Consider the following 57,671-nt stretch of genomic DNA (forward strand, 5'->3'; position numbering starts at 1 on the left):
GGCGATGGCAACGACCCGCCAGGCGGGCGTCGCTGGGATAGGCAATCGCCTTGGGCATGACAGTAGTGTCGATGACGGCAACCTTGAGGCTTTCCGGGGCGATGACGCCAGTATCCTGGCCCAGGGCGATGCTCATTTTCAGAAGCTCACAAGCGCCGTTTTCGCCGATGCGATGCCGGAACCGCATCATGGTCGTTTCGTCCATGGGCAGTCGGTGCTGAAAGATCACCTCGCCGCAGAAGTGTTGCCAGTAGGGGTTCTCTACCCAGCGATCCAGCACATCACGATCTGACAGCGCGTACATGTGCTTGAGCAACTGTAAGCCCACGTGTAACCGGATGGGCAACCCCGGACGCCCGGCTTGCACCGCGTACAACTGGCCGAAGTGCTGTTCGCAGGCAGACCAGTCGATACGCTTTCCCATCTGCACCAACTCGTGCCGGGTGTTGAGGATGTCTTCGAGGTAGGTTTCCAGCAGATCCCGCTGTGGTGCCTGGCGCTTATCCCGTGGAATCATGGCGTTTTCTTCCGGTTTTTGGGCGAAACGGAGAGATTTATGGTGGAGATTATACCCTGAATTCAGGCCAACTTATTGCCTTGATTCAGGTTTTTCCTTTTGCAGGGCCGACTACTTCCGGCCGGCGCTCCGGAGACCAACCCTCGCGGATCGGCCCTTGCCATTTGCTAGTGGTTAGCGTTCAATCGGGTAAAACCGGCTGAACGGTGATCTTCCCACAGGGGACTTTCACCCCATTAGTTCATGCCCATGCTGGGCGTACGCAAGTGCGTCCAGGTGACGCCTTCGGCGCACCTGACGCAAGCGTTAGGGCTTACTGCGTTTCCGCCAATAGCCAGGTTTTCGGGAGTGGTGAGCAATCGCAATGACTATAGCCTCTTCTGGCAGTTCAATGGCGACTATATCGTATGGGAAGCGCTCCAGAATCAGGCGCCTTGCACCGGTATCGCTGGCTTCTTCGGGGAGAGGTGATAAAGGAAGGAGGTTTTCTTCAATAACGTCGATGGCTGCATCAACAGCAGCAAAAAACTCTGACCCGAGTCCGCGCTGTTCATGTTCATACCATGCTGCTGCCTCTATCGCTTCCTGAGAGGCCTCTTCCAGTATCCTTACCGTTCGCACTATTACTGGCCTAACCTCGCTCTCATCTTTGATCGAAATTCTTCACGGCTGAGCAGCGTGGCTTTTCCGCTTTTGACCTTGGACACGCGGCGAATAATTTCATCGTTCCAGGCCTGCTCGACCGAGTCGTCACGGGGGCCGTCCAGGCTCATGATTAGCTCCCGAGCCAGCGCTGCACGTTCCGACTCGGAGAGAGTCGAAATCTGGGAGCGTAGGTGGTCTAATGTTTCGGTAGTCATGGTGCTTCCGCTAATGGCGATACGGTGATGCTATCTGTAACCAACGTCCCTAACAAGTGGCTGTTGTCGGACGCACCTGCGCTGGCGCTCCGGTGCGCCTCAAATGCAGGCGTTAAATACCCGTGATAGCGAGATCCAGAGCTCCAACTATCTGATCTCTGAAATGCGAGAGGGAACCAATCGGGTTCTTGAGCTGTTTTTCAGGCACTGAAGATACTTGCGGTGTTAACAACAGCAATTCCTGGCTGGCAAAAGTGATTACCGGTGTGAGGCCTTGCATGGCTTGGCCGTCAAAAGCCGCGCGCTTGCCCAGTGGGATAATGATACGAGTTGCCAGATCTGTCAGCAGAGGGCTTTGAATATCCATCAAGACGTTCCGGCGCTCACCGCAATGCTCAGTGATCCAGAAGTCATGAAGTTCTCCGCCCCCTCTGGCAAGATAGTTGGCACTGCTGCTCCCGAGCCTGTCTCCGTCTATTCTCGGAGGTATCTGGCGCGGTATAGTCAAGTTTTGGCTGTGGTAGGGGTGCTAACCAAGCCCATGAAAATTGCGCTCAACAATAACCGTGTTCCCCGGAACTCAGAGGAAAGCAGCAAATCATGAAACCAAAGATCAGCATTATCACGCTTGGTGTGGAAGATTTGGAGAGGGCCACCCGTTTTTATGGCGAGGGGCTGGGTATGCCAAAGTACGATTTTGAGGATGGCAATATCTCTTTTTTCAGTCTGGAGGGAACCTGGACTGGGAAGTTGCCTACAGCCCTTATCAGGATCTGACGTAACGACGAATCCAGTGGCAGTTGCAGCCATCTCACTCAACGCAAGAGAACGTTTAATGTCCCCAGGTTTGGTTTTTGCAGGCACTCTGGGCCAGATTACGTTGGCCTATCTGTTGTTTATGGTGGCGGTATTCGGGTTCAGTGCCGTTAGCAATACCCACCGCCCTACTCCGCTCGATAGCAGGATTCTGGATTCGGCATTCTATATCCTGCCGGGGAGTTGCCTGTTAAGTGCAGTTGCGGTGATCGGGCTGTACTGGGCGGGCGCCAGCTCGCGCGCCTACCTGTGGTACACAGCACCCGTAATACTGTTTTTGATTTACTGTATTTATGCGCAGGTTTTTATCCCACGCAAAGATTAATACCGCAAGGCCCGTGCTCGGCGTGCGCCGGTATATGCGCGTTACCCTGGCAGTTCCGGCACGGGCCATTCTAAGGCAGGTTTAATCTACCGGTTCAGTTCGCTCAGGAGCAAGAACCGCAGCAGGTTCCGCCGCCATGGCTCTTGGGTTTGTCTTGCTGTTTGGTGTCGTTGGTGTTTGCGGGCTCTGCCTGCTGTACGGCACCGGCTTTGTTTTCGGTTTCGTCTTTCTTGAACAGTTTCTGGAACAGCTTTTTCATGGATGATCCTCAGTATTGATCCGTAAGATATATTTCATGTGAATCTTAATTTGGCATACTGAGGCGGTCAAGCATTTGTGCTGCGATTTTACTCACCCGTTGATCTGGGCCATATTCCAACCGGTTGTGTGCGAACGAAGCGCCTGAACGGCCCTCGCCATTGCACCGCAATCCGCTTAAGCTACCGGCTTTGTCTCTTGGTTATGCGGGAACGTCATGGGTAAATCCATCGCCCTGTTCGGGCTTCTGATCATACTTCTGGGGTTGGTGGTGTTCCAGTATTCCATCACCTCCGTGCCGGATCTTGAGTCGCCACTTACCGTGAGTGACGCCCGTTATCTGGAGGCCGACCATTCGGTTCTGATGTCCGTCTCGGGTGCTGATGGCAACCGGTTCACCGTGGGTATGCGGGGCGATCTGGTTGAAAAGCCGGAGGAAGCCGCCCTGTTTTACATCAGCCACCCGGAGGTTATTCCCTACGTGCACTGGCCTGCGGTGCGCAGCAACGATGAGCGGCGGGTGTTGCGGTTGCTGACGAACTGGGTGGGTAATCACAGTGAACCAGTCAGCGAGGCGGTGTTTGCCCCCGAGAGCCTGGGCACTCTGGCGCCGGAGGTCAGAGCCTGGCTGGTGGGGCATCAAATCTATTTGGCGTTGAAGCAAAGAAACTGACGGTTAGTCCGGCGCCACCAGGGTGTAGCCAAAACCACGCACGGTGCGGGCGTTTGTTGCCTATACTCAGAGCATTGGCGCGCAGAAGGTAAGCTGCCGCCAGCGTTAGTGCTTACAGCTTTAAGCCCCTGAAAGGACACGCCGTAACGATGGATGTAACAACCGACGATCTGGAAATGCTGTTTCGCCTGGTGGCCGCCCTGGCCGCAGGCGCATTGATAGGTTATGAACGCACTTACCATGGGCGGCCCGCCGGGTTTCGTACCCACGCCTTGGTGTGTGCCGCCTCCAGCCTGTTGATGCTGGTCACCGTGTACGAGGCGCACTGGGTGCCGGATACCAACGGCACCATAAGGCTGGACCCGACCCGCATGGCCCAGGGCATCATGACTGGCATCGGCTTTCTGGGGGCGGGCGTGATCATGAAAGAAGGCATTGCGGTGCGCGGCCTTACCACCGCGGCCTCTATCTGGATTACCGCCGCCATTGGCATTCTGGCGGGCATCGGTTTCTATTTCCCGCTGGTGGTGTCGGTGATTCTTACGCTGGCCACCCTGTCGCTGTTCCGTTGGATAGAAGGGAAAATGCCCGCGCAATCCTATTTCGTCTTCCAGGTGCGCTTTGCCCGGGCCTCGGCGATGACCGAAGCTGACCTGATGAAACTCATTGAAAATCACGGCTTCAGTGTTGCCAATCTAAGCTATCGGCTGGAGGGCGAAGGCCGGGTGGTGCGCCACAACATGGTGCTGCATACTACCGACAAAACCAGCGCCTCGCGCCTGGCCGACCAACTGGTGGCGGCAGAAGCAGTGATGGAATTCCGGATTACCCCCACAGGCGATTAATCGGTAACATGCGCCCCATCTGAAACTGGCCCGGCGCTGTCGGGCCCTCCACTGGTTTACGTATCACGGTATGTTATGAAAAGCTGGTTGCTGCTTGGTTTGGCCATCGTCGCAGAGGTTATTGCCACTTCCGCACTCAAGTACAGCGAAGGGTTTACCCGTTTATTACCCAGCGTGGTGGTGGTTGTGGGTTACAGCGTTGCTTTTTACTTTCTGGCGCTGACCATCAAGGTCATTCCCGTGGGCATTGCCTATGCGGTATGGGCCGGGTTGGGGATTGTATTAATTTCACTCATCGGTTGGCTGCTGCTCGGCCAAAAGCTGGATTTTCCTGCCGTTGTCGGTATGCTGCTGATTGTAACCGGTGTCATGGTTATCAACCTGCTCTCCAACACAGGTGCACACTGAACCGATATGAGTACGCTAACATCGATCACTATTCGCAAGTACCGGATTCAGGATCTGAGCCCGGTGGTTCGCCTGTTTACCGACTCCGTGCATGAGCTGACGGCGGGCGCCTACGATGAAACCCAGCGCTACGCCTGGGCTTCACGAACGCCTCATCTGGATACCTGGCAGCAACGGCTGCAATCTCTGGAAACTCTGGTAGCCGAAGAAGGCGATAACCTGGCAGGCTTCATTTCTTACGACAAGGACGGCACCATCGACCTGGTATTTACCGCCCCCAACTATGCCCGCCGCGGCATTGCCTCTACGTTGTATTATGAAGCCGAGCAGCAGCTGCGTGCCATGGGTTTGAAAGAGCTGAAAACCGAAGCCAGCGTGGTTGCCCGGCCCTTCTTTGAGCGCCACGGCTATAGCGTGGTGGACGAGCAAAAAGTGACCGTGCGCGGTGCCCAGTTCCTGCGTTACCTGATGCACAAAAATCTCGAAGACGAATAGCCTTTCAGAGCGTTCACTGTATCGCTATAAGAACTTGCCCGGGTGTGACTCAGGCGGGTTCTTTTTGTTTTGAGGTTCCGGCCGCCAGGGTTCTCACCCGCTCGAAGTCCTCTTCGGTGAACACCCCGTTCACCCCAGACACCGCCGCCAGCTGCATGCCATGCTTCAGGCCCAGCTTGTAAATTTCACGCACCTTCTCCCACTCGATATTGCGGCCCAGAGTAAAGTTCACAAAACGGGCTTCCAGCGCCAGTACGATGGTTTCCGCCAGGCAGGCATAAGCAATGCCTTTGGGCAGGCCGATGTCTTTCATTTTCGGCTCACCCGGCAGCTGGATTTCGCCGGATTCGATCACCAGTACATCGGGCCGTTTGGCCACATCTTCCGGCGGAATGTCCAGCGGGCGGGCCACATCGGTAATCACGCAGCCCGGTTTTACCTGCATAATGTCCAGAATGCGCTTGCCGGCACCGGAGGTGGCGGTCACAACCATGTCCATATCCGGCAGATCACGGTCTGTGGTGGCCGCCACAAACACCTTGGCGCCCGGGGTTTCCAGCTCGATACTTTCTTTCAGCGCCAACAGCTTGGCGGCCTCCGGCGCCACCATATAGATTTCATCTGCCGCCTTGGCCAGTAACCGGGCACACACCGAACCAATGGCCCCGGTGGCACCCACAATCATGGCCTTCCCTGCCATCTTGCCGTTGTCCCCCATGCGCACTTGGCTCACTTTTTGAACCGCATCGTGGGCGGCCCAGAGCGCACCGGAGGCGCTGTAACTGTTGCCGGTGGTAATCGGCAGCGGCGCCCGCTTGGCGACAGTAATGCCCGCATCCCCCACCACTTTGGTGAACGCCCCCAAGCCCATAATCTGGGCCCCCAGTTTCTTCGCCAGATTGGCGGCGGCCAGCAAGCGGCTGTAGGTAAACTCCGGGTCATGGGCCATGATTTCCTTGGGTGTACCACCCACGGTAATCAGCCAGCCCTCCACTTCGTCACCGGTCGGTGACTTGATGCCAGAGACTTTCGAATAGATAAACGGCGGCGTGTAGGCCACGGCCTTTTCCACCATATTCATCACGGTGGGCGGTGACACACTGGCGATCCAGTCCAGTGGCGGGGTTTTGGTAAGGTATTGCTGAGACAGCGGGTGAATCACAAAGGCAAAGCGGTTTACCCGGCGATAGCCGTTCGGGTAAATAATCCTCGGTTCAATACCCAGGCGCTGAATGACTTCCAGAAAGTCGTCCATGCCCAGCTGCTCCGGCGTTCGATCCAGAGCGGCGCTGATCATGGCTTCCATGATGTTTACGCCCAGTGGCCGATCCTCCAGCCAGGGGCTGTAATCCACCACCATGGCCACCTTGCGGGACTTGAACCAGTCCAGGGCCCAATCACTCACCCGGGAGGTAATAATCGTTTTACCATCCAGCTCTTTGTCGGTGAAGGTTTCCAGATCGCCAATCGAGCCGACGATCACATGGGCATCTTTGACCGATTCATGGAGCGATCCGCGAACCAGCTTTTCACCCATGCGGTAGAGCGGCGTTTTGTGCAGGCGCTCGATCAGCTTTACTGCCGCAGGCCGGAAGGTAATCGGGGCAGTAATGGCGGTATAGGATTCCAGTTGACGGAGCGAGGTAAGCAGCCGGGGCACGCCAAAATCTACATAGGGATCGGCAAACATCAGGTTGTCGGTATGTTCAGACAACGCCTTGGCAATGCGGTACCCGGCCTGTCCGTTCAGGAACAGCACCCGGGCATTGTCAAAAAAGTGGCCAAGTTCGGCCTGGGTATGGCGCACCGCCCATTCCTGCAAAATGCCCCGTAGGTGGGCGCCTGTGGTTACCGGTTTGTCGGGTATACAGGCCTCAAGGCGAGCGGTTTCCGGGTGAGCCAGTTGCTCCCGGCCCACCTGGTAATGGTCGTGCACCATACTCAGGCCTATGGCATCGGCTTCATCCCGAACGGACACCAGTACGGCTTCTGCACGTTTCAGGTTGCCGTCGGTACCCAGGCGAACAATCCGGAAGTCTTGGCCGAGGAAGGAGGTTTCCAACTGGTAGTCGTGCTCGGACTCTCCCAGGCTAACGCTGAACACCGTTTTCATGCTGACATCCCTTTGTTTTTTATTCTGCAACGTGAATAAAAACAGTGTATCGGATGCCCGCCAGACTTGCTTTAGCTCACGTCAAATATCCGTGATATTGATGGAGACAACACTCAGGCGGCCCGGGTGTCATCGCTGGTTGGCACCGGCACTGTTTGTTCAAGACAAGCCAGCATGGGCGCCACTTCCCGCAGCTTTCTGGCCTGGGGCCAAAGAGCCTCGGCTTCAGTAAAGCCCTGGCGCAAGTAATTCAGCCATTGCTTGATGCGGCCGGTCACGTATTTGTCTTCAAGGCGGGTTTGCAGGGCAGCGGCGTATTCCCGAACCAGGCTCACCGCCTCCGGCCAGGCCATGGGCGTATAGTCTTCGCCCTGTTGAGAGGCTTTGATTTGAGCGGCCAGATCCGGCCGGGCAATCAGGCCACGACCAATCATCACATCGTCACAGCCAGACACTTTGCGGCAACGCCAGTAATCCTCAACGGTCCAGATCTCGCCATTGGCGATCACGTGGCAGTCTACCGCTTCCCGCACTTTGGCAATTTCTTCCCAATAGGCGGGCGGCTTGTAGCCATCCACCTTGCTGCGGGCATGAATCACAATCTCCGAGGCGCCTGCGGCCTCCAGCGCCTGGCCACAGGCCACGCCCATGGAGCGGTCGTCGTAGCCCAATCGCATTTTGGCTGTAACCGGTATCGCTGCAGGCACGGCCTTGCGAACTGCTGCGGTAATCTGGTGCAGCAGTTCCGGCTCCCGCATCAGCACACAGCCGCCTTTATGCTTGTTCACGGTTTTGGCTGGGCAGCCGAAATTGATGTCCACCTGCCTTGCCCCCAGTTCGGCGGCCTTGGCGCCATGGCGGCCCATCATTTCCGGGTCTGAACCCAGCAACTGTACCGCCACCGGCGTGCCCACTTCCGTCAGCGCCTGGTTGTGCAGTTCCGGGGCGTATTTATAGAACACCCTGGGCGGCAGCATACCGTGGGTTACGCGAATGAATTCGGTTACGCACCGGTCGATGCCACCCACTTTGGTGAGGGTTTCGCGAATGGGCGCGTCTACCAGCCCTTCCATCGGGGCAAGAATTATTCGCATGAACACTCCAGCGGTGGGGTATGAAATTCAAAGTTGCTCAATAATCAGGCGGGGCGGATTGTAAGGAATCTTGCGGGAAGTTGGTAGCCGGGCATCCCGAAACGGAATGCCCGGTAAAGGTTGAAGGATCAGGCTTCTACATCGAAGCGGTCAGCGTTCATTACCTTGGCCCAGGCGGCCACGAAGTCCTTCACGAATTTCTCCTGGTTATCATCCTGGGCGTACACCTCGGCGTAGGAGCGCAGCACCGAGTTGGAGCCGAACACCAGGTCAACCCGGCTGGCGGTCCACTTCACGTTACCGCTGGCACGATCCACAATGTCGTAGACATTGTTGCCTTTCGGCACCCAGCGGTTGGCCATGTCGGTCAGGTTGACAAAGAAATCGTTGGTCAGCCGGCCTTCATGGTCGGTGAACACACCGTGCCTGGTGCCACCATGGTTGGTACCGAGCACCCGCATGCCGCCCAGAAGTACGGTCATCTCCGGCGCGGTCAGGCCCATCAGCTGGGCCCGGTCGAGCAGCATTTCTTCCGGTTTGACCACGTAGTCCTTCTTCTGCCAGTTGCGGAAGCCATCCGCCAGGGGCTCCAGGGGGGCGAAGGAGTCGGCGTCGGTCATGCTGTCGGTGGCATCGCCCCGGCCTTTGGTGAAGGGCACATGTACTTCGTACCCGGCAGCTTTTGCGGCCTTCTCAACGCCGAGATTGCCACCCAGTACAATCAGATCGGCGACGCTGGCGCCGGTTTCTGCCGACAGGGCTTCGTACACTTTCAACACCTTGGCCAGGCGCTCGGGTTCGTTGCCTTCCCAGTCTTTCTGGGGCGCCAGGCGAATGCGCGCGCCGTTGGCGCCACCGCGCATATCCGAGCCCCGGAAGGTGCGGGCGCTGTCCCAGGCGGTACAGACCAGTTCGTTAATGCTCAGGCCCGCCTCATCAATCTTCGCTTTAACGGCTTCTTCAATGTAATTGGTTTCGCCCTGGGGAACCGGGTCCTGCCAAATCAGATCCTCGGCGGGTACATCCGGCCCGATGTAACGGGATTTCGGCCCCATGTCCCGGTGGGTGAGCTTGAACCAGGCCCGGGCGAAGCAATCTTTGAAGTATTCCGGGTCGGCCATGAACTTTTCGCAGATTGGCCGGAACTCCGGGTGCAGCTTCATGGCCATGTCGGCGTCGGTCATGATGGGCGTGCAGCGTTTGGACGGGTCGGTCACGTCCACCGGCTTGTGCTCGTCCTTGATGTCCACCGGCTCCCACTGCCAGGCCCCGGCCGGACTCTTCTTGAGCTCCCATTCATAACCGAACAGCATCTCAAAGTACCCCATATCAAATTCCGTGGGGTTGGTGGTCCAGGCGCCTTCAATGCCGGAAGTCACTGCGTTTGTGGCTTTGCCGTCCAGGTTGGGATTGATCCAGCCCAGGCCCTGCTCGTGCACATCGGCACCCTCCGGTTCCGGGCCGAGGGCTCCGGCGTCGCCATTGCCGTGGGTTTTACCAACGGTGTGGCCTCCGGCAGTCAGGGCGGCGGTTTCTTCGGCGTTCATCGCCATGCGGGCAAAGGTTTCGAGTACCTGATCACCGGTCTTGATGGGGTCTGGCTGGCCGTTCACCCCTTCCGGGTTCACGTAGATCAGGCCCATCTGGACGGCCGCCAGCGGGTTTTCCATGGTGTCCGGCTTTTCGACGTTGCTGTAACGCTCATCCGACGGCGCCAGCCATTCCTTTTCCGCCCCCCAGTAGATGTCCTTCTCCGGATGCCAGACGTCAGCCCGGCCATAGGAGAAGCCGAAGGTGCGGAAGCCCATGGTCTCATACGCCATGTTACCCGCCAGAATAATCAGGTCGGCCCAGCTCACCTTGTTGCCGTATTTCTTCTTCAACGGCCACAACAAACGGCGTGCCTTGTCTAGGTTGCCGTTATCCGGCCAGGAATTCAGCGGGGCAAAACGCTGGCTGCCACTGCCTCCACCGCCACGGCCATCGGCAATACGGTAGGTACCCGCAGAATGCCAGGCAAGGCGGATCATCAGGCCGCCGTAATGGCCCCAGTCTGCCGGCCACCATGCCTGGCTGTCGGTCATCAGGGCTTTCATGTCGTTTTCCAGGGCACGGTAATCCAGCGACCGGACCGCATCCCGGTAGCTGTAATCGTCCCCCATGGGGTTGGTCTTTCGGTCATGCTGGTGAAGGATGTCGAGGTTCAGTGCCTCGGGCCACCAGTTGGTGTTGTCCTGCCCGTGGGCAGTGCTTCCGCCGTGCATCACCGGGCATTTACCACCGGAATTCTTATCACTCATCGTACGATCCTCGTTTTTGTGTCTTCGGCAGAAGGCAACAATCCCACCGGTTACACTAACTATAGATCACTCATTGCAGCGCAATGTGAAGGTTTTCTACTGCACGCATAGTGATCGGCTATGAGCATTCCGCATCGGGAATATCTTCAGCCTACGCCGACATCAAAAGAGGATGAAATTAATTAAGGAAAAGTTTTTGAAAGTTTTTTGCTATCGATTAAATGCGCTCGATAGAGGAGAACTTTCCGGCATCGTCAAACAGAATCCGGAAGCTGCCCCGGATACCGTCCTTTAGAAAAAAGCGGGAGAGAATACGGGCCGGGAAGCGGACAGAGCGTCCGTCCCGGGCCGTGGTGTGGACATCGGTGGCCACGCCCTGATAGAGCTTGATCCACTCATCAGGACTGATGTTGATGTCCACAACAATCTGCTGCACTGGCGTTACCGGCTCAGTTGGCCAGTTCCAGCAGCAGACGGTTCAGGCGGCTTACGTAGGCGCCCGGGTCTTTGAGCTGTTCGCCACTGGCCAGGGTGGCCTGGTCAAACAGTACCGCAGACAGTTCCTTGAAGCGCTCTTCGCCCTGCTCGGTTTCCAGGCGCTGCACCAGTGGATGCTCCACGTTGATTTCGAAGATCGGCTTGCTTTCCGGCACCTTCTGCCCGGCCGCTTCCATGATCTTCTTCATCTGGGCACCCATGTCGAACTGGCCCACCACCAGGCACGCCGGAGAGTCGGTCAGGCGATTGGTTACCCGCACTTCCTGCACCTGGTCGTCCAGCACCTTCTTGATGCGCTCCAGCAGGTCGGCATGCTCTTTGGCCGCTTCTTCCTGGTGCTTCTTGTCTTCTTCGGTCTCTACCTCACCCAGGTCGAGATCACCGCGGGCCACGTCCTGGAACTGCTTGCTGTCGTACTCGTTCAGGTAACCCATCATCCACTCGTCGATGCGATCGGACAAAATGAGCACCTCGATGCCTTTCTTGCGGAAAACTTCCAGGTGCGGGCTGCTCTTGGTGGCGGCGAAGTTGTCACCGGTGATGTAGTAGATCTTGTTCTGGCCTTCTTTCATGCGGCCAATATAGTCGTCCAGCGATACGTTCTGGGTTTCCTCGCCGGTGTGGGTAGAGGCAAAACGCAGCAGACCGGCAATTTTCTCCCGGTTGCTGAAGTCCTCCGCCGGGCCTTCTTTCAGCACGGGGCCAAACTCATCCCAGAAGCCCTGGTATTCGTCGCCGTCTTTCTTGGCCAGCTTGGACAACATATCCAGTACCCGCTTGGTCATGGCCGTGCGGATACTTTCAACGGTGCTGTCGTTCTGCAGGATTTCCCGGGATACGTTCAGGGACAGATCGTTGGAATCAATCACACCCTTGGCGAAGCGCAGGTACAGCGGCAGGAACTGCTCTGCGTCGTCCATGATGAATACACGCTGCACATACAGCTTCAGCCCACGGGGCGCTTCCCGGTTGTACATATCAAACGGTGCGCGCTTGGGGATGTACAGCAGGCTGGTGTAATCGAGCTTGCCTTCCACCTTGTTGTGGGACCAGGTAAGCGGGTCTTCGAAATCGTGGGCGATGTGTTTGTAGAACTCCTTGTACTCTTCATCCTTGATTTCAGTACGCGGCAGCGTCCACAGGGCGGTGGCATCGTTGACGGTTTCGTCTTCGCCCTTCTTGTCTTCTTCCTCGGATTCAGACTTCATCACCACCGGGAAGGAAATGTGGTCGGAATACTTCTTCACCAGGCTGCGCAGTTTCCAGCCATCGGCGAATTCTTTGTCTTCGGCTTTCAGGTGCAGCACGATCTCGGTGCCGCGCGCTTCACGGGTAATCGGCTCAATGGAGAATTCGCCATCGCCCTTGGACTCCCAGTGCACACCGTTCTCGGCCGCTTCACCGGCTTTACGGGTAAATACTTCAACTTTGTCGGCCACGATAAACGCGGAGTAGAAGCCGACACCAAACTGGCCAATCAGCTTGCTGTCTTTCTTCTCGTCGCCGGACAGCTGCTTGAGGAACTCTGCGGTGCCGGACTTGGCGATGGTGCCCAGGTTGGCAATCACATCGTCCCGATTCATGCCCAGGCCGTTATCGGCGATGGTGATGGTGCCAGCGTCTTTGTCGTAGTCCAGGCGAATCTTGAGCTCGGAATCCCCTTCGTACAGTTTGTCGTCTTTCAGGGCCGCAAAACGGAGTTTGTCTTCGGCATCTGAGGCGTTCGAGATAAGCTCACGAAGGAAGATCTCTTTGTTCGAGTACAGAGAGTGGATCATCAGGTGAAGCAGCTGCTTCACTTCGGTCTGGAATCCGAGCGTCTCTTTGTTGGCTTCTACCGTCATGGCTGGTTTGGTCTCCTGCTGTGTAACAAATAAAGAAACAATTCGATGAGCAAGAGAGTGGGGGTTGGCCGGAGTATTTCAACCCCGGCGAGCACGCAAAATCAGTCTTCCAGCAGAAAATGCGCCCTGGCGGTTGCGATGGGTTCAGAGCGGGACTTTTGCCAGGCAGTGATCATCACATTGGCCACCCGGTTACCCTGGCGGGTAAGCCGACATTCGGCGTAGGTTTCCCGGTCGAGCCCTGCACGCAGGTAGTCCAGCGAAAAGTCGACAATGCGAGGCATTCTGAGCGTATCCCGGGACATAATCAGATAAATCGCCGCCGACATCTCCATAAAACCACCGATTACGCCACCATGAATCGCAGGCAGAATCGGGTTGCCGAGGTTTGCTTCTTTTCTCGGCAACCGGAAGATCAGATCGTCCCCGAAACGCTCGCACTGCAGGCCGATCCAGGTTGCGTACGGGATGCTCTGCAGCATCCGTGTGAAATCGCCGGTTTCCCGGGTGTGCTTGAAAATTTCCAGATCGGTCATTCGGCACCTCCGGTGATCAGATCCCGATAGGATTTTGGCGAGGCCTCTTTACCGATCCGCATAAACGTACCCACACAGTTGGCAATGGTTTCACCACCTTCCTGGTAGGCCTCACAGCGGGTAAATATAATGTTGCGTGTAATTTTGTAAGTTTCTGCGCGGGCATACACCGGTTTTCGGGGCTCCGCAGGGCGCATGTAGTCCACGCGCAAATCCAGTGTCGGGCACAGCTCGAAATCCTCCAGGGCACAGATCATTACCGAGCCGGAGGCCGTATCCATCAAGGTAGTAATGGCACCACCGTGAATAACGCCCGTGTCCGGATTGCCGATAATCGCGTCACTGTAAGGCAACTCGACCACAAGATGGCCTTTGCTTGCTTCGATGGCATTAAGGCCCAACTGCCTTGCCTGGTTCAGGGTACTGATAAACCGGTTGACCCGGGTAATGCGGGTTTCATCATTCATTCAGGGAGATCCTGGAAATCAACTGTAAGCGAATGATACGCAAACCAGCCTGTGCCGGACAATTCGGGTTCGCCAACACCGTTAAAGAAACCCTTACGGCGATATGCTATAAAATCCGGATTTATCGAAGATTGTTGCACATTCACAGATGCCACACACAGGTACCCGAATGGATCTCACACAGATTTTCATCCAAAAGGAGCAACAGGTGTTTAAAGGAAAGCTGTCACGCGTACTTTCAGTGGCCATGCTGGCCCTGCTACTCACCCTGGTTTCAGGGTGCTCGGTCAATCCCGTTACCGGCGAGAAACAGCTATCGCTGATTTCGGAGAACGAAGAACTGGCCCTTGGCGCAGAACAGTATACGCCCACCCAGCAAACTCAGGGCGGCCGATTCTACATAGATCCGGAACTGACCGTTTACGTGCGGGAGGTAGGCCAGAAGCTGGCCCGGGTGAGCGACAGGCCGGACCTTCCCTATGAATTTGTAGTGCTGAACAGCAGCGTGCCCAATGCCTGGGCTCTGCCGGGTGGCAAGATTGCCATCAACCGGGGGCTACTGGTTCAGCTGGAAGACGAAGCTCAGCTGGCGTCGGTGCTGGGCCACGAGATAGTACATGCAGCAGCGCGCCACAGCGTTCAGCGCATGCAGCAGGGCATGCTTATTAATGCAGGTGTTGCAGGCCTTGGGCTGGCCCTTTCTGATAACAGCTGGGCCAACCTGATCATGGGGGGCGCCGCGGTTGGCGCACAACTGGCGCTTGCCCAGTACAGCCAGGGAGACGAACTGGAGTCCGACGCCTATGGCATTCGATACATGAAAAAGGCCGGTTACGATCCACAGGCAGCCGTGGAACTGCAGGAACTTTTTTTAAAGATGTCTCAAGGGCGCCAGGCGGGCTGGCTTGACGGGCTGTTTGCCACCCACCCGCCATCTGCCAAACGGGTCAATGAAAACCAGTCTCTGGTGCAAAAGGTCGGTGCCGGAGGCTATCGCGGGCAAGAGGTGTACCAGAAGCGCCTTGCCCGGCTGAAGGCGCTGGCACCAGCCTACGAAGCACACGACAAAGCTATGGAGCTGGCCAGCAAAGGCGAGTTCGCGGAAGCCTTGAAAGCAGTGGATTCGGCAATCGAAATGGAGCCCCGGGAAGCGATGTTTTACGCTCTGCGCGGGCGCATCCTCCGCGAGCAGAAGCAACTGGACAAGGCTCAGGCAGATTTCGACAAAGCTGTCTCGCTGTACCCGGAAATGTTCACCTATCAGCTGTACAGTGGTCTGAACCATCTGGCGATGAACAACCTGGACAAAGCCCGCAGCCATCTTGAGCAGGCGAACCAGGTAGTACCCACCTCCATTGCTTATCTCAGGCTGGGTGATATTGCCCGCCAGCAGGGCCAACGAAGCAATGCGGTCGCCTACTACTCCAGGGCAGCAGAGGCGGGGGGCGACATAGGCGCCGAGGCGCAGCGAAAACTGGCTGAAATGACGAAGTAATACTGACATCAAAAAACCGGGCCCGACAAGCGCCCGGTTTTTTTATGCCGGTCACATTTGCTGCAATGACTGCTCAGCCCCGTCAATGATTACATTGACTTTTAGAGCAATAACTCTAAAAATCAGACAAAGTGTCAATTACCGGAAGGCGACCATGATGGGAAAGCGACTTAAACCAATGATGTTCAATGCCCGGCGGGCATATGTAGAGTTGATGTTTCAGGTGATGGGCCGGGCACTTCAGGCCATCAGCGAGGTGGATGAAAGTACCCGCTCAGAAACCATAGAGTTGCCTGATGGCTTTCTGTTCGAGATGCGTGTGATGCCCCATGGCCCTGCACTGATCGTTGAGCACACAGGGACTGGCCGCCTGCTTTACCATGGCGACGAGCCACCCCGCCCTGTCGACCTATCCATCCAGTTCAAACACATTGCCCACGCCTTCCTGGTACTGTCCTTCCAGGAAAAGACCGCAGTCGCTTTTGCCAACGATCGGATGCTGGTAGACGGTGACATCAGTTATGCCGTGCGCATAACGCGGGTTCTTAACCGCCTGGAATCGTTCATTCTCCCCAAACTGGTGGCTCAACGGGCAGTGAAAGAATACCCCGCCAACATTAAATTGCCGGAAAAACTGGTGCGTGCCGCCAGAATTTACCTGAAAGTTGCCACCAATTTCGTCGAGACAGCGAGATCATAATGACCAACAAATACTACGAGTTCTTCTGCCCGGTAAAAGTGATTGCGGGCAAATCCGCTCTGGAACATATGCCTTACGAACTTACCGGGCTGGCCTCCGAACGTCCGATGATTGTCACCGACAAAGGTGTCCGTGCCGCCGGGCTTCTGGATCCCGTAATAGCCGCCTGTAAAGAGGGCGGGCTGGAGATCGCGTCCATCTACGATGAAGTGCCTCCAGATTCCTCCACCACGGTGGTTCGGGAAATCGCCCGTATCTACCGGGCAGAGAAGTGCGACTCCATCATCGCTGTGGGTGGCGGCTCGGCAATTGATACCGGCAAAGCGGTCAACATTCTTGTCTCCGAAGGCGGTGATGATATTGCCGAATACAGCGGCGCCGGGGTGCTCAAGCGCCCCCTCAAGCCATTCTTTGTGGTACCCACCACGGCGGGTACCGGTTCTGAGGTCACTTCGGTGGCGGTCATTACCGATGAAAAGAAGAATGTGAAACTCCCGTTCACCTCCTCATTCCTGCTACCAAATGCCGCCATTATCGACCCCAGGATGACGCTGACCCTGCCGCCACACATTACGGCCGCAACCGCCATGGACGCTCTCACCCATGCAACCGAGGCGTTCACCTGTATGGCGAAGAATCCGCTCAGCGATGCCTACGCCACCGCTGCGCTGAAAAAAATCAGCCACTCCCTGCTCGCAGTAATGGCTAACCCGAAAGACAGTGCAGGCCGCCTGGAACTTGCCCAGGCCTCTACCATGGCCGGTATCGCGTTTTCGAATTCCATGGTTGGCCTGGTGCATTCACTCGGGCACGCTACCGGGGCCATCTGTCACTTGCCGCACGGCATGTGCATGAGCATCTACTTACCCTACGTTCTGGAGTTCAATCTCGAGTCGATTCGAGAACCTCTCGGCGAGCTGTTGCTTTATCTGGAGGGGCCGGAGGTTTACTCGGCTACTCCCGCATCTCACCGGGCAGAGGGCAGTATCGCTGCCATCCGAAAACTCAGGGATCGATTGTTTGAGCTGTGCGAACTGCCCCGAACCCTGAAAGAAACGGGCAAGGTACTGGAGGGCCAGCTCGACAGTATTGCCAAACTGGCTCTGGATGACGGCTCCATCATGTTCAATCCCAGGGAAGTGTCTCTTGAGGACGCAAAAACCGTATTGCAAAGGGCCTGGGGTTAAGTCCGGCTTTAATGGGCAGGCTGATACCGGTGCCTCGGGTTTCCGGTATTAGCCGAAACTAAATACAGGTTTTATTGAAACCGACAACAAAAAGGTAATACCCTAACCCGATACTGGCATGGAACGAGCCGGGCGAACCGATAGATCGAACAACATTGCTGCACCAAGAGTATCGCCATGAGAAAACCCGGTTATTCAAGCCGCACCCCCCTGCTGGCACTGATTGCCGTTCTCGTTTCTGCGCTCTCCATGAGCCTGCCTGCCCGCGAGCTTTCGGTTGAGCCGAGCGGCGACGAACCACAGACGCTCAGGTTCAACATTTCGCCGAATGGCTATCCGCCCTATCTGATTGTCAGCGACCAGGGCCCATCCGGCATTATGTGGGATGTCATGAACCTGATAGCCCCCAGGCTCGGTTTTAATGTGGAACCCGTCAAGATTCCCAGAAAACGGGTGGATCCGATGCTGGCCGATGGCTACATAGATGCCACCCCACGCACGATCGAATGGACAGAAAACCCCGGGGACTATCTGTTCACTGATCCGGTGGTCAGCGTTGAGGAAGTGTTTTTCTTTCCGAAAGCCTCGGAGTTGAGCTACGAGCACCCGACCGATCTTTACGGCAAGATCATCGTCGCCCACCTTGGCTACGTCTATCCGGTGCTGGAGCCGTATTTTTCAGACCGGAGAATTCGCCGTTTTGATGTCTCCCGGGATCGCGATCTGTTCACGTTTGTGCTTCATGGTGACCAGTTCCACGCGGCTCTGGCCGATCGTCTTGCCGGGCAATGGATCCTGAAAAATGAGGGGTTGTCTGACCAGTTCCGTACCTCTTCGGAGTCGATCAGTCAGTTCGGCTTCCGGTTCATGCTGCGCAAGGACCGCTCCAAATTTGCCGATGCCTTCAATAAGGAACTGGTCAAAATTCGCGAGAATGGCGAACTGGACGGCATCCTCTCGAAATACCGTTAAATTCCAATACTTCACTCCAGTCGCCTCAGCAGCAGCATGGGCGAGACCGACAACACCGGCCTCAGCTGCCAGCGACCAAACAGAGCCAGTAGCCCTGCGGACAGCAACGGTATGGGCAGAATAACCTGCCAGTGCCAGCGGAAAGTGCCCTGAAACATTCCCGCCTGCAAAGCGTATACAGCAGCCTCTGCTGCAACAACGCCCAGCGTCCCGGCAAAAAAGCCCAGCAACGCAAACTCCAGCATGGTGCTCCTGGCCAGCAGGGCCTGCTGCCCGCCAAGGGTTCGGAGCAGCGCCCCTTCCCGCTGTCGGTCGCGCAGTGTTGCACTGATTACCGCAGCCATTACCACCAGTGCTGCCGCCAGAATCAACGCCAGTATGGCTTCAATGGCCTGAGTCACCTGCCTGACAATCTGCTGGATGCGCTCAATGATGTGGTCGACCTCCAACACCGACACCGTCGGGAACCTGCGCGTGAAGTCGTTCAGTGCGAGTTTCTGGTCGGCCTCCAGATAGAAACTGGTAATCCAGGTTGCCGGCATATTCTGCAAGCCGCCACCGGGCGGAAATGCCATGTAGAAGTTCGGCTTCATGCTGTCCCATTCTACCGTGCGGATACTGGTGACCGGCTCGCTGACGGTTTCTGAGCCGATGGTGAAGGTTAATATATCCCCCAGTTCAAGCCCGAGCCGTTGCGCGAGTTCTGCCTCGACTGAGACGCCGTCGGTCTGGCCCGGGCGAAACCACTGGCCAGACACAATCCGGTTATCCGCGGGTAACTCATCCATCCAGGTAAGGTTCAATTCCCGGTTAAGGGCATTAATGCGTTCGTCCTTGCTGACAGCCTCTTTGACGGGGCGGCCGTTCAGGCCTGTCAATCGGCCCCGCACCATAGGGTAGACCGTATCCAGCCCGGCACTGCGCTCAGCCCAGAAGGCTTCGACATCCTGAACCGCGTCCGGTGCAATATTGATCAGAAAATGATTCGGTGTGTTTTCCGGCAACTGAGCCTGCCAGTCGTCCAGCAACGACGAGCGCACCAGTACCAGTGTCGACGCAAGCATCAGGGTCATCGCAAAGACGGCCATTTGCGCCATACTGGCACGACGATGCCGATATAACCCCACCAGCGCCAGCCGCCAGGCATTGCCACCACCACGAACCCGTCGTAATACAGCGATCATGCCCCAGCCCAACAGGGCCAGAACAGCCAGCAGCAAGACCAGGCCTCCCAGGAGGGACACCACCAGAACCAACTCGCCTGCGTACAACCAGACCAGCCCGAACACCGCGAATACCGCCAGCAGAATGTCCGGAATCGCTTCTCGGCCCGTCTCGCCGGGCTGGGCGCGCAACACCCTCATAGCGGGTACTTGCCGCAACCGACGCACGGGGGGATAAGCAAATGCAAACAGCGACACCAGCGCGGTCAGAATAGCAGGTACCAGGGCGGCAGGATCCAACTGGTAGTCTACCGGGCGCTCAAGCACCTGGCTTAGCAGGCTGACCAGCAGGCCAAACAGCGGCAGGGCAATGGCAAGGCCCCCCAGGGTTCCAGCCAGCCCCCAAAGGCCTAACCGGCGCAGATACAGCATCCCTATGCCCCGGCCTGACAGCCCCAGTGTTTTCAGCAGCGCCACCGTATCCCGCTGAGCCAACGCATATTGTCTGCTGGCCACGGCAACAGCCACAGCCGCGAGCAACACAGCGAGGCTGCCGCCCAGCAACAGAAAACGCTCTGCCCGCTCCAGCGAACGGGAAAAGGTTTCCCCGTCCCGCACGCCTTCCCATTCGTGGCTGGGCTCCAATTGCGGCGCCAGCCATTGATAGTAGCCTTCAAGTGTGTCGTCTGCCCCGGCGAACAGGTAAATGTACTCTACCCGGCTGCCTTCCTGAATAACGCCTGTTCGGGACACATCATCCACATGCATCATTACTCTGGGGGCAAGGGAGGACAATCGGAAGCCGCCGTCTGGCTCCCGCACCAGCAAACGGCTTATCTCCAGCCGCAGGTTGCCCACCTCAAGCGTGTCGCCAATATTCAACTCCAGCAACCGCAACAGCCGGGGATTCACCCAAACCTCTCCGGGTACCGGGCCGCGGCTGACCAGATCTCTGGTAGCGCTGGGGCCCGCCTGTACCTCGATATCGCCGCGCAGCGGGTATTCATCACTGACCGCTTTTACGGATACCAGCTGAAAACCGGCCTCGCCGAACACCATGGTTGAGAACTCCACCATCCGGCCGGTCTCCAGGCCCAGTTCCCTGGCCTGTTGCATCCAGGCCTCCGGCACCGGCCTGCCATTCTCGGCTTCCAACTGGCGATCAGCCGCCAGAAAAGAGCTGGCCGAGGAAACCAGCGTTCTCTGCAACTGGCTGGCAAACAGGGCAATGGTTGCCACGGTCGCAACCGCAATAACCAGCGCCACCAGAACAACCCGGACATCCCGTTCGCGCCAGTCCCGGGTTACTGACATCAGTTTTTTTGCAGCAGCCATCAGTCTGCAGACTCCTGAGCCAGCAGGGGCTCCGTCAGACTTCCGGCCTCAATGTGCAACTGGCGGGCACACCGGGCCGCGAGGTGCTCGTCGTGTGTCACCATGACCAGCGTTGTACCCTGCTCCCGGTTAAGATCCATCAACAGGTCAGACACCGCCTGGCCTGTCCGGTTATCAAGGTTCCCTGTGGGTTCATCGGCAAAAAGTACCACGGGATCCGAGGCAAATGCCCGGGCTATCGCCACGCGCTGCTGTTCACCCCCGGACAGCTGGCGCGGGGTGTGGGCAAGCCGCTCAGCCAGCCCCACCCTTTGCAACAGCTCGGTGGCCCGCTGTTCCGGCGAATCCATACCGGCAAGCTCCAGTGGTAACATCACGTTCTCCAGGGCGCTCAGTGCCGGAAGCAGCTGGAATGACTGAAAGACAAAACCAACCCGTCGGGCACGCAACATGGCCCGCTCATCCTCGCTTAACTGGCTGATGACCGCCCCCTCCAGCTCCACAGTGCCTTCACTGGGTGTGTCCAGGCCCGCCAGTAGTCCGAGCAGCGTCGTCTTACCGGAACCGGAGCGACCGACGATGGCGACCGATTCTCCTCGTTTGATTTCCAGGCTGACCCCCTGCAAGATCGTCAGCGTATCAGTCTCCAGATTCACCCTGTGGGTGAGGTTGCTCACCCGCAGCATGGGGTCAGTGTCTGTTTTTCCCGGGTTAGTTATCTGGTTCACTGTCGCTCCGTGATATTGTCCGTTGAAATTGGTAAGGAAAATCCACTCATTATGCATACGGTATTGCAGTACGTCAGATCAATCCTGCTGCTGGTGTTTGTTGCACTGGCGATGCCGTCCCTGGCTAGCCAGAAAACGCTTCTGGTGGTCGGCGACAGCCTCAGTGCAGCCTACGGTGTCCCCTCTGAAACCGCCTGGGTTCAACTGCTCCGCAATCGTCTCGACAACCACCAGCTGGACTGGTCGGTGGTCAATGCCAGCATCAGCGGCGAAACGACCGATGGCGGCTTGCGCCGCCTGCCGGAATTGTTGCAGGAAAACCATCCCGATATCGTGATTATTGAGCTCGGCGGCAACGACGGCCTGCGAGGCTTTCCGCCCAACGTCATCGAATCCAACCTCGCTGCCATAATCGAACAGGTGCTGGATAGCAATGCAACACCGGTTCTGGTGGGCATGCAGATACCACCCAACTATGGCCAGCGCTACACCCGTATGTTTGCCAGCATCTATCCGACCCTGTCAGACCGGTATGATGCCGTTCTGGTTCCCTTTTTTCTGGAAGATATCTATAACCACAGCCATTTAATGCAAAGTGACGGCATCCACCCTACCGAAGCGGCTCAACCCATCCTGTTGGATAACGTCTGGCCGAAACTGGAACCCCTGCTGAGTGAGGGGAGCCCCGGCTGATCCACAGCAGGCATCACCCATTGCCTGCGGTTGCGTTTACGAAGTCCGGAAGGCGTCACGCACAAATCCCAGTGCACGTCGTTCGGACCAGTAAAAGCCATCGCGAGCGTGTTGCACAAACCCCACATGGCCACCCCAACGCGGCACCTCCAGCACCACGTGGGCGCCCAGTACCGACTTATCCTGCGGATAGCACAGGGCTGACAAAAACGGGTCGTCTGCCGCGTTGAGCACCAGTGCAGGTACCCGTATGTCCTTTAACCGAAACAGGGCTGAACAGCGGGCCCAATAGTCTTTTGCATTCTTGAAGCCGTGCAGCGGCGCCGTGTATCGGTCATCAAACTCATGGAAGGTGCGAATATTTTCGAAACCAGAGACATCAACCAGGTCAGGAAATTTCTCCGATTTTTGCCGGATTTTGGCCTGGAGGTCTTTCAGAAAGCGCTGCATGTAGATGCGCCGGCTGGGCAGTGCCAGTACATCAGCGCTGCCCGCCAGATCCAGAGGTACCGAGTAAGTGACCGCACCACAAACCCGGCTATCGATCAGTTCGCCCTGTTCGGCAAGATACATGAGAGTAAGATTTCCCCCCATACTGAACCCCGAGAGAAACAGCTGCCCATACTTCTCCTGAAGCCCGCGACGAACCACCGCCTGCAAATCGCCGGTCGCGCCACTGTGATAGAAACGAGGCCGGTGATTCATCACACCACCGCAGGAACGGAAATTCCAGGCGAGCACGTCCCAGCCGTCGGCCATCAGTGCCCTCGCCAGCCCGAGCACATAGGATCGCCGACTGTTCCCTTCCAGGCCATGAGAAATCACCGCGAGCCGGTCGCTACCCTGGCGATACCAGTCCAGATGGAGTTCATCCTCGTCTGGGGTCGGCAGAATCTCGGATTGCGGCTCAGGCAAACGGACTGTTCGAAACAGGGTTGGCCATACCGATTGCAGGTGGCCATTGCGTAACCAGACCGGTGGGCGATAGGTATCCTGCTTACTTCTGTACAATTTTTGACCTTTTAATTCAGGGGGTTGACGTACCCAATTAAAGCCATTAATATGCGCGCCACATCGACGCTGTTCCCCGATAGCTCAGTTGGTAGAGCAACGGACTGTTAATCCGTTTGTCCCTGGTTCGAGCCCAGGTCGGGGAGCCACTTATTCTGAAAGGCCGCTGATTTTTTATCAGCGGCCTTTCTTTTTGCCCTCAGAAAACTTCAGCTCTTTGCATGAATTCCCGGAGCACCCGGAACAAGGTGTAACCATCGCGGGTTCCGATTGTTTCGCGAATCGAGTGCATGGCGAACTGGGGCACGCCGATGTCCAGGGTTGTCACCCCAAGCACTGCCGCTGTCAACGGACCAATGGTGCTGCCACAGGCCATATCACTGCGCACTACAAACGTCTGATGAGGCAACCCCAGCTCATCACTGATATGACGGTACAGTGCAGCAGAACGGCTGTTGGTGGCGTAACGCTGATTATGGTTCACCTTGATAACCGGCCCCCGGTTCAGTAACGGCCCATGATTTTCATCGTGCCTGTCTGCGAAGTTCGGGTGGACACCGTGGGCATTGTCGGCAGAGATCATCATGGATCGCGCGATGATTCGTGCTTTTTCAGAACCGCACCAGCGATCAAGAACAGCGCCAAGAAACGGCCCCTGAGCACCTTCCGCCGACATACTCCCCACTTCTTCGTGATCATTACACACGAGTAGCGCAGCTTCGTTGCCGGAAGTCTCGATCAGCGCCTGCAAACCGATAAAGCAGCTAAGCAGGTTATCGAGCCTGGCAGAGCTCAGGAACTCATCTTTCAAGCCCACCAGCGATGCCCCCTGTGCATCATAGAAACTCAGCTCGTACCCAAGCACCTTGCTGGCATTCACACCGGTTTCACGGGCTACCTGCTGTTTCAACACGTCCGCGAAGCTCGTGGTATCGTTTTCCGGCGCCTGCATGAGCAGCGGCGGCAGATCGGTTTGGGCGTTGACGCTGCGGCTGTTATTGGCTTCGCGATCCAGGTGAATGGCCAGGCTCGGAATAACCGCCAGAGGCTTGCGGAAATCTACCAACACATCCTGAACCTGCCCCTGATCATCCAGCACGGTCACCCTGCCCGCCAGCGACAGATCCCGGTCGAACCATGGGTTCAACAGCACGCCACCGTATACCTCAACGCCCAACTGGAAATACCCTTTGCGGCGCAGTTCGGGGTTTGGTTTTACCTTCAGGCAAGGGCTGTCTGTATGCGCACCCACCATGCGGATACCGGAGCCGGCCAAATCCCGTTTGCCGGTGCGGAAGGCGACGATCGACGACCCGTTGCGTACCACAAAATACCCGCGGCCGGGCTGCAGCGCCCACTGGTCACGCTCATCCAGACACTCGAAACCCGCCTTTACAAGGCGCTCTTTCATGGTGCTCACCGCATGCCAGGGCGTGGGTGAAGCGTTCAAAAACCCAATCAAGTCTTTATTGAATTCAGTATGTTCCATGATCTTCCTGATTGCATGATAATGGCGGTCACAGTATCGCACGAAGCCGCTTCCGCTCCTACTGCGGCCGCCTTCGCTGAAATACGCACTTACCAACAACTCCGGAGCTCACTGTGTCGATACCCCGCTTTCTGGACATCGAATACTGCCAGACCGACGATGCCCTGTTTCCCACCGCCATCGCCTGGTCCCTCGCCAATGGCCAGATGAAAACCGTAGTGATTGCACCTGAGGACGACTGGCTGCCAGAGGATGGCGACCTGGGGGACACCGACCTTCGTTACCTCGAAGAACAGGGCGTGCCGCTGCTGGAGATCGCCCGGGAGCTCCATGAGGACCTGCCCGATCAGACGGTCTATGTTGACGGCCTGGACCCCGATGAGGTTCTGGTGGATCTTATGTTCAGCGCCATCGGGCACGAGCCTCCCTTTGAAATCGCTCCCATTGGCGACCTGATCAGCGGGATGGATAGCGAAAGCCTGGAAGACCGGCGCCGGCAACTCCTTTTTGATGAGGGGCTGGAACCCAGGTTACCGGAGAACGGCGTTTACGCGCTCCTGCTGCTGGCCCGGGAGGAAGGCTACCTGAGCGACCTGTAAGCCTGCCGGGGTTACGGTAAACTGTGACACGGGTCTGCGTAACACAGCGTTACAAAAGGCAGAATCGGGCGTGCAAATTGGCTGACAGGACGCCCGATAACAATGAATAAAGCCCTTTCCCGCTCCCTCGGCACCGGCCTTCTTCTCTGCAGTGTATTCGGTACAACGGCCTTCGCAGAGGACGCCCCCCGGTCTGATAAAAACTACGCCGGGCTGCTGATCACCGCCATCGAACACCGGTCGGTAGGAACCCCGGCAGAAGACGGCTGGGGCCAGGCTGGCACTGTGGTTATTGGCGGCCACCTGAACAAGCTGATACATGCCGAAGTTCGCCTGGGAGCGGGTTACGCGGATGCCGATATCACAGGGGGCGACCTGGCGCTTGCGGTGGATTATTTCGGCAGCTGGTACATGGGTATCCATTACCCTCTTGGCCATCTGGGCAACGTCTATTTGCAGGCTGGCTTCAGCCACATCAGTGGCGAAGCCAAACTGGCAAACGCCGAAGAAGACAACAACGCCCGGTTCCGAATGCTTGAAGGCGACTACCCCGGCAGCGGGTTCAGCGTCAGCTGGCTCGCCGGTATAGATCTGGAACTGATGCCAGATACCTACCTGGTGCTGGAGGCTGGCAAACTGTTTGAAGACACTGACAGTGGCGTCAATGCCTTCCAGTTTTCGTCCGGCTTTCGCTATGAGTTCTGATGCCGGATGTGCCAGCAACGATGGATTTTCGGATTGCGCTGAAAATCCTTATCGAGAGTGCTGGCACTCACCTCCGCCACCTCAAACTCTGACGCCAGAGCTTCATCGAGGCGAAACTTTCTGAAATTATTTGAGAAAATCAACAAACCATCACTGGACAACCGCTCCATGCACTGGCGAACCAGGGTCGCGTGATCCCGCTGGATGTCGAGAACGCCTTTCATTCTTGCAGAGTTCGAAAACGTCGGCGGATCCATAAAAATCAGGTCAAACCGCTGGTCACGGGTACTTCTATCGGCCAGCCAGGCCAGGCAATCGGCCTGTTCGACAATGTGCTTACGCGGATCCACCCGGTTTAACGCAAGATTTTCCTGGGCCCAATTCACGTAGGTTTTCGACATATCCAGGCTGAGCGAGCGGGTGGCACCACCCACCGCCGCATGCACGCTGGCAGCGCCGGTGTAACAGAACAGGTTCAGAAACCGCTTACCTGCGGCATTCTTCTGAATCCAGTGCCGAACCGGACGATGATCCAGAAACAGCCCCGTATCCAGGTAGTCTTTCAAATTCACCTTCAGCACACATCCGTGTTCTTGTACCTGAAAATACTCGCCACTGGCCGCCTGCTTTTCGTACTGCTGAGTGCCGCTTTGACGCTGGCGCTGCTTGCAAACAATATTGCCGGGCGATACTTCCAGCACCTCAGGTATTACCGCCAGCGCTTCCGCCAAGCGCTCACGGGCGGCGCGATCATCAACAGACTTGGGGGCTGCGTATTCCTGAACATGTACCTGGCCCTCATAGATGTCAATAGCTACCGCATATTCAGGCATATCCGCATCGTACAGCCGATAACAACTAATGCCCTGCTTGCGGGCCCACTGACCAATGGATTTAACATTTTTCTTCAGCCGGTTGCGCAGCATGGCGGCGCGTTCTTCATTGACAATGCGGGGCAAAAGTCCTCGCTGAGCATCCGGGTCGCGGGGCGTTCTGGCGTTTTCAGCCGTTACTTCAAACAACAGTAGCTGGGCAGGGAGCTTTCCGTTGAACAGCTTGTACTGCTTGAAACTCCGCAAACCGACCGATTTACCAAACTCCGGCGCGCCAGTAAAAACCCCCAGTCGCCAGCCAGGCACTCCACGCAGAATGCTCTCGCCCAGAGACTGGTACAAGCCTGCCAACTCCTTACGCTCACTCAGGCGTTCGCCGTATGGCGGATTACTCAGAACCAGGCCGGTTTCTGCCCAGGTTGCCAAGCGGGTGAACTCCTGCACGGAACGAGCCTCCACGTGCACGACACCCTCAAGCCCGGCCCGTTGGATGTTTTTCCAGGCAGTGGCGATCACACGGCTATCCTGGTCATACCCGGCAAAGGCCGGTATCCGCTTCTGCTTCGCTTCGTGGGCTCGGCGTTCCGCTTCCTGCCGCAGGCCCAGCCAAAGCTCAGGCTGGTGACCAGGCCACTTTTCGAACCCGAAGCGCTCAGTCTTGCGGCCCGGGGCGATATCCAGCGCCATCAGCGCAGCTTCAATCACCAGCGTGCCGGAACCACACATAGGGTCGACAAAATCGCCGCCATTGGCTGCAATTTCCGGCCAGCCCGCCCGCATCAACAGTGCCGCTGCCAGGTTCTCTTTCAGCGGCGCCAGCCCTTTGTCTGTCCGGTAACCCCGCATATGCAGGCTGTGGCCACTGATATCGATACCAAGCGACAACCGGCCCCTGTTAAGACGGGCAGAAATCGCTACGTCCGGCTCTTTCTGGGCAACCGAGGGCCTGGGGGCGCCCGCGCCCCGGATACTGTCGACAATGCCATCCTTGACTTTCTGGGCTCCGAACTGGGTATTGCGAATGGCTTCGTTCTGCCCCAAAAAACTCACCTTGAAACTGCCACCGGCAGGGATATGAGACTGCCACTCCTGCCGCACCACGCCTTCGTACAACTCGTCCGCACTCCGGGCATCCACTTCCGCCAGGTGCAGAATCACCCGGTTTGCCAGGCGCGACCACAAACAGGCCCGGTATCCCGCTTCAAGGTCTCCTTCAAGCCAGACACCGGCCGGTGCATTGCGGATAAGCGACAGGCCAAAACCGCCCATTTCGTCCGCCAGGAGATATTCGACACCTTTGGGGCAGGTTACAAAAAAGACATACTTGGGCAAAATAAACTCCTGGATTTTAGCCGGAAACCGGTAAGTTTGCGGATTGGCAGCGAAAGACCACAGGCCCCACCGCAATCAATTCCAAAAAAGAATATAAAAACTATTTTATAGACGAATATATTAGTGTACTTCCAAGCGAGATTCGTCTTACCTTGTACCTGACGCGTCTTCCCGGGGCGCAAAAAAACGCCCCGTTAACAGGATCCTGACTGCTCTGGCCGGAACTGGCAATAGTGGGTTATCCCGGAGAGGAAATCCCAGCCATGGTCACTGCAGAAGTGTACACGCTTGTTCTGTTAATCCATCAGTGAGGAACGGCATGAAAAGACAGAAAAGAGACGTTTACGCTCGTGCATTCAAGCGGGGTTATCTCGCTGGCGTGTCCGGAAAATCCAAAGACAGCTGCCCGATTGATCAGCCCGAAGTTCGACAGGAATGGCTGAATGGGTGGCGAGAAGGCCGCACCGATAACTGGGAGGGCATGACCGGCGTCTCCGGCATCCACAAACTGGCCACAGTCACCGCAACCTGATCGCGGTAGTGGTCAACCCTGTTTGACCCTGATCTGTTTTTTGTCACTTTCTACACATTTTACAATCAGAGCAGTAATTAGAAAAACCCAAACGGGGCCTCCCGCCCCGTACCATGCGAAGAAGCGCTACGGGGTTCATTCCCCGCAAGGGCCCGCTCAGCGGGCCCACCTTCTGTTTCCTCCCGGCCCGGAACAATCCCCTACCCTTCTCTGAGCCCAGTTTTCTGCCACGTGCAACCTAGCTATTGGGCCTTGCGAATCGCGTCGGCGGCCTCTTCAATCAACGCCGGACCGCGATAGATAAACCCGGTATACAATTGCACCAGTTTGGCACCCGCCCGAATCTTTTCTGCCGCGCTTTCACCGTCGGTAATGCCACCCACGCCGATGATAGGTAGCCGATCCCCCAACACTTCGTACAGCCCCCGGATCACCCGCAGAGAGCCTTCCCGCACCGGCGTGCCGGAGAGCCCTCCGGCTTCCTGCTCGTGTACATGACCTTTCACCGCCTCACGACTGATGGTGGTGTTGGTGGCGATGACCCCGTCCAGACCAGAATCCAGCAAAGCGTGGGCAACAAAGCGGATGCCCTCATCATCCATGTCCGGTGCGATTTTTACCGCGATGGGGACATACCGGTTTTGCCGCGCCTGGCATTTGGTTTGCTCATCTTTGATTGCATGCAACAACTGCTTTAACGAATCCCCGAATTGCAGATCTCGCAGGCCCGGCGTGTTGGGCGAAGACACGTTTACCGTTATATAGTCGGCGTAGGGATACACTGCCGCGATGCCTTTACGATAGTCCTGCTCGGACTGCTCGTTGGGCGTGTCTTTATTCTTGCCCACATTAATACCCAGAATGCCTCGATAACGACGGCTCCGCACGTTGGCAATCAGGTGCTCCAGGCCCTCATTATTAAAACCCATACGATTAATGATCGCCTGATGTTCCGGCAACCGGAACATTCTCGGCTTCGGATTACCAGGCTGTGCCAACGGCGTTACCGTGCCCACCTCGATAAAGCCAAACCCCAGTGCTCCCAGGGCATCGATATGATCACCGTTTTTGTCAAGCCCGGCGGCAAGGCCAACCGGATTCGGAAATTCCAGCCCCATCACCTTGACTGGCGCGGGCGCGGGAGAGCGGACAAAGGCTTTAAGCAGGCCTGCTTTGCTGGCAAGATCAAGACCGCTGAGCGCAATGTTATGAGCCTGCTCAGGAGACAGACGAAACAGGATATTTCGAACCAGGGCGTACATCGGGGAACTCCTTTTTCGGGGTGGCGGGAGTATACCGAAAGTTTTCCACACCATCCTCCCGAAACCGGTATTTTTCACAAACCCGCACCCCATGCTGGCTGGAATGGCTTTTCCACGGATTCTGTGGATAAGTCTGTTGAAAATTCTTGGGCACACAGCGCCAAGCCTTGATAACTGCGCCAGCCTACAGATTGATCATTTTTTGACCAGTTATTTAGTTCATTATTATCAATGACTTATAAAGACATAAATACCAATTGACCCATTCGCTGACAAAGTGTTAATGACTAAACGCTTTGTCATCATGTGCATAAATCAAACACCGAATCGTCATTAATTTCGCCCAAACTGCACGGATTAGCCGCTATACTGCCTCCAATCGATACAGTCTTTGGAGTAGCCGACATGGAACAGCCCGGCCAGCCTGCCAGTTTCCCCCACGAGCACCTCGAAACCGAAAAGCACGCCGCGACAAGAGTTACCATTATCGGCATGGTTCTCGATGCCGTGCTTGGGGTGATCAAAGTCGCTGCCGGTGCTGTATTCCATTCCCAGGCCCTGCTGGTCGATGGCATACATTCGTTTACCGACGTTGCCTCCGACTGGGTTGTGCTTGCCGTTATGCGTCTTTCACGCAAAGCACCAGACGCAGATCACCCTTACGGGCACCAGCGCATTGAAACGCTTGGCACACTGCTGCTGGGAAGCCTGCTGATTGCTGTTGGGGCTGCATTGGCCTGGGAGAATCTGCTGCGGGTATTGGCAGGCACCGAACTGCCAGCGCCCGGCTGGCCGGTACTCGTTGCCGCCGCAATATCTGTACTGGGAAAGGAGTGGATCTTCCGCTATACCCGCCGTGTCGGCAAACGCATCCGCTCCGACCTACTGATAGCCAACGCCTGGCACAGCCGCACCGATGCGTTTTCCTCGGTTGTGGTTCTGTTGTCTACCGTGGGCGCCATGCTCGGTTTGACCTGGCTAGACGGCATTGCGGCCGTTTTTATTGCCGGAATCATCATCCACATTGGCTGGAAGTTCAGCTGGGACAGCGTGAAGGAACTGATTGATACCGGGCTGTCTGAAGAGGAGGTTCTGGCATTACGGAGAATCGCCATGGAAACCGACGGCGTGCGCAATGTTCATGAGTTACGCAGCCGACGGATGGGGCAGGATATCCTGCTCGATGTACATTTGGTGGTACGCCCGGAGATCAGCGTTTCAGAGGGCCACCAGATTGGTATGCGGGTGGTTGATGGTATGCGCCAGGTGCTGGATAACATCCTCGACATCAACTTTCATATCGATGCCGAGAATGACGAGAAAGCGCAACACACGACCGAACCTTCGTTGCCAAGCAGAGAGGATCTCCAGCACCTTCTGGCGGAAGCCCTGGGTGAGTTACCGGCACAAAGCCGCATTAGGCTGCATTATCTAAAGAACCGTATTCATCTTGAAATCCTGCTGGATGTAAACCATCCGGGCTCCGAACTCACGACAGAGCGGGTTCGGGGTCTGCTGGCAGATTATACCTGGTTTGGCAGTGTTCGGGTTTGGGTGGCAGCGCCGTAACGACCGCAAGTCATTTTCGGCGATTGTCCTCCATACGTGACAGAAATTCCTGCATGACCAGCGTGTAGAGCTCACCACCAAGGAATTTATCTTCCACACCGGAATCAATACTTGGGTTGTCGTTCACTTCAATCACGGCAACCCGGTTACCCGCTTGCTTGATATCCACCCCATACAGGCCGTTGCCGATCAAACGGGTTGAGTTCAGTGCAGCCTGAATCACATTGCGCGGCACCTCATAGGTGGGCATGGTTTCAAAGCCGCCACTTTCAACAGTGGCACCACCATGCTGGTAGATCTGCCAGTGACCTTTCACCATCATATACTTACAGGCATAGATAGCGCGGCCGCCGAGCACCCCGATGCGCCAGTCGTAATCCGTGTAAAAGTACTCCTGGGCCAGCACCAGTGCCGACTGCCGGAACAGATCCCGCAACCCGGTGGCCAGTTCTTTTTCATCCTTGGCCTTGATCACGCCCCGGGAGAAGGCACCGTCGGGAATCTTGATCACCACCGGGAAACCCAGCTGCTCGCTCACCTGCTTGGCGGCATCCCTCTGATCCTTCGACAAAATCAGGGTTTTCGGGGTTGGCACCTTGTTGTTCTTCAGCAAGTCCGCCAGAAACACCTTGTTGGTGCAGCGCAGAATCGACACCGGGTCATCAATCACCACCAAACCCTCTGCCTCTGCCTTGCGGGCAAAGCGATAGGTGTGGTGGTCGATGGCAGTGGTCTCGCGGATGAACAGGCCATCGTATTCCGGCAGGCGCATGTAATCCCGCCGGGTAATGCGCTCCACGTTAATGCCGAGCTTGCGCCCTGCCCGCTCGAACCGCTTCAGTGCCGCTTCATCACTTGGTGGCAGCTCTTCTTCCGGGTTCACCAGCATCGCGAGATCAAACCGGTAACGCCTGCGGGTGCGCGGCTTGCGCCAGACAATGCTGCTGAAGCGATCCAGAGCACTGGCAAACAGGTCCTGCTCCTGCTCGGCCAGATCTGCCGGGGCTGCCGGTTTCATGGATTCAATCTGCCACTGTTTGCGGTGGCGGAACACCACTTCCAGAATCGGGCAGGGAAACCGCTCGAACAGGGCCCGGGCAACCGGCTTCAAGTCCGGGTGTTCAGCCTGGCCAAAATAGGTGCGAATCCGCACTTCGTGGGTAGCATCCCGGGCATCCGTTGCCGGATCGATCTTCGACGCTGATTTTTCCAGCCACTGGATAACGCTGCTGTCGAGCTCTTCCAGTTCCAGAGAAAACAGCCCCTTGCGGCTCAGGTCATTGAGTGTCATCACCGACGGCACCACGTGATGCCCGCGGGCCTCGGCCAGTAATGAACAGTAGTAGCCCCGGCTGAGATACCGGGCACTCTGGCACAGGTTGATCACCCTTACCCGGCTGTTGGCGGGCGCGGTAAACTGCAGGTACTGATCAAAGGTAAGTACGTCGTCACTGGGGTAATAAGGTGCCCAGTCTTTGGCGCGGTCAACAACAATAAGCAAACGGGACATGGATCGGCGTTCCTCCCTGAAGGCAAGGCCGGATGATTTTCGCAACAATACGCCCGAACCCGGGTTCGCACAATCCGCCGGTAATCCGTGCTTTTACGCACCAGCGGGGCCTATGCGAAAACGGCTTCTGTCTTACATAATAGCGACACTACCGGCGCCCGCCAGGCGCCTTGATTGTTTGCGTACCCAGAGTGTCGCCGCCATGCACGATGTTCGTCTTCGCCAAGCCGAGTCCTCCGACCTGAATGCCATTGTTGAGCTGGAGAACCGTTGTTTTACCGAGGACCGGATATCCCGTCGCAGCTTCCGGCGCTTTCTGGAAATGCCCAGGGACCGGCTGATCATTGCCGAACTGGATGGCGAGCTGGTGGGCTACTGCTTGGTCTTGATGAACGTGGCAACACGACTGGCCCGCATATACTCGATTGCCGTCTCTCCCACAGCAAGAGGCCGAGGGGTGGGTGAATTGCTGGTACGGGATGCTGAGAAAGAAGCGGTGGAAGCCGACCGCATCATCATGCGCCTGGAAGTCCGAGAAGATAACGCGGGCGCCATCGCACTCTACCGTCGCCTGGGCTACCGCCAGTTCGGTACCTACCGCGATTATTACGAAGACCACGGTACAGCCCTACGATTTGAGCGCCGCATTCTTTACTACGAGCCGTCACAGGACTTTGTGCCGGTGCCCTACTACCCGCAAACCACCGAGTTTACCTGTGGCCCGTCGGCGCTGATCATGGCGATGGCGGCGTTGGATGAACAGCAACCGGTAAACACGCTGGAGGAACTGAAAATCTGGCGCGAAGCGACCACCATTTTTATGCTGGCCGGGCACGGCGGCTGCGGCCCCCACGGGCTAGCCCTGGCCGCCTGGAATCGGGGGTTTGAAGCCAGTGCCTGGATTAGCCAGGAAGGCGCTCTGTTCAAGGATACCGTACGCAACGAAGACAAAAAGCGGGTACTGGAACTGGTGCACGAGGGCTTTGTACACGACATCGGGCAGACCGGCATTCAATTGCATCACGATCCACTGACCCTGGAAGCCATGGCCGATGCCCTGCATGAAGGCCAGATACCGGTCATTCTGATCAGCACCTGGCAGTTAAACCGCAGCCGGGTGCCCCACTGGGTGACCGTGTGCGCCATTGATGACGACTTTGTGTATCTGCACGATCCGGAAATCGATACCGACGAAGGCGAAACCGTGGCCGACAAACAATATTTGCCCATCGACCGCCGGGTGTTCGATCGGATGTCCCGTTATGGCCGTAACCAGCCCCTGCAGGCGGCGGTGATTGTTGGCCCGAAACGGCCCTGATCAACCGGTCCTCAGAGCCGCTTCCTTGAGCTCTGCCACCTGATCCCGAAGCCGGGCGGCGGTTTCGAAATCCAGGTCGGCGGCGGCCTTGTACATGTCGTCTTCCAACCGGGCGACATCTTTCAGTACCTCTTCCGGCGAACGGTTACCCGCCTTGACCAGATAATCCTCGGACTCTTCCGCCGCTTTCTGGCCCGGACGCTCAGCTTTGCGTCTGCCACGACCACCACCGGCCGCGCCTTCCATGATGTCGGCAATCTTCTTGTTCAGCCCGGTGGGCGTAATGCCATGCTCCTCGTTATGGGCCTCCTGCCTGGCGCGGCGGCGCTCGGTTTCGTCGATGGCGCGCTGCATGGAACCGGTAATCTTGTCGCCGTATAGAATGGCCTTACCGTTCACGTTTCGGGCCGCACGCCCGATCGTCTGGATCAGGGAACGCTCGGAACGCAAGAAGCCCTCCTTGTCGGCATCGAGAATAGCCACCAGCGAGACTTCCGGCATATCCAGCCCTTCCCGGAGCAGGTTAATGCCCACCAGCACATCGAATTCGCCCCGGCGCAGATCCCGGATAATTTCCACCCGCTCCACCGTGTCGATGTCCGAATGCAAGTAACGCACCCGGATATCATGCTCCATCAGGAAGTCAGTGAGATCCTCCGCCATTCGCTTGGTCAGAGTGGTCACCAATACGCGCTCTTCCACCTTCACCCGTTTGTGAATCTCAGACAGCAAATCGTCCACCTGGGTTGAGGCGGGCCGTACTTCGATTTCCGGGTCCAGCAGTCCGGTCGGGCGCACCACCTGTTCCACCACTTGTCCGGCGTGCTCGGCCTCGTAAACCCCTGGGGTGGCCGACACAAAGATCATTTGCGGCGCAATCCGCTCCCACTCCTCAAACCGCATGGGCCGGTTATCGAGCGCCGAAGGCAGGCGGAACCCGTACTCCACCAGCGTCTCTTTTCGGGATCGGTCGCCTTTGTACATGGCGCCTATTTGCGGGATCGTCACGTGGGATTCGTCCACCACCAGCAACGCATTCGGTGGCAGATAGTCGAACAAGGTGGGTGGCGGCGCACCAGGCTCGCGGCCCGACAAATACCGGGAGTAGTTTTCGATGCCGTTGCAGTAGCCCAGTTCCAGCATCATCTCAATATCGTAACGAGTACGCTCCTCCAGCCGCTGGGCTTCCACCAGGCGGCTGTTGTCCCGCAGCTGCGCCAAACGCTTGTCGAGCTCTTCTTTGATGTGCTCCACCGCATCCAGTACCGTCTGACGCGGCGTTACGTAGTGGGACTTCGGATAGATGGTCACCCGGGGTACCCGACGCAGGACTTCACCGGTGAGCGGATCAAAATAGCTCAGGTTTTCCACCTCGTCATCGAATAGCTCGATGCGAATCGCCTCCTTTTCAGATTCCGCCGGGAAAACATCAATCACATCCCCCCGAACCCGATAGTTGGCACGGTGGAACTCGATGTCGTTACGGGTGTACTGCAGTTCCGCCAACCGGCGCAAAATATACCGCTGGTCGATCTGATCCCCGCGATCAAGGTGCAACATCATTTTCAGATAGGACTGGGGGTCACCCAGACCGTAGATCGAAGACACAGTGGCTACGATGATCGCATCAGGCCGCTCCAACAAGGCTTTGGTCGCCGATAAGCGCATCTGTTCAATGTGTTCGTTAATGGATGCGTCTTTTTCGATAAACGTATCTGACGATGGCACGTAGGCTTCCGGCTGGTAGTAATCGTAATAAGACACGAAATACTCCACCGCATTGTCCGGGAAAAACTCCTTGAACTCGCCGTACAACTGGGCCGCCAGGGTTTTGTTGTGGGCCATGATGATGGTCGGCCGCTGCACCTGTTGCACCACGTTGGCAATGGTGAACGTTTTACCGGACCCGGTTACCCCCAGCAATGTCTGGTGAGCCAACCCCGACTCAATGCCATCCACCAGCCCGGCAATAGCTTTGGGCTGATCCCCGGCGGGGCTGTAGGGCGAATCGACTCGAAAGACACCTTGCTTTGCGCTGGACGCTGTCTTGGCCATAGCTGGCGATTTAACCTCTGCTTTGCAGATGCGGCGGATTTATTTCAGTCGCATCCTCAAGAAATTTAGTGTTCTGGCTGCTTCATGATACCATCTGTGCGATCGACGGCTGGGTGAAAATCAGCCCGTAACCTCTGGCTCCAGTTGCCCGGCCGATCGCAGCCCAATAAGACGCAGCTTTAAGGAGCTCAAGTTTGGACCTTCAACTTTCCAGCCGAGTACAGGCGATCAAGCCTTCCCCCACCCTCGCAGTCACCAATAAAGCCGCAGAACTCCGCGCGGCTGGCCAGGACATTATTGGCCTGGGCGCTGGCGAGCCCGACTTCGATACCCCGGATCACATCAAACAGGCAGCCATTGAGGCCATCAATAACGGCCAGACCAAGTACACCGCCGTAGATGGTACGCCTGCCCTGAAGAAAGCGATTATTGCGAAGTTCAAACGGGATAACGGCCTGGAATACGAAGCGAACCAGATCCTGGTAAGCAGTGGTGGCAAACAGAGCTTTTTCAACCTGGCGCTGGCCACACTGAACGCCGGCGACGAAGCAATCATTCCGGCACCTTACTGGGTATCCTATCCAGATATGGTTCTGGTTGCCGAAGGCAAGCCGGTAATCATCGAGACCACCGCCGAGACCCGCTTCAAGATCACACCAGAGCAACTGGAGAGCGCCATTACCGAGCGCACCCGCCTGTTCGTGATTAACAGCCCATCCAACCCAAGCGGCATGGCTTACACCATGGAGGAGCTGAAGGCGATTGGCGAGGTTCTGAAGAAGCACCCGAACATCATGGTTGCCACAGATGATATGTATGAGCCGATACTGTGGACCGGAAAGCCGTTCTGCAACATCCTCAATGCGTGTCCGGAACTGTACGAGCGCACGTTTGTGCTGAACGGTGTCTCCAAGGCCTACTCGATGACTGGATGGCGTATCGGTTACGCCGCTGGCCCGGCGAAAATCATCGGCGCCATGAAGAAAGTCCAGTCCCAGAGCACATCCAACCCCTGCTCGGTCTCGCAGGCAGCTGCTACGGCTGCTCTGGACGGTGACCAGGCTTGTGTGGGTGAAATGGTTACAGCCTTCAAGGAACGTCACGACTGGCTGGTCGCCGCACTGAACAAGCTGCCCGGCGTGGATTGCCTGAACGGCGATGGTACTTTCTATGTATTCCCCAGCTTCCAGGCTGCGATTGATGCCGCTGAAGGTGTCAGTACAGATGTGGAGTTTGCCGAGAAGCTATTGTCAGAAGCTGGCGTGGCTCTGGTTCCAGGCTCTGCTTTCGGGTGCCCGGGCCATATGCGCCTGAGCTTTGCGACCAGCATGGATAACCTGCAAAAGGCCGTGGAGCGTCTGCAAAAGGCGCTTGGATAATTTTTTTCTATAAAGGGGTTGACGAGGTGCGTTGGTCAGCCTAATATACGCGCCTCGTCACACGACGATGTTCCCCGATAGCTCAGTTGGTAGAGCAACGGACTGTTAATCCGTTTGTCCCTGGTTCGAGCCCAGGTCGGGGAGCCACTATTTCGAAAGCCCGCTAATTCTATGAATTAGCGGGCTTTTTTGTTTCTAAAGAAGATCTACAGCAACCTCCATAGGCGCCACCAAGGATAGCGTGCCATGGATGGTGTCCCCTCCCGAAAATTTCGGAGGCCATGGATGGCCGGAGTGAAGCGCACACGGATGTGCTTGTAGCGGTTTTCGGGAGGGGACACCATCCATGGCACAAGTACGACGCAAGCAGGCTAGGAACTGGCGGAAAACCTCAAACCGAAACCACCTCGGCATAGATCGCCTCCAAAGCCGCCAGAGCATCCGGCGCCTGGGTAATAGGCCGACCGATAACGAGGTAGTCGGAGCCCGCTTTAAGGGCATCGGTGGGGGTCATGATCCGCTGCTGGTCGCCTTTGTCGGCGGTCAGTGGACGAATGCCTGGGGTAATCAACTGGAAATCGCTGCCCTGCTCTGCCTTCAAACGCGGAGCTTCCTGAGCTGAACAAACAACGCCGTCGAGGCCGCTGTTCTTAGTCAGGGTTGCCAGGCGGGAGACATGGGCTTCAGCAGACCCGGCAATACCAATGCCCGCGAGATCCGCATCAGACATACTGGTCAGTACCGTCACCGCTATAAGAAGCGGACGGTCGGCACCATAGGCTTCCAGGCGTTCACGGCAAGCGACCATCATCTTCTCGCCACCGGAAGCGTGTACATTCACCATCCACACGCCCAACTCCGCCGCGGCCGCCACAGCAGCAGAGGTGGTATTCGGAATATCATGGAACTTGAGATCGAGAAAGACTTCAAAGTCACGTTGATGCAGAGCCTTCACCAACTCCGGACCCGAGCGCGTGAACAGCTCTTTGCCTACTTTCAGGCGACATTTGGCCGGGTCGAGCTGGTCGGCCAGCGCCAATGCCGGAGCCTGAGCAGGAAAATCGAGGGCGACAATGATTTTTGGATCGTTCAGATGTTTCAAAATCGTGTTCCTGAGTAGAAGTCTTCGTGTTATTCAGCCTCTACGCCCTGTATCGGGCGCACCGTTTCCCACTGCTTGCAGCTCGGACAGAGCCAATGCAGCTGCTGCCCCGAAAACCCGCAATTTACGCAGCGGTAAACCGGCCGGTTTGCCAATATCAAGTGACCAATTCTGCTAACCAGACGACCTTCGTCGGTCGTCATGCCTTTCTCATAGCCCGCCATTTCCACCAACCGCAACAACCCGCGCATCGAGGGCCGAACCTCCAGCTCCTGGCGCAGCAGTTCGATTGCCGCAGGGCGGCCTGACGCACACTCCATTGATTCAACCAGTGCCAGCAGCAGGCTCGTACTGGGGTGGCGTTCGTAAAGTTTTTTCAGCTTTTTGTAGAGACGCGCGACATTGCCATGCTCCCTCTCCAGCGCCATCAGCCGATCAATGGCCTCCGGGCCGAACTCGGGGTTCTGCTCAAAGACCTTCATGCTCTGGCTGGCTGCACCACGATAGCTTCCCTGACGTATCAGCAGCTTCATGAGTAACAAGCTCGCCCGGACGCAGGAGGGGTCGTAATCAAGAGCCTCTTTTGCCAGCTTCTGCGCCGCCCAGCGATCATCACTTCGCTTCAACGCTTCGTCTGAGAGCTCGCAGGTAATATAAGCAAGAGTCTTGAAGGTGGCTGCATCCGTTTCACCCCGGGTAAGTGTTTCGGCAACCTGGGCAGCCTTTTTCCACTCCCGCTCCTGCTGGTACAGCTCAATAAGCTCGCGAGCCGAGCGCCGACCATACTCCTTATCGCCCATCACTTGCTGCAGCAGCGCCTCTGCCCGATCGTGCAGACCCGCGTTCATATAATCCATGGCGAGCTCAAGTGTTACCTGGGGGGAAAATCGGGGCGGCAGTTCGGGCCTGGCGAGCAGGTTCTGGTGGATCAGGATTGCCCGGTCTGTTTCACCCTTGTTGCGGAAATGGGTGCCAATCGACAGGTGCAGACTCACTGTATCCTTGTTAACTGCAAGGGACTGCACAAAGTTATCCACCGCCTGATCTGAATAATTGGTGAACAGGAACTGGAGGCGCTCCCGCACCGAATCCTCATCTGTCACTTCATGGGAGGAGCGCGAGGATCCGCTCCCGAAACGTCCGATGGCCCAGCCAGCGGCAACCGCTGCAGTCAACAGAAGCCACTGAAACAGAATTTCCATCAAAGTGCCCGGTCGTTTTTGGCTCTGGCTTTTTCCAGTGCCTGCTCTGCCCGATCAAGGCGCTTCTGCAGGCTTCGGCGGGACATGGAGGTGCTGACGGTAGCAAACGTGGCTATGAGCACACCCACCAGCGCACCCAGAACGAAAGCCATGATAATCCAGACAGCCACACCATGGGGCGGCGTTTCAAAAAGAAGAAAATTGAGCGACACCGCCATCTGGTTGTTGAGGGAAAAGACCAACGCCAAAAGAATCAGAACCAGAACCAGGACAGTAATCAGGATCTTGCGAAGTCCTGTCATATCGTACACGCTCCATACGGGCCAGTTGCCGTGCCTGAATGCGATTCCCTGAGCCGGAAGAGCTCGTCAGAACCCTTTTTTCATGCTGTCATTCACCTGTTCCCTGAGCTCTTTTCCGGGCTTGAAATGTGGCACAAACTTCGCTGGAAGCTGAACCGCATCCCCGGTCTTCGGGTTGCGGCCTGTACGCGCCGCCCTGTGATGCAGGGAAAAACTGCCAAAGCCGCGGATCTCGATTCGCTGCCCTTCGGCAAGGGATTGGGACATATGCTCGATTATCGCCTTTACTGCAAGCTCTACATCCTTCACGGAGAGCTGAGTCTGCTTGGAGGCAATCAGTTCAACCAATTCGGACTTCGTCATGAGGCACTTCCTCTGTCGTTATTCTGGCGCAGTAAACTACCGTGCTGTAATGCCTCTATTTTAGTCAAACCGAAAAAAAACACAAAAAAAACGGGCTCTTAGAGCCCGTTTTTTTGACACCAGCCGGATATTAATCCTTGTTGGCGTTCTGCTGCTGCATCTGCTCCTTGATCAGGTCGCCAATAGTAGTGGCGCCTGAGGACTCTGCAGTCTTGCTACGTACATTTTCCAGAGCCTGCTTGTCGTCCTCAACGTCTTTAGACTTAACAGACAGGTTGATTACGCGGTTCTTGCGATCGATGCTGATGATCTTTGCTTCAACTTCTTCGCCTTCTTTCAGAACGTTGCGCGCGTCTTCAACACGGTCACGACTGATTTCCGAGGCTTTCAGCACCGCTTCAACTTCCTCGTTAAGGGCGATAGTTGCACCTTTGGCGTCAACCGCAGACACAGTACCCTTAACAATGGAGCCTTTGTCGTTCAGCTGAACGAACTCGGCGAACGGATCGCTTTCCAGCTGCTTGATACCCAGGGAGATACGCTCACGCTCGGGATCAACAGACAAAATGACGGTTTCAACTTCGTCGCCCTTCTTGTACTCGCGAACAGCTTCTTCGCCAGTCTCGTTCCAGCTGATGTCAGACAGGTGAACCAGGCCGTCGATGCCACCGTCCAGGCCGATGAAGATACCAAAGTCAGTGATTGACTTGATCTTGCCGGAGATGCGATCGCCTTTGTTGAAGTTGCTGGAGAAATCTTCCCACGGGTTGGATACACACTGCTTGATACCCAGGGAGATCCGACGACGCTCTTCGTCGATATCCAGAATCATCACTTCAACTTCGTCGCCTACCTGAACAACCTTGGACGGATGGATGTTCTTGTTGGTCCAATCCATTTCGGATACGTGAACCAGACCCTCAACACCCTCTTCCAGCTCGGCAAAACAGCCATAGTCGGTCAGGTTGGTAACGCGTGCAGTAACCCGGGAGCTCTCCGGGTAACGGCCCTTGATGTCTACCCAAGGATCTTCGCCCAGCTGTTTCAGGCCCAGAGACACACGGTTACGCTCGCGGTCGAACTTCAGAACCTTAACATTGATTTCGTCGCCCACATTCACGATTTCGCTCGGATGCTTGATGCGTTTCCAGGCCATGTCGGTGATGTGCAGCAGGCCGTCAACACCGCCCAGATCTACGAACGCACCGTAGTCGGTCAGGTTCTTGACGATACCTTTGATTTCCAGACCTTCAGTCAGGGTTTCCAGCAGAGCTTCACGCTGCTCGCTGTTTTCAGCTTCCAGAACGGCGCGGCGGGAAACAACCACGTTGTTACGCTTCTGGTCCAGCTTGATAACCTTGAATTCCAGCTCTTTGTTCTCCAGGTGCGCAGTGTCGCGAACCGGACGAACGTCTACCAGTGAACCCGGCAGGAAGGCACGGATGCCAGCCAGGTCGACAGTAAAACCGCCTTTGACCTTGCCGTTGATCACACCCTTGACAACTTCTTCTGCTTCGAAGGACTTTTCCAGTACCTTCCACGCTTCGGCACGCTTGGCCTTCTCGCGGGACAGACGGGTTTCACCGAAACCGTCCTCGACAGCATCGAGAGCCACATCGACAACATCGCCGATAGCTACTTCCAACTCGCCTTTTTCGTTGAGGAACTGGGAGGCGGGGATAACGCCTTCGGACTTCAGTCCGGCGTTAACGGTGACCCAGTCGTTATCGACGTCTACAACGGTTCCCTGGACGATGGAACCCGGCTGCATGTCAATTTCTTTCAGGCTTTCTTCAAAAAGATCCGCAAAGCTCTCGCTCATTATGTGTCCTATGTGATCAACGCAAGTGTACTCCGTGCCGCCAGCAACACGGTCTGTTAACGATGTCCGGAATCAGCCTGCGGCTGGCAAATAACGCTGCTCCGGCATTTCAACGGCGAAAAGGTGTAGTCAGGCCTGACCTGCTGCGGCCATACACCTGCCTAACACCTCTTCAATACTCAAACCCGTAGAATCAATGACTTGCGCATCATCCGCAGGTTTGAGAGGGGCAGCAGAACGGTTTATATCCCGCTCATCGCGCACCCGTATCTCGTCTAAAAGGGCAGCAATGTTAACATTGACACCCGCGTCCTTCAACTGATTGTAGCGTCGCTGGGCCCGCTCTTCGGCACTCGCCGTGAGGAAAATCTTGACCGGCGCATCGGGAAATACCACCGTACCCATGTCGCGGCCATCCGCCACCAACCCCGGCAACACCCGGAAATCCCGCTGGCGCTGCAGCAGCGCATCTCGCACGGCCTGGAGGACTGCGACCTTCGATGCGTTCTCACCGCAGGTTTCGGTACGAATTTCTGCGGTTACATCTTCACCTGCCAGAATCACCCGCGCCGGTTCACCCGGCGGCGTCGGCTCGAAAGATACGTCCAGCCCGGAAGCAACCAATACCAGGCCAGCCTCATTATCCAGTGCCACACCCTGCCGGGTCGCAGCCAACGCAGTCAATCGGTACAAGGCACCACTATCGAGCAGGTGCCAGCCCAGTCTACGGGCCAGCATTTGGGTAATCGTTCCCTTGCCCGAGCCTCCCGGTCCATCAACCGTGATGACCGGTGCCTTGCCTTCACTCATTCTTCACCGCCTTCCTGCTTGATCTTCATGCCGGTCTGCAGTGCCAGGTCAACAAAGCCAGGGAAAGACGTGGCCACATTGTTGCAGTTATTAATTCGAACCGGCCCAGACGCCCGCAATGACGCCACTGCGAACGACATGGAAATCCGGTGATCATCATGACTCTCAACTTCACCGCCGAGGATTTCCTGACCACCGTCGATGATGATACCGTCTGGCGTGACCGTGGTTTCTACGCCCAGGTTAGCCAGACCGTCAGCCATTACCTGGATACGATCACTTTCCTTTACCCGCAACTCTTCGGCACCCCGAAGCACCGTGCGACCCTCGGCGCAGGTCGCAGCAATAAACAGAACGGGGAACTCATCAATGGCCAGAGGCACCTGCTCTTCGGGGATATCGATACCCTTCAACCGGGCAGAGCGCACCCGCAGATCCGCCACTGGCTCGCCACCAATTTCTTTTTCGTTGGACACCTCAATGTTTGCGCCCATCTGCCGGAGAATATTGATAATACCGACGCGGGTCGGGTTCATGCCAACGTGACGCAAGGTCAGGTCGGAATTTTCCGCGATGGTTGCTGCCACCATGAAAAACGCCGCAGATGAAATGTCCGCAGGCACATCAATTTCACAGGCGGTCAGCTTGCCACCTCCGGTGACACTGGCCGTGGCTCCGTCACGGTGCACGTGATAGCCAAAGCCCTCGAGCATCCGCTCGGTGTGATCGCGGGTGGGCGCGGGTTCGGTTACCGACGTCACGCCCTCGGCATACAAGCCCGCCAGCAACAGGCAGGATTTTACCTGGGCACTGGCCACCGGCATTTCATAGTGAATACCGGTCAGAGGTTGCCCGCCACGGATTTTAAGCGGCGGGCGTCCGCCCTCTCCGGTTTCGATCACCGCCCCCATGGCACGCAGTGGGTCGGCTACCCGGCCCATGGGGCGCTTGGTCAGGCTGGCGTCACCGGTCAATTCGGAATCAAACTTCTGGGCCGCCAGCAAACCCGCAAACAAACGCATTCCGGTGCCGGAATTACCCAGGTAGATAGGCCCGCGGGGGGCGCTCAGGCCATTGATGCCTACGCCATGTATGCGGACAAAGCCGTTGTCTGGCCCTTCAATGGTAACGCCCATGTCCCGGAAGGCCTGCAACGTCGCGAGACTGTCCTCGCCCTCGAGAAAGCCTTTAACTTCCGTTACGCCATCAGCCAAGGCGCCCAGCATGATCGAGCGATGAGACATGGACTTGTCGCCTGGCACCCGGATGTCTCCGTTTACTGAACCGCCCGGCTGCATCTGAAATATAACCTGTTGTTTGCTGTTATTAGTCACGTACGCCTGCCCTGAAAGCATCTTTGAAAAATGTTCCCGCGCCGCCTTGGCGCGACTGAATACCTTAAGCAAAGTGGCACCGTCGCCGCTGGCAATCGCCGAGCGCAACTCGCCTAGATCCCGGGTAAAGTGATCGATGACCCGAAGCACCGCATCCCGGTTGGTAAGAAAAATGTCGTGCCACATCACCGGGTCGCTGGCGGCAATACGGGTGAAATCCCGGAAGCCACCTGCGGCATAGCGGAAGATGTCCATATTCTCATCTTCCCCCGCCAGGGTGTCTACCAGTGAAAAGGCAATAAGGTGGGGAAGATGGCTGGTGGCAGCCAGCACCTCATCGTGATAGGCCACCGACATGGTAAGCACTCGGGCGCCGGTGCCCTCCCAAAGCCGGGTGAGTTGTGCAACGGCAGCCGGGTCTGCATTCTCTAAAGGGGTCAGAATGACTTTGTGATTAGCGAAAAGATCCGGATTGGCCGCCCGAATGCCGCTGCGCTCGGAGCCGGCGATGGGGTGCCCGGGAATCACCCGGGGCGGCAGCTCGCCGAAAACGGCCTGGACATCGGCAATGAAACTGGATTTGGTGCTGCCCACATCGGTAAGCAGAGCATCCGGCGCAAGCCAGGGTTTTACCTGCTCCAGCACCGTGCGAGTGGCCCGAACCGGCACCGCCAAAACCACCAGGTCGCTGCCGGATACCGCCTGCTCAAGACTGGCTGGCACGTCATCCAGCACGCCAAGCTCCGCCCCCAGAGCAAGCTCATCAGCCCGGGCATCGAAACCAGTTACGATTTCCGCCAGGCCCTGGCGGCGAATGGCACTGGCCAGGGAACCACCAATCAAGCCCAGGCCAACAATGCAGACCCGACGGAACAAAGTCTGCTCCGACACCTCAGGCCCCCTGCCCGGCAGAGGTCAAAGCTTCCGCCAGTGCTGCCAGGAAACGCTCATTCTCGTCAGGCAAACCCACCGATACCCGCAAATGCTGCGGCATACCATAACCGGCTACCGGCCGCACAATCACCCCCCGGGCCAGCAAAGCCTGATAGATCGCTTGCGCGGCATCCCCTACCTCAACCGCAATAAAATTGCCGAAGGAAGGTATGTAGGGCAACGCCATCCGTTCAAAGCCCTCGGCCAACTGGCGCAGGCCAGCAGCGTTCACTTCACGGGCCTTGACCAGGTACGCTTCGTCTTCCAAAACAGCCGTGGCGGCGGCAAGCGCAACTGTATCCACATTGAACGGCTGGCGCACCCGGTTAAGAATATCGGCAATGGCGGGCGAGCTGATGCTGTAACCCACCCGCAATGCCGCCAGCCCCCAGGCTTTGGAGAAGGTCCGGCACACAATCAGGTTTGGATAACGGTTCAGTAGCGCCACACCGTCCGGGTACTCATCACCAACCAGGTATTCACAGTAGGCCTCATCCAACACCACAATTACATTTGCCGGAATTTTGTCGAGAAAAGCCTCAATAGCAGCGGCCGTGTGTACTGTACCTGTGGGATTGTTGGGGTTGGCAACAAACACCAGGCGTGTGCGCTCTGTGACCGCTTCTGCCATGGCATCGAGGTCGTGACCCCAGTCTTTTGCAGGCACCGAAACACCCTTGGCGCCAATAGCCTGCGTGACTATCGGGTACACTGCAAAGGCATACTGGGAGAACACAACTTCACTCTGCTCACTGGCAAAGCACCGGGCAATAACTTCCAGGGTGTCGTTGGAACCATTACCCAGAGTAATCTGATTCATGGCCACGCCAAACCGGGCCGCCAGCGCCTGCTTCAGGTCAAAGCCGTTACCATCGGGGTAAAGGCACATTTCCTCCAGCGCTTTACGGGCAGCCGCCATAGCCTTGTCACTGGGCCCCAAGGGGTTTTCGTTACTGGCGAGTTTGACAATCTCCGCAGGGTTTAGCCCCAGCTCTCGCGCCAGCTCATCAATGGGTTTGCCCGGCTGATACGGAGACAGAGCCTGAACACCTTTCACCGCAAGACTCTGGTAATCCACTGCCATGTAACACTCCTCTGAATCGGGTTTCGCTGTCCGACGATTTAAAGCACACCAAGAGGGTAAGAACCCAAACGCTTGAGCTCCACCGCTTCATCATCGATCTCTGCCAGCACTTTGGCAGCCTGGGCGTCGTCCATGTGGCCTTCAAAATCGATGTAGAACACATAAGCCCAAGTACCACTGGGCGACGGCCGGGTTTCAATACGGGTCAAACTGATACCGTGGCGATGGAAGGGTTCCAGCAGCTGGTACAGCGCCCCCGGCTTGTTGCGCATGGACACCAGGATCGACGATTTGTCGTGGCCGCTTGGCGTCACATCTTCCCGACCAATAATCAGGAACCGGGTGGTGTTGTCGGGCCGGTCTTCAATGCAATTGGCCAACTGTTCCAGACCATACAGCTCCGCTGCCATATCACCGGCAATCGCCGCAGTACCCGGCTCTTCGGCCGCCCGGCGTGCGGCTTCGGCGTTACTGGAAACAGTAATCCGCTCGATGCCGTAGCGGTGAGCGTCGAGCCATTGGCGGCACTGGGCAAATGACTGCTGATGGGAGTAGATGCGGGTAATCTCCACATCTTTGTGTTTGGGCGACACCAGCAGGTGGTGGTGGATTCGCAGTTGCACTTCACCACAGATTTTCAGCGGCGAGGACATGAACATATCCAGGGTGTGGTTGATCATGCCTTCGGTGGAGTTCTCTACCGGCACCACACCGTAATGGGCCGCGCCGGATTCCACTTCGCGGAACACCGCGTCGATGGCAGGCAGCGGTACGCTGACCACGGAATGACCGAAATGCTTGAGTGCCGCCGCCTGGGTAAAGGTGCCGACCGGCCCCAGGAAAGCAATGTGCATAGGCTTTTCGAGCGCCAGACACGCCGACATAATCTCCCGGAACAAACGGGCCATTTCTTCACCGGGCAGCGGGCCGGGGTTCTCTTCCTTAATCCGCCTCAGCACCTGAGCTTCCCGCTCGGGACGGTAGAAAAAGACATCCTGGCCAGGGTTGGCGGCCATTTTCACACGAGCCACTTCCTGGGCGCATTTGGCGCGGGCACTGATCAGCTCCATGATCTGCTGATCCAGCTTGTCGATTTCGTCCCGAAGCTCGCCCAATCGTGTCTTTTCGTCGGTCATGCTCTCAGCCCCGCTCCTTCGCAAATTCCGCCATGTAACCAATCAACGCATCAACGCCTGCTTCAGGCATGGCATTGTAGATGCTGGCCCGCATACCACCGACAGATCGATGCCCTTGCAGATTCAACAGACCCCGGGCATCAGCGCCCTTGAGGAAGTCGCCATTGAGCGCGTCGTCCGCCAGGGTGAAAGGCACGTTCATCCAGGAGCGGAAGCGCGGGTCGATGGGGTTGGCGTAGAAGTCATTACCATCGATAAAGTCGTACAGCTTACGTGCCTTGCGGGCATTGATTTCGGCCATCGCCTGCACACCACCCTGCTCTTTCAACCACTCAAATACCAGGCCCGCCAGGTACCAGGAATAGGTAGCAGGCGTGTTGTACATGGAGCCATTCTCGGCGATCACCTGGTAATTCATCATGGTGGGTGTTTCTTTCCGCGCCTTACCGAGCAGATCTTTGCGGATGATCACCACCACCAGGCCCGAGGGGCCAATGTTTTTCTGGGCACCGGCGTAGATCAGGCCAAACCGGGAAACATCCAGCGGGCGTGACAGCATGGTGGAGGACATGTCTGCCACCAGAGGCACACCACCACTCTCGGGAATAAAGTCATACTCCAGCCCGCCGATGGTCTCGTTCGGGGTGTAGTGCAGGTAGGCCGCATCGGCGCTGGTGTTCCAGGCGGCCTGATCCGGAATCGTGGAAAATCCACTGTCTTCAGAGCTGGCCACTACGTTTACGCTGCCATAGCGCTTGGCTTCGGCAATGGCTTTCTTCGACCAGACACCGGTGTTCACATAATCCGCCGATGCCTTGTCGCCCAGCAGGTTCAGCGGGATGGTAGAGAACTGACTGGAAGCTCCACCCTGCATGAACAGTACGGCGTAATCATCTGAAATTCCGGCCAATTCACGCAGATCTTTTTCCGCTTTATCGGCAATGGCAACAAACTCGTCACTGCGGTGACTCATTTCCATCACCGACATACCGGTACCACGCCAGTCGAGCATCTCGCTCTGAGCCTGCTTCAGCACAGCCTCCGGCAGGGTTGCCGGACCAGCACAGAAATTGAACGCCCTGCTCATTCTTCAGTTTCCTCGCCTTCGACGTCGTCATCTTCATCGGATTCTGCAATCCGCTCGACACCCACCAGACGCTCGTCCTCCTGGGCCAGGCGAATCAACCGAACACCCTGGGTATTCCGGCTCAGCACAGATACTTCATCGGTACGGGTACGTACCAGAGTGCCCTTGTCGGAAATCAACATCATCTCATCGCCGTCAAACAATTGCAGCGCGGTGACCAGATTGCCGTTACGCTCAGAGCACTGCATGGCAATAACACCCTGACTGCCACGGCTGTAGGCCGGGAACTCGTCAATGGCAGTGCGCTTACCGTAACCATGCTCACTGGCGGTCAGAATCACCCCGCCTTCTTGCGGAATGATCAGCGACACCACATGGAAGCCTTCCGGCACCTTGATACCACGCACACCGCGCGCTGTCCGGCTCATCGGCCGCACCTGATCTTCTGCAAAGCGTACCGCTTTACCGGCACTGGAGAACAGCATGACTTCGGCACTGCCGTCGGTGATGGCAGCACCTATCAGGGTATCGCCTTCGTCCAGGTTCAGGGCAATCAGACCGCTACTACGCGGGCGGGAGAAGTTCGGCAGCGGCGTCTTCTTGACCACACCGGCCGAAGTGGCCATCAGCACAAACTGATCTTCCGGGTAATCCCGCACCGGCAGGAAGGTGGTAATACGCTCACCTTCGTCCAGCGGCAGAATATTGACCATCGGGCGGCCGCGGCTGCCACGGCTGCCACGGGGAATCTCGAACACCCGCAACCAGTACACCTTGCCCCGGTTGGAGAAGCACAGAATGGTGTCGTGGGAGTTGGCCACCAGCAGCTTCTCGACGAAGTCCTCGTCTTTCATGGCGGTTGCCGCCTTACCCCGGCCACCACGGCGCTGAGCCTGGTAGTCTTCGACCGCCTGGGTCTTGGCATAACCGCTGTGAGAAATGGTCACCACCAGGTCTTCTTCATCAATCAGATCGGCAACGGTGAGATCACGGCGGGAGCTGGTGATCTCAGTGCGGCGCTCATCGCCATACTGGCTGACAATCTCGTTCAACTCATCGCGAATCACCTGCATCAGGCGCTCGGGGTCGCCAAGGATATCGAGCAGGTCTGCGATCTTCTCAAGAATTTCCTTGTATTCGTTCTGCAGCTTCTCGGTTTCCAGGCCGGTCAGGCGATGCAGGCGCAGATCCAGAATCGCCTGAGCCTGCTCTGGCGAGAGATGGTACAGGCCATCCCGCAAACCGTAGATTTCTGGCAGATCGTCCGGGCGGCAGGCGTCTTCGCCCGCGCGCTCCAGCATGGCCATTACGCCACCGGGCGACCAGCCTTTGTCGATCAGCTTTTCTTTGGCTTCAGCGGCAGACGGTGACTGCTTGATCAGCTCAATAATTTCATCAATGTTGGCCAGTGCAACCGTCAGGCCTTCCAGAATGTGGCCGCGCTCACGGGCTTTACGCAATTCATAAATAGTGCGGCGAGTGACAACTTCACGGCGATGACGCACGAAGGCATCGAGCATTTCTTTCAGGTTCAGCGTCTTGGGTTCGCCGTTGATCAGCGCGACCATGTTGATACCGAACACCGTTTCCAGCTGGGTGTGGGCAAACAGGTTATTGATCACAACATCGGCGTTCTCGCCACGGCGCAACTCAATAACAACCCGGATACCTTCCTTGTTGGACTCGTCCCGTAGCCCGGAAATCCCTTCAAGGCGCTTCTCTTTCACCAGTTCCGCAATCTTCTCGATCAGCTTGGCTTTGTTCAGCTGATAAGGCAGTTCGGTGATGATGATGGATTCGCGACCGGACTTCTTGTCCTGTTCGATTTCATGACGGGCGCGGATGTAGATGCGCCCACGGCCGGTGCGATAGGCTTCAACAATGCCCGCACGGCCATTGATGATGCCCTCGGTCGGGAAGTCTGGGCCAGGTATGAATTCCATCAACTCATCGACACCCAGTTCCGGGTTATCGATCAGTGCCAGGCAACCATTCACAACCTCGGTAAGGTTGTGCGGCGGAATGTTAGTGGCCATACCCACCGCAATGCCCGATGAGCCGTTCACCAACAGGTTGGGGACCCGGGTTGGCAAGACTTCCGGAATGCGCTCGGTGCCGTCGTAGTTGTCAACGAAATCGACGGTTTCCTTGTCCAGATCGGCCAGCAACGAGTGGGCGATCTTTTCCATACGGATTTCCGTATAACGCATAGCAGCCGCGTTATCGCCGTCGATCGAGCCGAAGTTACCCTGACCATCGACCAACGGATATCGAAGGGAGAAAGGCTGGGCCATACGAACGATAGTGTCGTAGACCGCAAAGTCGCCGTGCGGGTGGTATTTACCAATAACATCGCCCACCACACGGGCAGATTTCTTGTACGCCTTATTCCAGTCGTTCCCCAGCTCGGACATGGCGAACAGCACCCGACGGTGAACCGGCTTCAGGCCGTCCCTTACGTCTGGCAGAGCCCGACCAACGATAACGCTCATGGCGTAATCGAGGTAGGACTGCTTGAGTTCGTCTTCAATGTTGACCGGCAGGATCTCTTTGGCTAACTCACCCATCGAGAAAGGTTCCTTTGCGTTATCTGGACGTCATTCCGGGGCCATATCCGGGCCCGGTCTTTGTTCTTCAACAAACCGTCAAGCATACCACAGACACGCCCTGCGCGGGGCCTCTGTGGCGGGCTATTAATCAAACACGACGGTCTTGTTTTCGTAGGTAATCACCCGGTCTTCAATGTGCGAGCGCAATCCCCGCGCCAACACATTCTTCTCCACATCTTTACCCAGGCGCACCATATCCTCGATGGAATCGCTGTGACTGATGCGGATTACGTCCTGCTCGATAATCGGGCCCTCGTCGAGATCCTGGGTAACGTAATGGCAGGTCGCTCCAATCAGCTTTACACCGCGGCTGTAGGCCTGATGATAAGGCCGGGCGCCAGCAAACGACGGCAGGAAGCTGTGATGGATGTTGATCACTTTACCGGAATATTTGGCGCACAAATCCGCGGGCAGGATTTGCATATAACGGGCCAGCACCACCACATCAACCTCGTACTGCTGGAACAGCTCGTCAATATGGGCGAAGGCCTCGGCTTTGTTTTCCTTGCTCACCGGTACGTGGTGATACGGAATTTCGTGCCACTCCACCATCCGGCGCAGGTCGTCATGGTTTGACACCACAGCTACAATTTCAGCGTTGATCTCTTTGCTGTGCCAGCGATGCAACAGATCTGCCAGGCAGTGGGATTCCTTGCTGCACATCAGGATGACGCGCTTGGGCTGGGCGGAGTCGGCGATATGCCAGTTCATGTTGAACTCACGGGCAATCGGTTCGAACGCGGCACGGAACTGATCCAGACCGAACGGAATGGACTCTGCCTTGATCTCGTGGCGCATGAAAAACCAGCCAGTCTGGCTATCGGAATGATGGCTCGCCTCGGTAATCCAGCCATTGTAGGTGGACAGAAAATTACTCACCTTGGCGACGATTCCAGTCCGATCCGGACAGGAAATGACAAGACGATAGGTATGCTCCATGAAGCCTTTCCTTAACAGTAAAACGGGAAAGCGGTTGCGACGGGGAACCACAAACCGGAGGTCTGCGGTGAAGATCGGCACGCACCGGAAAAAAGACGAGCTATTATAGCTTATCTGACAGCCAGAAACGAGGAATCCGAACATGGACAGAGTGACACACAGCATCTCATGGAAAAACGGTTACAGACGATTCTGGAGCCTGACAGTCGGCTTCATCATCTACCTACTGATTGGCACTGCACCGGCCAGCGCCCAGGCCATCCTGGAGGGCGAACGCTTTCATCCGGCGCCGGGTACTCAGGGCATGGTCTCCACCAGTCACACCCTGGCCACCGAGGTTGCGCTCAAGGTATTGGAAGACGGCGGCAATGCAATAGACGCCGCCGTCACTGCGGGCTTTGCCCTGGCGGTAACCCAGCCCCGATCGGGCAACATCGGCGGTGGTGGCTTTTTGCTGTACTCACCGGGCGACGGCAAAGCGCCGGAAGCCATTGATTACCGCGAAACCGCGCCTGCCGCCGCCACCGAGACCATGTTCCAGGACAGCGACGGCAATGCGGTGAGTGAACGCAGTCGGTTCAGCCACCTGGCAGCTGGCGTACCGGGTACGGTGGCCGGACTTGCTCTGGCTTTGGAGCGGCACGGCACCATCAGCCTGCCGCAGGCCCTGGCACCGGCGATCCGGCTGGCGAAAGATGGCTTTGTGGTTCCTCATCGCTTCACCGAAGGCCTGACCCAGGCCAAAGACCGCCTGCAACGCTGGCCTGCCAGCAGGGCCACTTTCTACAAGAAGGACGGCTCTGCCCCTCAGCCGGGTGAAGTCTTCCGCCAACCCGAGCTGGCGACGACCCTCCAACGCATATCCGACCAGGGCGTGAAAGGCTTTTACGAAGGCGAAACTGCCCGCCTGATTGTCGAAGAAATGAAACGGGGTGAGGGTCTGATCACCCTTGAGGATCTGAAAAACTACCAGCCTGCCATCCGCCAGCCGGTGAAAGGAACCTATCGGGGCCACGAAATTTTCTCGATGTCACCGCCCTCCTCCGGTGGCATTCACATCGTGCAGATCCTGAACATTCTGGAAGCCTATCCGATCAGGGACTGGGGCCACAATTCCGCCAAAACCATCCATCACATGGCGGAAGCCATGAAACTGGCCTACGCCGACCGCTCCAAGTACCTGGGCGACACGGACTTCGTTGAGGTTCCGCTGGCAGGCCTGACCAGTAAAGGTTATGCCGAAGCGCTCCGGAAAGGCATTAATGCAGACAAGGCCCGCCCAGCAACCGAAATCGCCCCGGGCCAGCCTACGCCCTGGGAAAGCCCGGAAACCACCCACTTTTCCGTGGTCGACCGCTGGGGCAATGCGGTTTCCAACACCTACACCATCAACTTCAGTTATGGCTCTGGTATTACCGTGGCCGGTGCCGGGTTTCTGCTCAACAATGAGATGGACGACTTCAGCGCCAAGCCCGGGGTGCCGAACGCTTATGGCCTGATTGGCGGCGATGCCAACAAGGTGGAGCCTGGCAAACGCATGCTCAGCTCCATGTCGCCCACCATTGTCCGTAAAGACGGTAAAAACTTTCTGGTCACCGGCAGCCCCGGCGGCTCACGCATCATCACCACCACCTTACAGGTTCTGATGAACGTGATTGACCACAACATGAACATTCAGACCGCGGTGAGCGTGCCTCGCATTCACCATCAATGGCTGCCGGATGCCATTCGCGTGGAACAGGGCATCAGCCCGGACACCCTTGAATTGCTTGAGGCCAAAGGCCACACCATCGAAACTAAATCGGCCATGGGCGCCATCCAGAGCATCCTTATTGATGCTGATGGCACCCTGTATGGCGGCGCCGACCCCAGGCGCAGCACCTCTTCGGCCAAAGGTTTATGACGGATGCCAGGCAGCTCTAGGAATTGCCCTCAAGCTTATCCTGAGTGCGCAGCTCGAAGTCGCTGGCGCTGTGCCGCTCGTGCAACTGGGAAGCCAGATCTCCCCAGGCCTTGTTCACCATCCGGCCACGTTTGACCGCCGAGCGCTGGGCCACTTCATCGGTCCAGCGCACCACATTGGTGTAGGTGTGAGCCTCCAGAAACTCCGCAGCCTCATACACCATGTTCTTCACCAGGGCGCCGTACCAGGGCCATATGGCCATATCGGCGATGGTGTACTCATCACCGGCAATATAGCGGTTCTCCGCCAACTGGCGATCCAGCACATCCAGCTGACGCTTTACTTCCATTGCGTAGCGGTTGATGGGGTACTCGTATTTCTCCGGTGCGTAGGCGTAAAAATGCCCAAATCCGCCACCCAGAAAAGGCGCGCTGCCCATTTGCCAGAACAGCCAGTTCATGGTTTCTGTGCGCTTGGCCAGGTCCTTTGGCAGAAACGTGCCAAACTTCTCCGCCAGGTACACCAGAATTGACCCCGACTCGAACACCCGAACGGCCGGGTTTTCGCTGCGATCAAGCAGAGCCGGAATCTTGGAGTTCGGATTCACGCCCACAAAACCGCTGCCAAACTGGTCACCTTCATTGATACGAATCAGCCAGGCATCGTACTCGGCTTCCTTGATGCCCTGCTCCAGAAGCTCCTCAAACATAATCGTCGCTTTCACGCCATTGGGCGTGGCCAGCGAATACAGCTGGAACGGATGCTCACCCACTGGGAGCTCTTTGTCATGGGTCGGCCCAGCAATCGGGCGATTGATGTTGGCAAACTGCCCGCCATTACCCGGGTCCCATTTCCAGACTTTGGGTGGCGTGTAGGTGGGATCACTCATCAAACAATCTCCCTGTGGTATCGAATGGATGGTGGCACGACTTTACCTGAATCTATTGGATTTGTAGCCCTGCCCGTTTCGAACGCGACGCAGCAGCCGCCACTGCCCATGCATCGCGCATCCGGAAACCCGGACACTGGCGTCCGGTTTCCGGGACAGAAAAATCAAAAAAAACACTTAAATATCAGATAAATAAGCTAGACTTTACAAGAAAGATATGCATTAACTATATATTGTTATACCCATGCAGTCCGAAAAATAATAAAGGAGTACACCATGTTAGATCGCGCTTCCAAACCGCTGGTTAGCCTGGTAGACAAATACCTGCCAGATGCCTATCTGTTTGTGATCATTCTGACGTTGATTGCCTTTGCGGCGGCCATGATATTTGAAGGCCACGGTCCGATGGCGGTCATCGAGATGTGGGGCAACAGTTTCTGGAACCTGCTGACCTTCTCGATGCAAATGCTACTGGTTCTGGTAACCGGGTTCATGATGGCCAGCACACCACTGGTTCGGGGATTGCTCAACCGCATTGCCGGGCTGGCGAGTACGCCTGGTCAGGCCATTGTACTGGTCACGTTTGTGGCTCTGATCGCCAGTTGGATTAACTGGGGCTTTGGCCTGGTGGTCGGTGCCCTGTTCGCCAAAGCGCTAGCCCGCCAGATCCGGGTACACTACCCGCTGCTGATCGCCAGTGCCTATTCCGGCTTCATTGTCTGGCACGGTGGCCTTGCCGGTTCCATTCCGCTAACCATCGCCACAGAGGGCCACTTTACCGCAGACCGGATCGGCATTATCGATACCGGTGAAACCATCGTCGCGTTCTTCAACCTGGCCATCGTAGTCGCCCTGTTTATTATCGTGCCGCTAGTGAATCGCCTGATGCTGCCCAGCGAGAACGACAGCGTTTACGCCGACCCCAAAGTGTTAGATGACGAGCCTGACACCGAAGTTGTCATCAATCGCCCGGCGGATCACCTGGAGAACAGCCGTACCCTGGCGTGGCTGATTGGCTTCAGCGGGCTGGCGTTTATCTTCCAGTACTTTATCAATGGTGGCGGCCTGAACCTGAACATTGTGAACTTCATGTTCCTGTTCATCGCCGTCATCCTGCACCAGACGCCCAAACGCCTGCTGACCAGCCTGAACGAAGGCGTGAAAGGCGGTGCCGGTATCGTGATTCAGTTTCCGTTCTATGCGGGCATTATGGGGGTGATGACAGCGTCTGGCCTGGCCGCCAGCATTTCATCCGGCTTCGTGTCGATCGCCAGCGCCGAGAGCCTGCCCTTCTGGAGCTTCCTGAGTGCGGGGCTGGTAAATATTTTTGTTCCGTCCGGTGGCGGCCAGTGGGCAGTGCAGGCGCCGGTTATGCTGCCTGCCGCTATGGAACTGGGTGCGGATATTCCTCGTGTGGCCATGGCCGTTGCCTGGGGTGATGCCTGGACCAACCTGCTGCAGCCATTCTGGGCGCTGCCAGTGCTGGCCATCGCCGGGCTCAAGGCAAAAGACATTATGGGCTACTGCCTGATGCTGCTGATCATTACCGGCGCAGTCATCAGTATCGGCCTGACCTGGCTCTAACGCCACGTCTGGCGACAAGTACCGGAGCGCCCAGCCGCTCCGGCACTAACACTGCTTTCGCCTCTCAGCCAGAATATTCATGCCATTGCCAACAAGAATCAGCGCCGCCCCTGCCACAAGGAAACCATCCAGCTGCTCGCCGTAAAGCAGATAACCCACCAGCGCAATGAACGGTAACCTGAGGAAATCCAGCGGCACCACCACCGTTGCGTCTGCCAGCAACAACGCCCGCACCATGCAATAGTGGGCCGTGAGCCCGGTCATGCCGATAATCGCCAGCCATGGCCAGTGTTCCGGCTGGGGCGTTGTCCAGTCGAACAGTGCAGGAACCAGCCCCAACGGTAGCTGAACAAGCATCATGTAGAACAGAATACACAATGGCGAATCGACACCCGTCAGCTTCTTGGTGAGCGTGTGCGACAGCGCGTAGGCAATGGCGCCAAGCAACATCACCAGAGACGCCGGATGAAGCGCCGACCAACCCGGGCGAACAATCACCAGTATGCCAATAACGCCCAGCAGCACAGCCAGTCGCCTGCTGGTCGAAATACGCTCACCCAGTAGCAAAGCCGCAAACATCATGGTCCACAGCGGCACAGTAAACTCAATGGCGAACACCGCCGCCAACGGAATAAACCCGATGGCAAAAAACCATC

At 56.9% G+C, this 57,671-nt stretch carries 53 protein-coding genes and 2 tRNA genes (1 of these 55 running past the window's edge); 21 read left to right on the plus strand and 34 right to left on the minus strand.

Translation table 11 applies throughout. From position 1 onward, the window contains the following. The 4 genes from C7H09_RS19310 to C7H09_RS19325 form a co-directional block, all read right to left on the minus strand. Positions 1-517 (minus strand): transposase (locus C7H09_RS19310; protein WP_133166256.1); only part of this gene is annotated, 517 nt, incomplete at its 3' end. Between the two features lie 306 nt (positions 518-823). After that, positions 824-1,138, minus strand: coding sequence for a type II toxin-antitoxin system RelE/ParE family toxin (locus tag C7H09_RS19315; RefSeq protein WP_106765689.1), 315 nt, complete (start codon positions 1,136-1,138; stop codon positions 824-826). Positions 1,139-1,140: 2 nt separating this feature from the next. Then, a complete protein-coding gene (locus C7H09_RS19320; RefSeq protein ID WP_106765690.1) occupies positions 1,141-1,377 on the minus strand; it encodes an addiction module protein in 237 nt (78 codons plus the stop codon). A gap of 112 nt (positions 1,378-1,489) precedes the next feature. Then, entirely contained in the window at positions 1,490-1,744 is a 255-nt protein-coding gene (locus C7H09_RS19325; RefSeq protein ID WP_106765691.1) for a CcdB family protein, read from the minus strand. Between the two features lie 233 nt (positions 1,745-1,977). Between C7H09_RS19325 and C7H09_RS19335 the strand changes: the two genes are divergently transcribed. Beyond that, positions 1,978-2,154 (plus strand): VOC family protein, encoded by a 177-nt coding sequence (locus tag C7H09_RS19335; RefSeq protein WP_206074366.1) that lies wholly within the window; start codon positions 1,978-1,980, stop codon positions 2,152-2,154. 16 nt (positions 2,155-2,170) lie between these two features. Further along, on the plus strand, positions 2,171-2,518 hold the full coding sequence (locus C7H09_RS19340; RefSeq protein WP_240616670.1) for a hypothetical protein: 348 nt from the start codon (positions 2,171-2,173) through the stop codon (positions 2,516-2,518). Positions 2,519-2,621: 103 nt separating this feature from the next. Here the strand turns inward: C7H09_RS19340 and C7H09_RS19345 are convergent, their stop codons facing one another. Then, on the minus strand, positions 2,622-2,777 hold the full coding sequence (locus C7H09_RS19345; protein ID WP_106765694.1) for a CCGSCS motif protein: 156 nt from the start codon (positions 2,775-2,777) through the stop codon (positions 2,622-2,624). Between the two features lie 216 nt (positions 2,778-2,993). Here C7H09_RS19345 and C7H09_RS19350 point away from each other — a divergent pair, with 216 nt between their 5' ends. From C7H09_RS19350 to C7H09_RS19365, 4 genes are all read left to right on the plus strand, one after another. After that, on the plus strand, positions 2,994-3,449 hold the full coding sequence (locus C7H09_RS19350; protein WP_106765695.1) for a hypothetical protein: 456 nt from the start codon (positions 2,994-2,996) through the stop codon (positions 3,447-3,449). 149 nt (positions 3,450-3,598) lie between these two features. After that, on the plus strand, positions 3,599-4,294 hold the full coding sequence (locus tag C7H09_RS19355; RefSeq protein WP_106765696.1) for an MgtC/SapB family protein: 696 nt from the start codon (positions 3,599-3,601) through the stop codon (positions 4,292-4,294). Between the two features lie 75 nt (positions 4,295-4,369). Further along, the gene (locus C7H09_RS19360; protein ID WP_106765697.1) at positions 4,370-4,702 is read left to right on the plus strand and encodes an SMR family transporter; all 333 of its coding nucleotides are present in this window, start codon (positions 4,370-4,372) and stop codon (positions 4,700-4,702) included. A 6-nt stretch (positions 4,703-4,708) separates the two neighbouring features. After that, positions 4,709-5,197, plus strand: a complete 489-nt coding sequence (locus tag C7H09_RS19365) for a GNAT family N-acetyltransferase (RefSeq protein ID WP_106765698.1) — start codon at positions 4,709-4,711, stop codon at positions 5,195-5,197. Between the two features lie 49 nt (positions 5,198-5,246). On the opposite strand, the gene C7H09_RS19370 is transcribed toward C7H09_RS19365, so the two are convergent. From C7H09_RS19370 to C7H09_RS19400, 7 genes are all read right to left on the minus strand, one after another. Further along, complete coding sequence (locus C7H09_RS19370; RefSeq protein ID WP_106765699.1) at positions 5,247-7,310, minus strand: dehydrogenase; 2,064 nt, start codon at positions 7,308-7,310, stop codon at positions 5,247-5,249. A gap of 113 nt (positions 7,311-7,423) precedes the next feature. Then, positions 7,424-8,404, minus strand: a complete 981-nt coding sequence (locus tag C7H09_RS19375) for a tRNA dihydrouridine synthase (protein ID WP_106765700.1) — start codon at positions 8,402-8,404, stop codon at positions 7,424-7,426. 128 nt (positions 8,405-8,532) lie between these two features. After that, entirely contained in the window at positions 8,533-10,704 is a 2,172-nt protein-coding gene (katG, locus tag C7H09_RS19380; RefSeq protein WP_106765701.1) for a catalase/peroxidase HPI, read from the minus strand. A gap of 217 nt (positions 10,705-10,921) precedes the next feature. Further along, positions 10,922-11,140, minus strand: a complete 219-nt coding sequence (locus C7H09_RS19385) for a DUF2835 domain-containing protein (RefSeq protein WP_106765702.1) — start codon at positions 11,138-11,140, stop codon at positions 10,922-10,924. A 13-nt stretch (positions 11,141-11,153) separates the two neighbouring features. Then, entirely contained in the window at positions 11,154-13,046 is a 1,893-nt protein-coding gene (htpG, locus tag C7H09_RS19390) for a molecular chaperone HtpG (RefSeq protein ID WP_106765703.1), read from the minus strand. 101 nt (positions 13,047-13,147) lie between these two features. Next, positions 13,148-13,582: a PaaI family thioesterase gene (locus C7H09_RS19395; RefSeq protein ID WP_106765704.1), complete on the minus strand. Its 435-nt coding sequence runs from the start codon at positions 13,580-13,582 to the stop codon at positions 13,148-13,150. Next, a complete protein-coding gene (locus tag C7H09_RS19400) occupies positions 13,579-14,049 on the minus strand; it encodes a PaaI family thioesterase (RefSeq protein WP_106765705.1) in 471 nt (156 codons plus the stop codon). The genes C7H09_RS19395 and C7H09_RS19400 overlap by 4 nt, the downstream gene beginning before the upstream one ends. 247 nt (positions 14,050-14,296) lie before the next feature. Here C7H09_RS19400 and C7H09_RS19405 point away from each other — a divergent pair, with 247 nt between their 5' ends. The 4 genes from C7H09_RS19405 to C7H09_RS19420 all read left to right on the plus strand — a co-directional run bounded on the left by C7H09_RS19405 (position 14,297) and on the right by C7H09_RS19420 (position 18,403). Continuing rightward, entirely contained in the window at positions 14,297-15,544 is a 1,248-nt protein-coding gene (locus C7H09_RS19405) for a M48 family metalloprotease (protein WP_106765749.1), read from the plus strand. 154 nt (positions 15,545-15,698) lie between these two features. Next, entirely contained in the window at positions 15,699-16,244 is a 546-nt protein-coding gene (locus C7H09_RS19410; protein WP_106765706.1) for a hypothetical protein, read from the plus strand. Then, positions 16,244-17,431 (plus strand): iron-containing alcohol dehydrogenase, encoded by a 1,188-nt coding sequence (locus C7H09_RS19415; RefSeq protein WP_106765707.1) that lies wholly within the window; start codon positions 16,244-16,246, stop codon positions 17,429-17,431. Before C7H09_RS19410 ends, C7H09_RS19415 begins: the two co-directional genes overlap by 1 nt. A gap of 177 nt (positions 17,432-17,608) precedes the next feature. Continuing rightward, complete coding sequence (locus tag C7H09_RS19420) at positions 17,609-18,403, plus strand: substrate-binding periplasmic protein (protein ID WP_240616671.1); 795 nt, start codon at positions 17,609-17,611, stop codon at positions 18,401-18,403. Positions 18,404-18,414: 11 nt separating this feature from the next. On the opposite strand, the gene C7H09_RS19425 is transcribed toward C7H09_RS19420, so the two are convergent. Next, a complete protein-coding gene (locus tag C7H09_RS19425; RefSeq protein WP_106765708.1) occupies positions 18,415-20,901 on the minus strand; it encodes an ABC transporter permease in 2,487 nt (828 codons plus the stop codon). Continuing rightward, on the minus strand, positions 20,901-21,587 hold the full coding sequence (locus tag C7H09_RS19430; protein ID WP_106765709.1) for an ABC transporter ATP-binding protein: 687 nt from the start codon (positions 21,585-21,587) through the stop codon (positions 20,901-20,903). Before C7H09_RS19430 ends, C7H09_RS19425 begins: the two co-directional genes overlap by 1 nt. 93 nt (positions 21,588-21,680) lie before the next feature. On the opposite strand from C7H09_RS19430, the gene C7H09_RS19435 reads away from it, so the two are divergent. Continuing rightward, positions 21,681-22,322: an arylesterase gene (locus C7H09_RS19435; protein ID WP_106765710.1), complete on the plus strand. Its 642-nt coding sequence runs from the start codon at positions 21,681-21,683 to the stop codon at positions 22,320-22,322. 36 nt (positions 22,323-22,358) lie between these two features. On the opposite strand, the gene C7H09_RS19440 is transcribed toward C7H09_RS19435, so the two are convergent. Further along, a complete protein-coding gene (locus C7H09_RS19440) occupies positions 22,359-23,333 on the minus strand; it encodes a YheT family hydrolase (protein ID WP_106765711.1) in 975 nt (324 codons plus the stop codon). Positions 23,334-23,406: 73 nt separating this feature from the next. Between C7H09_RS19440 and C7H09_RS19445 the strand changes: the two genes are divergently transcribed. Then, positions 23,407-23,482 (plus strand) — tRNA-Asn (locus C7H09_RS19445). 50 nt (positions 23,483-23,532) lie between these two features. Here C7H09_RS19445 and C7H09_RS19450 read toward each other — a convergent pair. Beyond that, positions 23,533-24,822: a M18 family aminopeptidase gene (locus C7H09_RS19450; protein WP_106765712.1), complete on the minus strand. Its 1,290-nt coding sequence runs from the start codon at positions 24,820-24,822 to the stop codon at positions 23,533-23,535. A 113-nt stretch (positions 24,823-24,935) separates the two neighbouring features. On the opposite strand from C7H09_RS19450, the gene C7H09_RS19455 reads away from it, so the two are divergent. After that, complete coding sequence (locus tag C7H09_RS19455; protein WP_106765713.1) at positions 24,936-25,421, plus strand: hypothetical protein; 486 nt, start codon at positions 24,936-24,938, stop codon at positions 25,419-25,421. Positions 25,422-25,523: 102 nt separating this feature from the next. Further along, on the plus strand, positions 25,524-26,126 hold the full coding sequence (locus tag C7H09_RS19460; protein WP_106765714.1) for an outer membrane beta-barrel protein: 603 nt from the start codon (positions 25,524-25,526) through the stop codon (positions 26,124-26,126). Here the strand turns inward: C7H09_RS19460 and rlmKL are convergent. Further along, positions 26,114-28,291 (minus strand): bifunctional 23S rRNA (guanine(2069)-N(7))-methyltransferase RlmK/23S rRNA (guanine(2445)-N(2))-methyltransferase RlmL, encoded by a 2,178-nt coding sequence (gene rlmKL, locus C7H09_RS19465; RefSeq protein WP_106765715.1) that lies wholly within the window; start codon positions 28,289-28,291, stop codon positions 26,114-26,116. The genes C7H09_RS19460 and rlmKL overlap by 13 nt on opposite strands. Positions 28,292-28,610: 319 nt before the next feature. Here rlmKL and rmf point away from each other — a divergent pair, with 319 nt between their 5' ends. Further along, a complete protein-coding gene (rmf, locus tag C7H09_RS19470; RefSeq protein ID WP_106765716.1) occupies positions 28,611-28,823 on the plus strand; it encodes a ribosome modulation factor in 213 nt (70 codons plus the stop codon). Positions 28,824-29,065: 242 nt separating this feature from the next. On the opposite strand, the gene C7H09_RS19475 is transcribed toward rmf, so the two are convergent. Further along, on the minus strand, positions 29,066-30,085 hold the full coding sequence (locus tag C7H09_RS19475; RefSeq protein ID WP_106765717.1) for a quinone-dependent dihydroorotate dehydrogenase: 1,020 nt from the start codon (positions 30,083-30,085) through the stop codon (positions 29,066-29,068). 405 nt (positions 30,086-30,490) lie between these two features. On the opposite strand from C7H09_RS19475, the gene C7H09_RS19480 reads away from it, so the two are divergent. Next, positions 30,491-31,654 carry a cation diffusion facilitator family transporter gene (locus C7H09_RS19480; protein WP_106765718.1) on the plus strand — a complete coding sequence of 388 codons (1,164 nt, stop codon included), beginning with the start codon at positions 30,491-30,493 and terminating at the stop codon, positions 31,652-31,654. A gap of 10 nt (positions 31,655-31,664) precedes the next feature. Here C7H09_RS19480 and C7H09_RS19485 read toward each other — a convergent pair whose 3' ends face one another. After that, a complete protein-coding gene (locus tag C7H09_RS19485) occupies positions 31,665-33,164 on the minus strand; it encodes a RimK family protein (protein ID WP_106765719.1) in 1,500 nt (499 codons plus the stop codon). Between the two features lie 202 nt (positions 33,165-33,366). Here C7H09_RS19485 and rimI point away from each other — a divergent pair, with 202 nt between their 5' ends. Beyond that, a complete protein-coding gene (gene rimI / locus C7H09_RS19490; RefSeq protein WP_106765720.1) occupies positions 33,367-34,482 on the plus strand; it encodes a ribosomal protein S18-alanine N-acetyltransferase in 1,116 nt (371 codons plus the stop codon). On the opposite strand, the gene uvrB is transcribed toward rimI, so the two are convergent. Continuing rightward, positions 34,483-36,537: an excinuclease ABC subunit UvrB gene (gene uvrB / locus C7H09_RS19495; protein WP_106765721.1), complete on the minus strand. Its 2,055-nt coding sequence runs from the start codon at positions 36,535-36,537 to the stop codon at positions 34,483-34,485. A 194-nt stretch (positions 36,538-36,731) separates the two neighbouring features. Here uvrB and C7H09_RS19500 point away from each other — a divergent pair, with 194 nt between their 5' ends. Together C7H09_RS19500 and C7H09_RS19505 are read left to right on the plus strand one after the other, a co-directional pair. Continuing rightward, a complete protein-coding gene (locus tag C7H09_RS19500) occupies positions 36,732-37,916 on the plus strand; it encodes a pyridoxal phosphate-dependent aminotransferase (RefSeq protein ID WP_106765722.1) in 1,185 nt (394 codons plus the stop codon). Positions 37,917-37,987: 71 nt separating this feature from the next. Then, a tRNA-Asn gene (locus tag C7H09_RS19505) sits at positions 37,988-38,063 on the plus strand. A gap of 244 nt (positions 38,064-38,307) precedes the next feature. Here the strand turns inward: C7H09_RS19505 and pyrF are convergent. The 12 genes from pyrF to purU form a co-directional block, all read right to left on the minus strand. Next, entirely contained in the window at positions 38,308-39,018 is a 711-nt protein-coding gene (gene pyrF / locus C7H09_RS19510) for an orotidine-5'-phosphate decarboxylase (RefSeq protein WP_106765723.1), read from the minus strand. 29 nt (positions 39,019-39,047) lie between these two features. Further along, positions 39,048-40,220: a lipopolysaccharide assembly protein LapB gene (gene lapB, locus C7H09_RS19515; RefSeq protein WP_106765724.1), complete on the minus strand. Its 1,173-nt coding sequence runs from the start codon at positions 40,218-40,220 to the stop codon at positions 39,048-39,050. After that, positions 40,220-40,522, minus strand: a complete 303-nt coding sequence (locus tag C7H09_RS19520) for a LapA family protein (RefSeq protein WP_106765725.1) — start codon at positions 40,520-40,522, stop codon at positions 40,220-40,222. Before C7H09_RS19520 ends, lapB begins: the two co-directional genes overlap by 1 nt. Before the next feature lie 66 nt (positions 40,523-40,588). Beyond that, positions 40,589-40,885 (minus strand): integration host factor subunit beta, encoded by a 297-nt coding sequence (locus tag C7H09_RS19525; RefSeq protein ID WP_106765726.1) that lies wholly within the window; start codon positions 40,883-40,885, stop codon positions 40,589-40,591. A 130-nt stretch (positions 40,886-41,015) separates the two neighbouring features. Beyond that, positions 41,016-42,707 carry a 30S ribosomal protein S1 gene (gene rpsA / locus C7H09_RS19530; RefSeq protein ID WP_106765727.1) on the minus strand — a complete coding sequence of 564 codons (1,692 nt, stop codon included), beginning with the start codon at positions 42,705-42,707 and terminating at the stop codon, positions 41,016-41,018. 129 nt (positions 42,708-42,836) lie between these two features. Further along, on the minus strand, positions 42,837-43,517 hold the full coding sequence (gene cmk / locus C7H09_RS19535) for a (d)CMP kinase (protein WP_106765728.1): 681 nt from the start codon (positions 43,515-43,517) through the stop codon (positions 42,837-42,839). Next, positions 43,514-45,742, minus strand: a complete 2,229-nt coding sequence (locus C7H09_RS19540) for a bifunctional prephenate dehydrogenase/3-phosphoshikimate 1-carboxyvinyltransferase (protein WP_106765729.1) — start codon at positions 45,740-45,742, stop codon at positions 43,514-43,516. Before C7H09_RS19540 ends, cmk begins: the two co-directional genes overlap by 4 nt. 1 nt (position 45,743) lies before the next feature. Next, on the minus strand, positions 45,744-46,868 hold the full coding sequence (gene hisC / locus C7H09_RS19545) for a histidinol-phosphate transaminase (RefSeq protein WP_106765730.1): 1,125 nt from the start codon (positions 46,866-46,868) through the stop codon (positions 45,744-45,746). A gap of 38 nt (positions 46,869-46,906) precedes the next feature. Beyond that, positions 46,907-48,004: a prephenate dehydratase gene (gene pheA / locus C7H09_RS19550; RefSeq protein WP_106765731.1), complete on the minus strand. Its 1,098-nt coding sequence runs from the start codon at positions 48,002-48,004 to the stop codon at positions 46,907-46,909. Between the two features lie 4 nt (positions 48,005-48,008). Beyond that, entirely contained in the window at positions 48,009-49,091 is a 1,083-nt protein-coding gene (gene serC, locus C7H09_RS19555; RefSeq protein WP_106765732.1) for a 3-phosphoserine/phosphohydroxythreonine transaminase, read from the minus strand. After that, entirely contained in the window at positions 49,088-51,658 is a 2,571-nt protein-coding gene (gyrA, locus tag C7H09_RS19560; RefSeq protein WP_106765733.1) for a DNA gyrase subunit A, read from the minus strand. Before gyrA ends, serC begins: the two co-directional genes overlap by 4 nt. Positions 51,659-51,784: 126 nt before the next feature. After that, positions 51,785-52,639 (minus strand): formyltetrahydrofolate deformylase, encoded by an 855-nt coding sequence (purU, locus tag C7H09_RS19565; RefSeq protein ID WP_106765734.1) that lies wholly within the window; start codon positions 52,637-52,639, stop codon positions 51,785-51,787. Positions 52,640-52,781: 142 nt separating this feature from the next. Here purU and ggt point away from each other — a divergent pair, with 142 nt between their 5' ends. Then, on the plus strand, positions 52,782-54,542 hold the full coding sequence (gene ggt, locus C7H09_RS19570) for a gamma-glutamyltransferase (RefSeq protein ID WP_106765735.1): 1,761 nt from the start codon (positions 52,782-52,784) through the stop codon (positions 54,540-54,542). Between the two features lie 16 nt (positions 54,543-54,558). Here the strand turns inward: ggt and yghU are convergent, their stop codons facing one another. After that, positions 54,559-55,431, minus strand: coding sequence for a glutathione-dependent disulfide-bond oxidoreductase (gene yghU / locus C7H09_RS19575; RefSeq protein WP_106765736.1), 873 nt, complete (start codon positions 55,429-55,431; stop codon positions 54,559-54,561). 276 nt (positions 55,432-55,707) lie between these two features. On the opposite strand from yghU, the gene C7H09_RS19580 reads away from it, so the two are divergent. After that, positions 55,708-57,015, plus strand: a complete 1,308-nt coding sequence (locus C7H09_RS19580) for a short-chain fatty acid transporter (RefSeq protein ID WP_106765737.1) — start codon at positions 55,708-55,710, stop codon at positions 57,013-57,015. A gap of 45 nt (positions 57,016-57,060) precedes the next feature. On the opposite strand, the gene C7H09_RS19585 is transcribed toward C7H09_RS19580, so the two are convergent. Next, a protein-coding gene (locus C7H09_RS19585; RefSeq protein WP_106765738.1) for a DMT family transporter crosses the window boundary here: on the minus strand, positions 57,061-57,671 show its 3' portion. 277 nt of this gene lie beyond the right edge of the window; the window shows 611 of its 888 coding nt (coding positions 278-888); its start codon lies beyond the right edge, outside the window; the stop codon is at positions 57,061-57,063.

Origin of the sequence: Marinobacter fuscus (assembly GCF_003007675.1) — a bacterium.
Lineage (GTDB): Bacteria > Pseudomonadota > Gammaproteobacteria > Pseudomonadales > Oleiphilaceae > Marinobacter > Marinobacter fuscus.

Coding starts and splice junctions, on each gene's coding strand:
- C7H09_RS19320 (WP_106765690.1), bottom strand. CDS start 1,377: ATGACTACCGAAACATTAGACCACCTACGCTCCCAGATTTCGACTCTC.
- C7H09_RS19325 (WP_106765691.1), bottom strand. CDS start 1,744: ATGGATATTCAAAGCCCTCTGCTGACAGATCTGGCAACTCGTATCATT.
- C7H09_RS19335 (WP_206074366.1), top strand. CDS start 1,978: ATGAAACCAAAGATCAGCATTATCACGCTTGGTGTGGAAGATTTGGAG.
- C7H09_RS19345 (WP_106765694.1), bottom strand. CDS start 2,777: ATGAAAAAGCTGTTCCAGAAACTGTTCAAGAAAGACGAAACCGAAAAC.
- C7H09_RS19350 (WP_106765695.1), top strand. CDS start 2,994: ATGGGTAAATCCATCGCCCTGTTCGGGCTTCTGATCATACTTCTGGGG.
- C7H09_RS19355 (WP_106765696.1), top strand. CDS start 3,599: ATGGATGTAACAACCGACGATCTGGAAATGCTGTTTCGCCTGGTGGCC.
- C7H09_RS19360 (WP_106765697.1), top strand. CDS start 4,370: ATGAAAAGCTGGTTGCTGCTTGGTTTGGCCATCGTCGCAGAGGTTATT.
- C7H09_RS19365 (WP_106765698.1), top strand. CDS start 4,709: ATGAGTACGCTAACATCGATCACTATTCGCAAGTACCGGATTCAGGAT.
- C7H09_RS19370 (WP_106765699.1), bottom strand. CDS start 7,310: ATGAAAACGGTGTTCAGCGTTAGCCTGGGAGAGTCCGAGCACGACTAC.
- C7H09_RS19375 (WP_106765700.1), bottom strand. CDS start 8,404: ATGCGAATAATTCTTGCCCCGATGGAAGGGCTGGTAGACGCGCCCATT.
- katG (WP_106765701.1), bottom strand. CDS start 10,704: ATGAGTGATAAGAATTCCGGTGGTAAATGCCCGGTGATGCACGGCGGA.
- htpG (WP_106765703.1), bottom strand. CDS start 13,046: ATGACGGTAGAAGCCAACAAAGAGACGCTCGGATTCCAGACCGAAGTG.
- C7H09_RS19395 (WP_106765704.1), bottom strand. CDS start 13,582: ATGACCGATCTGGAAATTTTCAAGCACACCCGGGAAACCGGCGATTTC.
- C7H09_RS19400 (WP_106765705.1), bottom strand. CDS start 14,049: ATGAATGATGAAACCCGCATTACCCGGGTCAACCGGTTTATCAGTACC.
- C7H09_RS19405 (WP_106765749.1), top strand. CDS start 14,297: ATGCTGGCCCTGCTACTCACCCTGGTTTCAGGGTGCTCGGTCAATCCC.
- C7H09_RS19410 (WP_106765706.1), top strand. CDS start 15,699: ATGATGGGAAAGCGACTTAAACCAATGATGTTCAATGCCCGGCGGGCA.
- C7H09_RS19415 (WP_106765707.1), top strand. CDS start 16,244: ATGACCAACAAATACTACGAGTTCTTCTGCCCGGTAAAAGTGATTGCG.
- C7H09_RS19420 (WP_240616671.1), top strand. CDS start 17,609: ATGAGAAAACCCGGTTATTCAAGCCGCACCCCCCTGCTGGCACTGATT.
- C7H09_RS19425 (WP_106765708.1), bottom strand. CDS start 20,901: ATGGCTGCTGCAAAAAAACTGATGTCAGTAACCCGGGACTGGCGCGAA.
- C7H09_RS19430 (WP_106765709.1), bottom strand. CDS start 21,587: ATGCTGCGGGTGAGCAACCTCACCCACAGGGTGAATCTGGAGACTGAT.
- C7H09_RS19435 (WP_106765710.1), top strand. CDS start 21,681: ATGCATACGGTATTGCAGTACGTCAGATCAATCCTGCTGCTGGTGTTT.
- C7H09_RS19450 (WP_106765712.1), bottom strand. CDS start 24,822: ATGGAACATACTGAATTCAATAAAGACTTGATTGGGTTTTTGAACGCT.
- C7H09_RS19460 (WP_106765714.1), top strand. CDS start 25,524: ATGAATAAAGCCCTTTCCCGCTCCCTCGGCACCGGCCTTCTTCTCTGC.
- rmf (WP_106765716.1), top strand. CDS start 28,611: ATGAAAAGACAGAAAAGAGACGTTTACGCTCGTGCATTCAAGCGGGGT.
- C7H09_RS19475 (WP_106765717.1), bottom strand. CDS start 30,085: ATGTACGCCCTGGTTCGAAATATCCTGTTTCGTCTGTCTCCTGAGCAG.
- C7H09_RS19480 (WP_106765718.1), top strand. CDS start 30,491: ATGGAACAGCCCGGCCAGCCTGCCAGTTTCCCCCACGAGCACCTCGAA.
- C7H09_RS19485 (WP_106765719.1), bottom strand. CDS start 33,164: ATGTCCCGTTTGCTTATTGTTGTTGACCGCGCCAAAGACTGGGCACCT.
- rimI (WP_106765720.1), top strand. CDS start 33,367: ATGCACGATGTTCGTCTTCGCCAAGCCGAGTCCTCCGACCTGAATGCC.
- uvrB (WP_106765721.1), bottom strand. CDS start 36,537: ATGGCCAAGACAGCGTCCAGCGCAAAGCAAGGTGTCTTTCGAGTCGAT.
- lapB (WP_106765724.1), bottom strand. CDS start 40,220: ATGGAAATTCTGTTTCAGTGGCTTCTGTTGACTGCAGCGGTTGCCGCT.
- C7H09_RS19520 (WP_106765725.1), bottom strand. CDS start 40,522: ATGACAGGACTTCGCAAGATCCTGATTACTGTCCTGGTTCTGGTTCTG.
- C7H09_RS19525 (WP_106765726.1), bottom strand. CDS start 40,885: ATGACGAAGTCCGAATTGGTTGAACTGATTGCCTCCAAGCAGACTCAG.
- rpsA (WP_106765727.1), bottom strand. CDS start 42,707: ATGAGCGAGAGCTTTGCGGATCTTTTTGAAGAAAGCCTGAAAGAAATT.
- cmk (WP_106765728.1), bottom strand. CDS start 43,517: ATGAGTGAAGGCAAGGCACCGGTCATCACGGTTGATGGACCGGGAGGC.
- hisC (WP_106765730.1), bottom strand. CDS start 46,868: ATGGCAGTGGATTACCAGAGTCTTGCGGTGAAAGGTGTTCAGGCTCTG.
- pheA (WP_106765731.1), bottom strand. CDS start 48,004: ATGACCGACGAAAAGACACGATTGGGCGAGCTTCGGGACGAAATCGAC.
- serC (WP_106765732.1), bottom strand. CDS start 49,091: ATGAGCAGGGCGTTCAATTTCTGTGCTGGTCCGGCAACCCTGCCGGAG.
- gyrA (WP_106765733.1), bottom strand. CDS start 51,658: ATGGGTGAGTTAGCCAAAGAGATCCTGCCGGTCAACATTGAAGACGAA.
- purU (WP_106765734.1), bottom strand. CDS start 52,639: ATGGAGCATACCTATCGTCTTGTCATTTCCTGTCCGGATCGGACTGGA.
- ggt (WP_106765735.1), top strand. CDS start 52,782: ATGGACAGAGTGACACACAGCATCTCATGGAAAAACGGTTACAGACGA.
- yghU (WP_106765736.1), bottom strand. CDS start 55,431: ATGAGTGATCCCACCTACACGCCACCCAAAGTCTGGAAATGGGACCCG.
- C7H09_RS19580 (WP_106765737.1), top strand. CDS start 55,708: ATGTTAGATCGCGCTTCCAAACCGCTGGTTAGCCTGGTAGACAAATAC.